Source organism: Butyrivibrio sp. NC2002 (assembly GCF_000702265.1).
GTDB lineage: Bacteria > Bacillota > Clostridia > Lachnospirales > Lachnospiraceae > Butyrivibrio.
On record NZ_JNKZ01000010.1, the window covers coordinates 115,343 to 173,013 of the forward strand.

Genomic DNA, 57,671 nt, shown 5'->3' on the forward strand with positions numbered 1-57,671 from the left:
TGTATTGGATACGTAATGCGTAAGAACGAACAGATATATCTGTCTGATAACAACGAAAGTACTTATCATTATAATCATGGGGCCTTTTGAATCGCCCCTTCCTCTGAGCGCTCCCGCGAGTGTGTGGTTAACGCAGTTTGCTATCAGGAAGAACACGTTCGTGCGAATGAACAATACACCAAATTCTATAACTGATTCGTCAGATGAAAACATTCTGATTGATGGCGCTGCAAAAACATAGAGAAATACAGCGATAATGAAGGTAATGAGTGTAGAAGTCATTACCGTGATCCTTGTTCCTTCGTTAGCCCTTTTTATCTTACCTGCACCTATATTCTGGCTTACAAAAGTTGTAGCCGCCATCGCCATACTGGACATCGGCAACATGATAAAGGTATCGAGTTTGTTATAACTGCTCCATCCCGCCATGCAGCTTGATCCGAAATGATTGATATATGACTGCACGAAAACATTGGAAAAAGCTGTTATTACAGACTGGATTCCTGCCGGAAGGCCGATGGCAAATATCAGTTTTATTATATTTGCATCCAACGTCATATCTGCAAATGAAAATCTGTAAATATCTTTTGTCTTAACAAGCAAATACATTATAAGGATAGCCGAAATGAACTGTGAAATGATCGTTGCATAGGCTACTCCTTCGATTCCAAAGTGAAATCCCACCACAAAAGTAATATCAAGAATGATATTGACTATACTAGTTAAAACAAGGAACATGAGCGGTCTTCTGGTATCGCCTACAGCTCTGAGGATACCGCTCCCCATGTTGTAGATAAGAAGTCCCGAAAAACCAAGGAAATATATTCTAAGATAAGTTGTTGCATCAGTGAAAACATCATCGGGAGTTGCCATAAACCTGAGCATAGGCTTTACTCCAAGACTTCCGATAAGTGTAAATAAAACACAAAAAATAAAAGTCATTGATATCGTCGTTTCTATCGCCTTATGCAGGTTATTTAAGTCTTTTCCTCCAAAATACCTCGAAATCAGTACGCCTGCTCCGATTGAAAATCCGTTAAAAAAGAAGACAAGCATATTTACGATCATGGTCGTAGAGCCAACAGCAGCAAGCGCCTCTTTTCCCACAAAATTGCCCACTACAATAGAATCCACCGTGTTATAGAGCATCTGGAAAATATTTCCAAGCATAAGCGGAAGGGAAAACATTATTATCTGTTTAATTATTGACCCCTCAGTCATATTTTTCGCTGTTGTTTTTTGCATACTTCCTTCACCGTACCCCAGAATTTGAATGTTTTACAGACGTGTCGCAACAATAGGTATCGAAAATACCGTTAGAAGCGTTGTCAGAAATGTAATCTGCGCCATAAACCTTTCATCGCCGCCGTGCTCTACGCATAGCATGGTTCCGGCTGTAGCGACCGGCATCGCGCTTATTATAACTGTAACTCCGAATAAAACCGGATAATCTGCTGTAAATGGCTTATATATCAAATATGTTATAAGCGGTGTCACAATAACGGACATAACCGCAAACAAATATGCTTTTGAATTATTGAACATTTCAGAGACTTTTATTTCTGCAAGTGAAGCTCCGATAATAATAAGTGCACCCGGAGTTGTAATGCCTCCGACTCTCTCAAGAGTATTACTGATAAGATCAGGAACCTGAGTTTTCAATAATGTCATTATAAGGGCCATTATGCTGCTTATCATAGCCGGGGTGAATATTAACTTAAGAAGTTCATTTGCGCTGCTATTTTCGCCAAATTTGGACAATTTTTCACCCTTTATCATGATGACTCCCAGGCAGTAACACAGCAGATTAAACGGCAAATTGAACATAGCTGTATAAATAAGCGCATCAGGTCCAAAAATCGCTTCTGTTACGGGAAATCCTATAAATCCGACATTCGCAAACATGATCCCGAATTCAGCAGCGCCTTTCTGCTTTCCGGATAGTCCCAGCAGTATACCTGTGATTTTAGCCAGAACAAAGAGCACTATATAACTTGAAAAAGACACTGCAAGAAGTATCAAAAGCTCTTTCCCTTCAGGGAGCTTTTCTGCGTTTGCGACTGATGAAAGAATTGTGCAGGGTATTGAAATATATAGAATAATCTTCGTAAGTCCGGCTTTGATATCTCTGTTTATAACCTTGATCTTAGTAGCCACATATCCGATGATTATGATGATAAAAAGCTCAACCATTCTGGCAAATATCGGTAAAAAGTCCATTTCAAAACCCCATTTATAAAAATATATTGTACAAAATCAAACAACTGAACATTTTACCATAGTTTCCTGCTTTTGTTTAGTAGCTTTTCCTTAAAACAACATAAGAAATCCCCCGGCATTTTGAGGTGCCGGGGGACTAAAAGTTTCTAAATCTTTATTTTTTTAATTATTTGGAAGCTTTCCATTCGTCATACTGCTTCTGGAACTCAGCAAGTACATCCTGGTAACCAGCTTCGTCAAGAGCTGCCTGATAAGCTTCGATTGTAGATTCAACGTCAGCAGCAGGAACACCACCATTTTCAAGGTTGAATCCGTACTCACCTGAAACGTTTGCACAAGCTGCATACTTATCTTCTACAGGACTCTTATCGAAACGGAATCCTGCTGCACTTGATGTGTTAGCGCCGCCGTTGAAGTCCTTGTAAAGCTCAGCCTTGTTTGCAGGCTCGTTGTCAAGAGGAGTAACGATTGTAGCACTAGCTGACTCCCACATTGAGTGGTTGTACTTCTCAGATGTCTGTGTAACCTGGCCGTTTGAATCGTATGTGAAGTCTTCGCCTTCGATACCGAATGTGTACATATCAGCAAGCTTGGAATCTGTGTAAAGAAGTCCAAGGAAGTCTACACAAGCCTTAGCCTGCTCTTCTGTGCTGTTAGCTGTTACGCAGTAGCAAGAACCAAGAGCTGATGTTGAGTGTGCCCATCTGTCTGTTGCAGGCTGCATTGTAACATCCTGACCATAACGAGCATCTGCTTCGTCGTTAACCGGAATATCTGTCCACCATGAAACAGCCCAATCCTGTGTCTGTGTTGTTGTATCTGTTGTTACCTTTGTGTAATCATCTTCTGAGATATAGCCCTTATCAGCCCACTCACCCATAAGTGTGCAGAACTCTTTATACTCAGGAGTAAGAATTGTGTCTACAACTTCATCAGTAGCTCTGTCTACAGCAACGAAGTTTGTAGCAGAATCAGCTGTGAAGAAATCAAACTTATCAATGTACCATCTGTAGAACATTGCTGTCTTCTGTGTAAGGAAAGGATATTTAAGGCCGTCTGCCTTAGCATCTTCAAGCATGGGCTCAAGGTCTTTAAGTTCCTTAACAGATGTGATGTCCCAATTGTGCTTATCGATGAGATCCTGACGGAACATGAAGTCATAACCTTCTACGTTGTCCTTGTATACAGGAATGAAGTACATCTTGCCATCATACTTAGCAGCTTCCCACTGACCTTCGTCCATTGAGTTGTAAAGGTCTGTTCCGGGAAGAATATCTGAAAGATCATATACAGCATTAGCAGGTACAAGATCGTTTGTTCCGATTGTGCCTTCCCATGAAGCTGTCCAAAGAAGGTTGATCTCGTTGTTAGCAAGTGCAAGGTTTGCCTTGTCTGTGTACTCACCAGAACCTACATCTGTAAGTTTAATCTGTACAGGAATCTTGTCTGCAATATAAGCGTTGATAGCGTCCTCAACCTTCTGAACCTGCTCTGAATCAGGATTTGCAAGGTTGAATGTGCATCTGTAAACGTTAATTGTTGTAGCATCTCCTGAAGCTGCCTCAGCAGATTCGTCAGCAGATTCCTCTGTTGTCTCCTCAGTAGCCTCTTCTGTTGAAGCCTCTTCTGTTGAAGCTTCTTCTGTTGAAGCTTCCTCTGTAGTTTCTTCAGCTGCCTCAGTCTCCTGAGTGTCTGTAGCTGTTTCTGTGCCGGTTGAGCTTCCGCAACCAGCGAGCATTGACATTGTCATTGCTGTTGCCATCAGTGTAGAAATAACTTTTCTTTTCATTTTGGCCTCCCTCTTGTTTTAAAATTAGTTTTTATATTCATCCTCAGGCACTATACCTAAGGTCAGAATATCTATAATAATTAGTAGATCTTTTTGTGCTTAACCCTTAACTGAACCAACTGTAAGACCTTTAATAAAGTACTTCTGGAAGAACGGATATACTACCATGATAGGTCCTATAACTACTAAAACAGTTGCCATTGTTGCTGAATACTGCGGAATAGTACCGCCCATAGCTGCTCTTGCTGATGCAGGAACGTTTGAGTTGTTAAGCAGGAACTCAATACTCTTCTGAATATTTATAAGAAGAAGCTGCAAAGGCTTTTTAGCATCAGAGTCAATGTAGAGCAGTGCATTCTGCCAGTCATTCCAGTATGCTGTAGCCATCATGAAACCTACTGCTGCAAGTGAAGGCTTAAGAAGCGGAAGTGTGATCTGGAAGAAAGTTCTGTATTCTCCTGCTCCGTCGATCTTGGCTGCTTCCATAAGCTCACCGGGAATGCTGTTGACTATATAAGTTCTTAATATGATTACGTTCATGGTTGATACGCACAGAGGCAATATCAAAAGCCATAAGCTGTCTTTTAAATGGTAGTAACTTGTGAAGATGATATATCCTGAAAGTGTTCCACCATTGAAAAGCATGGGTATAAGCAGAAAGATTGATAAAAACTTTGAAAGATAAAAATCTTTTCTACTTATTGAGTAAGCAAACATACTCATGAACAAAAGTCCAAGGAATGTTCCGACTACAGTTACGAAAATTGTTATGCCGTATGATCTTGCAAGCTGCTGTCCGTAACGAAGAACTGTTCCCATACCTGCAAATGACCACTGAAGCGGCCAGAACCTGAATCCGTTCTGTGTTATGCTCTTTTCATCTGTAAAAGCTGCTACAAATGTAAGCTCTACAGGTAAAAATGCGAATAATGTATATGCCAGTAATATGATTGCCAGAATGATCTGACCTACAGTTACCTTTTCCTTCTTTGAAGGTTCAAGGTCTCTATTTCTCTTTGCCATCTTTATATCCTCCCAATACCTTAATCAGAACAATGCGTTTTCCGGTGCAATCTTGCGAACAGAGAAGTTAGCAAGAAGCATTAGAAGCAGTCCAACAACTGACTGGAAGAATGATGTTGCTGCTACGAAACCAAAATTCGAATTCTTGAAAATAGCATTAAGTACATAAGCATCGATAACCTGAGTTGTGCTGTAAAGTGTACCGCTGTTTCTGGTTACCTGATAGAAAAGACCTGTATCTGAATGCATTACTGTTCCTACTGAAAGAAGAAGCATAACGGTTATCATAGGAATAAGGGCAGGTATTGTGATGTGCCATATTTTCTGCCATGAGTTTGCACCGTCGATGTCAGCCGCTTCATAAAGCTCTGAGTCAATACCTGAAAGGACTGACATATAAAGAACTGAGCCGTATCCTGTATCTTTCCAAATCTTTACAACAAGAAGTATCCAGGGCCAAAGGCTTGCTGTTGAATAAAATCTTGTTGATGTTCCAAACATGTGGTTGATGATACCTGTGTCTGAACTAATGAATGCATATACTATAAACTGTACTGCTGCGTAAGAAATGAAGACCGGAATGATCATGATAGTCTGCATTGTCTTTGCCATATGCTTGAACACAAGTCTGTCGATCATGATAGCAAGTGTCACATTGAGGAATGTTCCTACAATTGTGAAAAGCAGATAGTACAAAATTGTATTCTTTGTGATTGAAATGAATGTTGCCTTTGAAGCAATCAGGAATTTGAAGTTATCAATTCCGTTCCAAGGGCTCTTCCAAATACCGTCTGCGTAGTTAAAGTTCTTGAATGCCATTACCAAACCTGCCATCGGTACATACATGATAAAGAACAAAATCAAGAATACCGGCAAGGCCATAACTACGTGCGCCCTGTGTTTCCATGTGTTTTCCAAAAAACGTTTCATAAACTCTCTCCTCGATTAGTTATATTTTCAAATAGTGCTGACCGTCTCCCCTTCGTTAAGATGCCCCGGAATATTGACCTGTTCGGTTAATGAAGTCTTTGGATTCTCTATCGAATCTATAAGCTTCTCCGCTGCACGTCTTCCCAACATATCAGTGTCCTGAACTATTGTTGTAAGCTGCGGACTGTATTTCATTGCTATATCTATTCCGTCGTATCCGGCAATTGAGATATCCTCAGGAATCCTAAGTCCATGTTCCTTAAGGGAATTTATACCTCCAAATGCTGAAAAATCATCAGGATAGATAATACATGTTGGTCTATCATCTAAACTCAGAAGTTTATCTGTGGCCTCCTTAGCTGCCTCAGTGTCACGATAGTCAATTTCGTAAATATACTCGTCCGGAATATCTATACCGTAATCAAGTGTTGTCTTATAAAAAGACTGTACTCGTGCCTTTGTAACTGCTGATTCAGCACCATGAATATATGCTATTTTTCTGTGCCCCTTTTCAATTATGTAAGTAACCAGCTCCTTCATGCCGTTTACGTTGTCAGAAACAATCGCCGATCTGTCGTTAAAAACATGGTCAATTGTTACTACAGGAATATTTCCTCTGACAAGTTCTTCAACTTCGGGGTTGTAGAAATCCACACAGGCAATCGCAACACCATCAAAATTTCTGTATCTTGCATGTGCCAGATATGACATATATCCTTGCGAACTTCTGTTGTTACTAATAAATGTAAGGTCGTATCCTCGCTCTTCTATCGTTTTCTTAAAGCTCTCTATAACTCTCGAAAAATAACTATGTGTCAGTCCGCTCTGCATATCATCCATAAACAGTATTCCTATATTGTAGGTTCTGTTTGTTTTCAGAGCCTTGGCTGCGAAATTAGGAAAATACCCCATCTCTTCAGCCGTCTGGCGGACTAAATTTTTCGTTTCCTCGCCAATATCCGATTGATCATTTAAAGCCTTCGAAACCGTAGCGACAGATACGTTGCACGCTGCTGCTATATCTTTTAATGAAACTGCTTTACGCGCTGCCATCTGTCCCCCTTATGGATTTTACTAAATCGTTTTCGTAACTCGAATATACATCACATTTTCCATTAAATCAAGATATGATTTTCATAATCTTGTGCAATTTGTATATTTTTGTAAAAAATACATAAATTTACGTGGTCGAAATTTTATATTTATCACAAAAAAATCTAAAATCCGCTCTTAATCTAAAGTTTTGTTAAGCAGCAAGACGCAAATGCAGATAAATACTGAATTCTAATTTTCCCTTGAAATATCTGAATCTATACAATATAATCCATTGTAAGTTGATTTGCTTAATCGTTTAAGAATACATGGAGGATGTTCAATGAAATACGGATTTTTTGATGATAAAAACCGCGAATATGTAATCACTACACCAAAGACTCCACTGCCCTGGATCAACTACCTCGGCAACAAGGATTTCTTTTCTTTAATATCCAATACATGTGGTGGTTATTCTTTCTATAAGGATGCAAAACTCCTTAGACTTACCAGATATCGTTATAACAATGTTCCTTACGATAACAATGGTAAATATTTATATATTAAGGATGGCGAGACCGTATGGAATCCCGGCTGGCAGCCTGTTAAAACTGCCCTCGATGCATACGAATGCCGTCATGGTATCGGCTACAGCAAATTCACATCCAGGAAAAATGATGTTGAAGCTGCAGTTCTTACCTTTGTTCCAATGAACGACACCTGCGAAATCTCTCATGTCAAGCTCACCAACACAGGCGCTTCAGAGAAAAAAATACAGCTTTTCTCTTATGTAGAATGGTGCCTTTGGAATGCAGATGACGATATGAAAAACTTCCAGAGAAACTTAAGTACCGGTGAAGTTGAGATTGTAGATTCAACCATTTTCCATAAGACAGAGTACAGAGAGCGTAGAAATCACTATGCTATCTATTCAGTAAATTCCAAGGTTGATGCTATAGATACAAGCAGAGATGCATTCCTTGGTGCATACAACGGCCCCGATCATCCCGATGCTGTATTTGCAGGTCAGCTGACAAATTCAGTAGCAAGTGGCTGGTCACCGGTTGCTGCACACCAGATTGACATTGTTCTTGCTCCCGGCGAGAGCAAAACATTCAACTTCATCCTCGGATATGTAGAAAATCCTGAAGATGACAAGTGGGAATCACATGGAATCATCAACAAAAAGCGTGCAAATGAGATGATTGCAAGATATCAGTCAGATTCTGACGTTGAGAAGGCATTTGCTGAGCTCAATGCATATTGGGACAACCTCCTTTCAATCTACCACGTTGAATCTTCCAACGATAAGGTTGATCGCATGGTTAATATCTGGAATCAATATCAGTGCATGGTTACATTCAACATGTCCAGATCTGCTTCTTATTATGAATCCGGTATCGGTCGTGGAATGGGCTTTAGAGATTCATGTCAGGATCTTCTTGGCTTTGTACATCTTATTCCCGACAGAGCAAGAGAGAGAATTATTGATATCGCATCCACTCAGTTCCAGGATGGTAGCGCATATCACCAGTATCAGCCTCTTACCAAGAAAGGTAACTCAGATATTGGCTCAGGCTTCAACGATGATCCGCTTTGGCTCATTGCAGGAACAAGCGCATATATCCGTGAAACAGGCGATATGACTATTCTTGATGAGCAGGTTCCTTTCGACAACGACATGAGCGTAGCTACACCTCTTATGAACCATTTAAAGAGAAGCTTTGATTATATCGTTAACCACAAAGGCCCTCACAATCTGCCTCTTATCGGTCGTGCAGACTGGAATGACTGCCTGAACCTTAACTGTTTCTCAGCTCATCCGGGTGAATCCTTCCAGACATTTGGTCCCAGCGAAGGTCCTGTTGCTGAATCCGTATTTATCGCAGGCATGTTTGTAAAATATGGCGAAGAATATGCTCAGCTTTGCGAACTTAAGGGCGATGATGCAGAGGCTGCACGCGCAAGAGATGAAGTAAAGAAGATGTACGATGCTGTTTGCACTGCAGGTTGGGACGGCGAATGGTTTGTACGTGCTTATGATGCAAATTCAAAGAAGGTCGGCTCTCACGAGTGTAAAGAAGGTCAGATCTACATCGAGCCTCAGGGCTTCTGCGTACTTGCAGGAATCGGTGTTAAGGAAGGCCTTGCAGAAAAAGCTCTCAAGAGCGTAAAAGAAAAGCTTGATACAAAATACGGCATAATGATCCTTCAGCCCGCTTACACAGAGTATCATCTAGAGCTCGGTGAAGTAAGTTCATATCCGCCGGGATACAAGGAAAATGCAGGTATTTTCTGCCACAACAATCCTTGGGTATCCATCGCTGAAACTGTACTTGGACATGGCGACAGAGCATTTGAGATATATCAAAAGACCTGCCCTGCTTATGTTGAGGAAATCAGTGACATTCATTGCACTGAGCCTTATGTATATTCACAGATGGTAGCCGGAAAAGATGCTAAGTTCTTCGGACAGGGCAAAAACAGCTGGCTTACCGGAACTGCAGCTTGGACATTTGTTAATATTTCTCAGTATATCCTGGGAATTTATCCTACACATAAGGGACTTTCAGTTGATCCCTGTGTACCTGCTTCTTTTGGAGATTTCAAGATTACAAGAAAGTACAGAGGTGCTACTTACAACATCTCAGTTAAGACAAACGGTGTTGAAAAGGGCATCAAGAAGCTCATTGTAAATGGCAAAGAAATCGACGGATGCGTAATTCCTTACGATGCTTCCGTAAAAGAATATCAGGTTGAAGCAATAATGGGTTAATACCAATAATTACTAAACCTTTTTCTATAATCCTTCCTATGTGAAAAGCTCCCGGTGTACCCCCACCGAGAGCTTTTTAATTGTTTTTATCGTTTTGATTTAATATAACACATGTTATGCTTTCATGATAAATGCTTTTATCGTTTCAATCGTACTTCTTAGCTGATATTTGATAAGGAATACAGCATCATTGTATGCAGGACTATCATGCTTCATCTTTTCAAGAATGGGACACAGATACTCCTGCGTCTCTTCTATGTAGTCGATCATCTTCTCATTTGAAAAAGCTAGTGCCATGAGCCCTATATTGTTACATCTGTCGAGAGCTTTGACAATTGATGCCGTTTCATCAGATGCTATCCCATCAAAGTATTTTTTCCTGTTTTCAGGTGTTCCGGTATAGTCATCCGGTTTCGTCAACAGAAAGACTGAATGTTTTACCGGTTCTGAAAATGGCAGCTTTTCAGGTTTAACCCCGCAATCCTCGCAAACATCGTGAAGAAGGATCGTAGCAAGGACCTTGTCATCCTTAATTCCCATAGCATGCGCATGACAAGCCATCATTAAAGGATGGATTATGTATGGAATATGTTCATCAGAAAAATGACTGGTATGTCTTGACTGTCCTGAATGCTTATCACGCGCGTAATACAAAGCCTGATAAGTTTCCGTCAGGTTTTCCTCAATTGCATACCCCAATAGACGAGTGAACATGTGATCCTCGGAAAAAATCCTGTCTTTAAGGATCCATGCCGGTTTTTTTTCTCCCATATCGTTCTCCATAAACAATTTGACAAAAAGTCTCCGGTAAGCAAAGCTTAACATAAAAAACATCATTTGTTTAGAACGATATTTATTAAACTTTTATATAAAGATGACTTCTTGCAGACGATTTCCTCTTTCGCCCGCAAGAAGCCACAATTTCTCAAGTATTCTTAACGATGTTTCTAACCCATACACCCTTCTTTACAAGGATAAAACCGATCATGCTTTTGATTATTTCCAGGAAGCAGACTATGAAGTATACCCTAACGACAGGAAGCGTTGTGTAATACGCCAAAAAACGCGCTGCAGGAACATTTACGACCCATACAAAACAACTGTCGAAGAAAAATGTTATAAGCGTCTTTCCGCCAGATCTAAGCGTAAAATATGACACATTTGCAAATGAATTGATCGGCATACAGAATGCAATTACATGAATAAGGCTTGTTGCAAGTACTCTTATCTCATCCTCCGTATTGTAGATCTGAGGAATAACAGGTGATACCAAATGCAGCAATGATCCCATTACAATGCAGCTTACAATGCTAAGTGTAGCCATTCTCCAGGAAGCCCTTCTTGCATTTACCAGTCTGTCTGCCCCAAGCTCCTGCCCTACTATAATTGCCGTTGAATTTCCAAGTGACAAAAATACCTCATTAAAAATCTGAGCAATAGTATTAGCTATATTCATAGCTGCGATCACTTCAATTCCCCTGACCGAATAACTTTGAAGAAGTGTTGCCTGTCCAAGGCTCCACAAAAACTCATTGGCAAGTAACGGAAGTGTTTTGGTAAGAATAGGCCAGACCATATTTGCAGGAATATTAAATCCATTATATAGCCCTGTTAAAAACGCATATTTCACCTTGTTTTTATGTGATATGACAACCACAATGCCCATTTCAGCAAATCTCGAAATAACAGTTGCTATTGCAGCGCCCATTACTCCAAGCCTTGGAAATCCTAAATATCCGAATATAAGTAGTAAATTAAATACAAAATTAACTACCATGGCAGTCATACTTGCTACCATAGGCAAGGTTGTTTTTCCGGATTCTCTTAAAGTACCTGCATAAACTTGAGTGATTCCAAACGGAATAAGACTGATAAGCATTATTCTTAGATAGTTTTCCGCAAGATAAAGAGTCCTTTCTGCTTCGGCTACCGGTGTGTCGGATGCAATATACAGTCCAACCAGGCTTTTGCCAAAGATAAAGAAAATAGCGATATATATTGTGCATATTATCATTGCAATACACATTTTAAAGCGCATGGTGATCCTTACGCCCTCGAAATCGCCTTTTCCGAAAAACTGAGTTCCGTAGATTCCGGCACCTGCAAGTGCTCCCCAGACACAAAGCATAAATACAAACATAAGCTGATTTACAATTGCAACTGAAGACATAGCAAGCGTGCCTACCTGACCAACCATAACGTTATCAAGCAGACCAACTATATTTGACAATGTATTTTGTATGATCATAGGAATCACAACCATCGCAACCTTCCTGTAGAAAGAAGGTTCTCCGATTATGCATTCCTTCAGCGAAAGTCTTACAGCTACTGCCTCTTTTGCTGTAAGTCCATATTCCTTTTGTTTATTCGTCTTTTCCCTGTAAGTCATTTGAATATTTCTCTATAATATCTGTCAGATCAGAATAGTCCTCCTCTGAGAGCTTATCCTGAGCGTATTCCAATAATCCTTCAGTATCATTATCCTCAACATATTCCTTAACATCAGAAACGGAATCTATTGACAGGTTATCACTTATTATTTCAGTGATCTTATCTTTATCTTCTTCTGTAACCGACTCAATAACATTCTTAACATCATCATCTGCAGTATTAACATATTGATCCAAAGCCTCGTCGATTACCTTCTCAACTATTTTCTTTTTTGCTTCTTCTACTAAACTTTCTGTGCTTTTTACTTCCTTCTGTGGTGTAGGTTCATTAGTATTATTCTGGCTCTTTTTGTAGAAAAGAAAAATTCCACCTATTGCCAGTACTACTACAAGTGTGATGATAGCATTTCTCATAATCTTCATTGTCCAAACTCCTCTGATTTATAAATGAAAAAACCCCGGAATGCTTTCGCACTCCGGGGCTGCATTTTGTCTTAATTATTTCTTGTTTACAAGATCCTTAAGAGCTTTTCCGGGCTTAAACTTAGGTGCGATTGAAGCAGGAATCTTGATTGAAGCGCCAGTCTGAGGGTTCTTACCTGTTCTAGCAGCTCTCTTTGTTGTCTCAAATGTGCCGAAGCCAACAAGCTGTACCTTATCCTTTTTCTTAAGTGTCTTGGAAACAACATCTACGAAAGCCTTTACAGCCTTCTCTGAATCCTTCTTTGAAAGGCCTGTTTCCTTTGCAATAGCTTCTACGAGTTCTGTTTTATTCATTTTTAATTCCCCCTTTTAGGTTTTTTTATAAACTAAGGCAATTCTACCACTCATATATATATAAATCAACGATTTTATGCGCATTTTCGCGATTTTTTCATCAATTATTTGTATGAACGCCTCTTTTGATGATAAAATTATACAAAAGAACTATTCTTTAAGGGGGAATAAATATGGCTTCTAAGAACAACAATCCCAGTGAAAAGGAAGAATTGCCTGAAATTCCAACAGAGCCTAAGCAGAATGAAAAAGCAAAAAAACTGCTTGCAGCTCCTGATGAAGTTATAGCAATGGCTTTAAGAGACTTAATGAACAAGGACCGGGAAGAATAGAGACTGAAATAATTGTTGCGCGCTTTTTAGTTGACACAACATGACATCATGATACATTGATGTCATGTTGTGTTTTTACATATTTATCTTATATCACATTCTTTGTATAAGGTTCTTACTGCATTTCTATACTCCGGAAGACTTTTAGATACGCATATTTTATGTATATATGCATCTGCAGTTTCACCGGATTTATCTACAAAATTTTTGCCAACATAAACCCACAATTCCTTCATTTTGTGCATTATCTGAATATCACCGGGAATTTCGTTATGATAATTTTCAAACATTTCTTCCATAAATCCCTTAATTTCTTCGCTCTTTAGCCTCTCTCCTCCATTAATCTCTCTTGCAAGCGCAGGATTTGCAATAAGGCCTCTACCTATCATTATTTCGCTGACTTCAGGATAATCCTTGCGGAATTTTTCATAATCCTCAACTGAACATATATCGCCGTTATAGCACAGCTTGTTTTTGCTGTTTTCACATGCCCATTTAAAAATATCCATGTGCGGTTTTCCCTGATACATCTGCTTTCTGACTCTGGGATGAATTATCAGTTTGGATAATGGGAATTTATTGTATACCGGTAGAATTTTATAGAATTCTTCTGGATCTTCGATACCTATACGCGTCTTTACGGAGAATTCGACGTCATCCATCGTTTTGCTTCCAAAAACATCACTTAGTACATTATCAAGCTCATGTACGTCCTTAAGCATTCCTGATCCTTTGTTTTTGGATACAACCGTTGCAACGGGACAGCCGACATTCAGGTTTATTTTCTTAAAGCCTCTATCTTTAAGCTCATTTACTCCCCATAATATGTCTTCCGCTTTTCCGGCCATTATCTGCGGAATGATCAGATCCTCCATGCCCGGATTGTTCTGCGGTAATATTTCCCTGATATCTCTTTTTTTGAAAGCATGGTGCTTATGTATTGCTAAAAAGGGTGTATAATAAGCACTTATTCCCCCTGAAAAATATTTGTGATGTAAATTTCTGTAGCTGTAAATTGTAATGCCTTCCAACGGAGCAAAATATATCTTAGTATTTTCCATTCTTTTTCCACAAATTCTTTGTCATTAAAACCTCATCATGGTAATGTCCATCCATGGTCTTAAATGCCTGCGGTATCTGACCGCAATCTATAAATCCTTTCTTTTTGTATAATCTGAGTGCTCTTGCATTATCAGCAAATACGCTTAATTCAAGCCTCTCATAGCCGATATTTTCTGCCATATAAACAATCTGATCCAGAAGCATGGATCCCAGTCCCAAATTCCAGTACGCTTTTCTGACCGAAATCTCCATACAAGCTCTATGCCTGGTTTTAAACGATAGGCCTATAGGGCTGACTGAAGATAATCCTATTATCTTTTTCCCGTCAAAAACAGCTATCATACCAATATGTTCAGCCTTACTATAATTTTTTATGATTTCCTCCTCTTTTTCTACGGAGTTTTCAATCTCATAAGGGTATCTTATAAGGTATTTTGTTTCCCCTGCGATATCGCGTCTGAATTGGAGAATCTCTTCGGCATCCTCTTTGACCGGTGTACGCAGAATAAATTCATCACCTTTTTTTGTGGTAACCTTTTTTTCCTCTATTTCCATAAAATATTGAAATCCCCCAATGGTTTATTTAGTAGTTTTTAGGGACCTATTTTTCTACTAACTATCTTTATCTCTTTACAATTATATATAAAAAGCTTTTTGCATGCAAAAAAATCCATGAAATTATCACTAATTTCATGGATTTCAAACGTTATTTAATATTACACTTAACATTATGCAAATGTAGCCAGAACATAATCATCAGCTTCTTTTCTTTCAGCTGTAAGATCTATGCCTTCTAAGACATTTTTCATATGCTCTGCGAAGCTTGCATGTCCTTCTGCAGACAGGTGAATTCCGTCAAATGACAAATCAAGATCCCACTCTCCTGCATCAACAAAGAATATTCCGAATTCCTGTGCTATTATATCAAGCTCTGATGAAAGTCTTTTCCTCTGAGCCTCTACTTCTTCAAGATTTTCTTCCATATGAGAGAGAATAAGAGGGGGTGCTATCAGCAAAAATCCGGTCTTATTGTCAACAAATTCCGTTCTATTAAGCTGTCTTTCAATAAAATCCCTTAGCTTAGAAGCCACAACATCTGCATCAGGTTCTGACATATTGAGAAGATCATTAGTTCCAAGCATAACTGCAAACAGATCCAATGGACTATACTCAAGCACTGATTTATCAAGGGAAAGCAGCGAATACGGATTATCCGGGATTACTCTTCCGTTCATACCGTCAGCATATACCTTCCACTCTCCATACACATAATTTTGAAGGATTTCGGTCCATCTTTCATTAGCAGGAAGTCTTCCACCCATCATGCCTCTTGGATCAAATCCATAGGTGTTTGAATCGCCATAAAAAAGAACTTTTTTCATCTGTAATTACCTGTTCCTTTCAACACCTCTAAGTTACATCATCAATATAACACAAAAGCCTTGAATAATCCGTGTTTTTATGATTATTTAATGGAATTAAGTTTTTTTTCTCTATTTTTTCTACTTTTTATCGTTAATTTCAATAATTCATATCCGATATATTGTATTTCTTAAATTTCTATACCACTATATTTAGCTACTTGAATTTAAATTTCAGATGTGCTATCGTTTAATACGATTTTTCTTTTTTTAAAATTTATAGAGGGGAGGGGCTATAGCGACGCTATTAGCTATGTTATTATGACAAAAAATATTAAAGTCTGTCTCGAAAACGAGAAAAAAATCCGTAAATTTGTTCAAATGAATACTTCATCTTCATGTCAGGTTGATGTACGTAGTGGACACAGCTATATTGATGGTAAATCAATTATTGGCCTACTTTCATTAAACCTTCTTAAACCATTGTATGTTTCAGTGATCGGAGATTCAAACAAAATTACTGATTTAATTGACAGTTACGAAGAATACGACTTAGTTACAACTGCATAACTCAAAAATAAGGTCGGAAAATGATTTTTCTCATTTATCCGGCCTTTTATATTATATATTAACTATATTTAAAACTGACTTATTTGGTTGATCTGCAAAAATTTCAACCTTTTTTCTACAATATATCTTTATTTTTTTACTTTTCTACCAATCTTCTTTCAAGTTCATCAAAATCCAGTGTTCTCTGCTCGTAATTGCCAAATGCCATATCCGGTTCTGAACTTGTAGGCTGCCAGTTTTTCTCAATTGCCCTTATCATCCAACCTGTAAGATTCTCGATCTTTTTTGATGATTTTTTCGCTAGCTTGTATGCTCTTTCAATTTTGGAATAATCATAATTTGCAGCGACTAATATAGCTCTGATCTCAGAAATCATTATCTTTTCATCTATCAATTGCTGCACCTTATCATACAGTTCCATCTCATCAATAGCAGGTGCTTTTTTAGTGGTTTTCTCTTCCATATTGGAATTCTTAACTTTAGGATTAACATCAATCTTAAATCTTATATTAACAACTTTTCCACCGCGTCCTGCTTTAACAGGTTCATAGTCAAACCAGATACTGGTTGTCTCATTTAATTCCTGCTTAGCTTTATCCAGAGCAAATTTCTTAAAATTACCAAAAGTTTTAAGTCTTCCGGCACCATCGGTATTTTCAGCTCTTCTTTCGATTTTGTCGTAGTCCGGATTCCCCTTCTTAAGTGCACTAATGATCTCCGGATCCGCCTGGGAATCAATTATTCCGAGTCTAAGTTTAAGATCTGTCAGATTATATTGTACATAATACGGTCCCTGGCGCTTTGTTATAGCTCTCTGTCTGTCCATCTCAGCCTTCAATATCTCATACAGTCTGAATGAATAAACACTGTTAAGCTGTACCGCTTCAGCTAAACTAAGAACAGTATAATTGCTCTGCAGGTTTGCAAGATATGGTGTTATCTTGTTGTTATACCTGACATTCAGAACACCATTTTTAAATGAAGCATCCGTAATAACATTAATTGCTTCAATTTCCTGTGTTTCATCGTTGGAATAAATAATTCGCCAGTCCAGAATAGATGGCTTGTTTTTTGCCGGTTCAATAGCCGATTTGATATGTTCGTAAAAAGAACCTCCCTTAACCCCGAAAATTCTTTTTAAATCCGTACCATATATATTAGCTTCAAGGGTCTTATCCTCAGGATTTAGCTCAGCTTTTGCTATACTTACTGCAAATAGCTTCTGCACTAAAAGAGTCGATCTTCCCTTCGCATTTATCAATGTATTGGCTTTTTTATAATTTTGATTGGATAAAAACCCCTCGATAGCAGCTGATTCCTCTTCCATCTGCTTTTTAGATTTACGCCCCACAACTACCTCCTTGCCCCTAATTGAACATAGTTTGTACCTAATTAGTACTAGTTAATTATAAATCTTCGCGTACCTTATGTAAACAAAAATTCCTATATTTGTACATCTTTTCCCTTTTTAGTACAGAGTTATACCCCTAAACTAATTTCTTTTGTTTATTTCATATGCTATTTATCAATATCACGTGCATAAATCATTAAATTAATGACTGTCTAAGTCAACGCGCTAATTGACCGCTTCAGTATCACTCCTTTTTCGTACCCAATTACTACTAAGTAACATCATTATATACCTAATTGCTACTAACTTATGTCTCTGATATACCTTTTTTCTACTAAGTTCCCCTAAATCCATCCCTTTTTACTACTATCTTTAAAGAAATTAATATATTTGGGGTCAATATTTCATTAAAAACACATGATTGAGTGATCCTTATCTGCTCATATTCAGATACGTTATCGGCCCTATTTTCCTTTATCTTCGCTAAGATTCCGATATTTTTATTTTATGTTCCCAATTACTACTAAGTAACGGATTTATATACCCTATTTCTACTTTCTTAGCTTTATCATGTATCTCTCCGTATACCGGAATCCGCATATTAAGTAGTTTTTGGGGTGTTTTTCGTAGAACAAATAAATGTACCTAAAAACTATTGATTTATACCATATTTCTAAATAACCTCCCCTAAAACTACTAATAAAACCTTCTAAAAAAACCTATTTTCTACTAAATAAATCCTTTTCTTTACAATTTTCAAAGCTTTTTGGTACCTTTTTTCTATAGTTCTTCATCCATAAAACTATTATTCTTTTTCCAGAGCTGTATCGTTTTTGTACCATATTTCTACCTAAAAAGCAGTGAAAACCCTTTATTTTACTGGATTTCCACTGCTCCTAATTAATAATAATATTATGTTGTTAATTAATTATATTGTTATAAACAACATGCTGTTTTAAAGATTTAATTGATCCATAAAGGACTTGTATTTAAGATACATTTCCTTATTTTTTTCATAATCCTGTTCAATAAGATTACTAATATATTGCTGATAAGAAATTTTTCCTGATTGTGTCATAAAATCAACATAAGATCTTAATTCACCAAGTCTGATATGCAATACGCCACTACTTTTTTCCTCAGGAATAAGAGGAATTGTTTTTTTGCTGTTATTTTTGCTTTTTACGGGTATTTCTTCTTGTACCTCGTTTATCGGCATTACGGGAACATTAACCTGCTGTGGCATAATATTCTGGTTTACAGGTACATTTATTTGATTATTTAACGGTACTGTAGGCTGAGGAGTTGTATAAACCGGCATCGAATTTACATTCTGAGTAGCTGTTACAGGTACCTGATTAACAGGGACAGTCTGAACAGGCTGCTGTACTGGGATTTCAACCGGTACTGTCTCGGTCAATATTTCGGTTTCAACTGATATGTTTTCTGCTTTTTTTGCAGTCTGATTTGATTTAGGTACGTTTGTATTTTTGGCTTCTGCCTTGGTTTCCTGAGGTGCAGGAGAACCAACCATTTTCTGGAAATTTTGCGCCATAGCATTTTGGAGATTCTTTTTCATTATTTTTCTCCTTTCAGAAATTCATCGACAAAGCTATCATAATCTTTTGTTGCTCTTGCATTTGGAGCATATTCATATATTGATTGATTTATTGTCTGAGATTCTTCTACTGCAACATTCTGGTGGATTTTGGTGTCATATACCTTTATCTCATACTCTTTTGCTAACATTTCTATTCCTTCAAGCCAAATAGAAGCGTTATTTGTATTTCTGCAATTTGTCACCAAAATACCGGCTACATCCAAATTGGGATTATTAAGTCGCTCTGACATGACTGAAATCCATGAAAACAGCATGTTTGCACCATTGGTAGCAAAGGCTTCTGGTGTCATTGGAACTACTATTTTATCTGTAATTGCAAGAACGTTCTGTGTGATAAGAGCCAATGTAGGGCTGCAATCGATAATACAGAAGTCATATTGCTTATTTAACTTATTTAAAGCTCTTTGGAGCATAAATTCTCGAGATGTAACGCCGGAATAATCAAGATCGGCTGAAGTAAATTCGATTCCTCCTATTATAAGGTCGAGATTTTCATTTATTGGGATCAAAGTCTCATTTATATCTGCTCCGGGCTCATTCTTTTCTGTTTTAAATACATCTGAAAGTGTAGATGCAGGAATATTATATAAATCTATTCCGGCTGCCTGGCTTAAATTTTCCTGTGGATCTGAATCTATCATAAGAACTTTATAATTTCTCTTGGCCAGTCCGGCTGCTAAAGCATAAGTAGAAGTTGTTTTAGCAACACCGCCCTTCTGGTTGCAAAATGCTATTACTTTCATTATCTCCTCCAAATTCATCAATATTACGTTGTATATTGTAACATTGATGAATGGATGTGTAAAGATATTTATAGCAATATATTCTAATATTAATGTAATATGAGATACAAATATATTGATATAGATATATAAGTATATTGATATACTAAGATATAAGGATATATATGTATAAAAATATTAAAATACAAATGTATCAGTATATAATGATATTTTGTAAATTGATATACATATATAACATGATAATGATATACATGCAACAAGATATCAAATCATAATGATGTAATTAATATATTGATGTCATGATGTGATGATATAAATAGTAACTGTATAAACACATAATAATATAAATATAACATGATGTAGTGATGCATATATTAATTATATCAATACATCAAAATATATTTATATTCTGATAAAACATAACATGATGACATGATGTATTTATACAATGGTTACTGATAAAATGGCAGAGAAAAAAATAATTAATGTGATTTATACATCAATGTATAATGATGTAGTTAATACGTAAATACGTATAATAATCAAGCAAAACGCAAATATAATGACATCAATACATCATTATATTTGAGCTCAAAAGGCTTAAACAAGGGTCTAATTCTATTTTTTGTTGTATCACTAGTGCTAAGACTGGGTACTTAAATAATTGACGATATTACAACAATAAAAATATAGCATGATGTATTGATGCTTTCTGGTGGAAGCTATAATTCCAGGATAAGTAGAATGGATAATCTCATAAATTTATCAATATATACAACAATTAATTTACGAATAATGATGATAATGTATTATGATTTAAATTAATCATGATGTAATGATGCATTTACATCTAAAGCATAATAATGTATAATGACATCAAAATACAACGAGATGCAAACATCATTATATAAGTATAAAATGAGATAAATATAATTTTGTTGATGTACATATAACAAAATACTATGATACAATAATCTAAAAGTATCTAATTATAAATATATATAGATGTATAAAAATCAAATATACATGATGAAATGTTATAATGATTTATATATAATATGAAGTGTAAGTATCAAAAATCATAAATACATTGATATAATTATGTATAAATAAATGTACATAAAAGTTTCAGAATATATTGATTTATTAATACAAAGATGATATAATAAAAATATATATTTATAGCAATGTATAAATATATAAACATATCAAAATACATGAAAATGACAGAAAAAACTCAGAATAAAATCCGTGAATTTGGCCTGTTTTTTACGTCATTAAATTTGCATTTTGGATGAAATCTATCCAACTGATAACAGAGCAATGTTTAATGAAAAATCAGGGTGAAATCGTAGGAAAAATCCAAGAAAAAATCCTGGATTTTGTTCTGAAAATAATAAAATAAATCGTTATCAGGGGCCTGATCCGGGATAATTGGCAATCAGATTAAATTAGAGCGCTAAATCAGGCAAAATCCATGGAAAATATCCTTGATTTATTTTTGCTTGTTAATCCGAATATGACACCAAAATCCGAAATAATGATCAAAAATAAGGATTCTGGTTATGATCATGCGATTTTTTTGAAGACCAGAAATATTGACGTTATTTAGAAAAGTAACAGATATGAATCTGAAAATAGTATAAAATAAGAAGAAAATCAAATAAATTAATTCTAAAAATAAAATAAAATGTAAATAATGACTTAGAAAGTCAATGAGTAATAAATACATGTGTTATTAAAACGAAATATATGAAGAATAAAAGAAATATAAGATAACAAAAGGTACTATATACTATAATAATACTTGCTGAGTCAATAAATATTGACCGTGTAAGTTAATTGAGATAAATACGTAAATACGTTAATTTTTTGAAGGAGTATAATGCACGAATTAAGCTACGTCTTAGACATAATAGATCAGGCTGCAAACATAAAAGAAAAAGAAAATGCAATGAAAATTAAGCAGATTACAGTTGATGTCGGCGAAATGAGCGGCGTTGTGCCGTATTATCTGGATAAATATTTTAAAGAATCGATTAAAGACACATTTTTAGAAAATACAGAACTGAAAATTTTTGAAAAAGAAGTAATTATCAAGTGCGAAAATTGTGGATCAAAGTATCATCCTGAGGCTAAAAATAATTATTGCTGTCCCGACTGTAATGGAAGAGCAGGAAAATTGATCCAGGGGAGAGGGGTAATAATAAAAAATATAGTAATAGAAGATGAAGATTAAATACGACGTATGTAGATTCGTATTTTTGTGAGATAAAACATAAATCTATAAAGATGGAAAAAACAATTATTAGGATGTAAAAATATATAATGAAACAATGCTATTTTTATATATTAACATCAAAACATCATTATATAAATATATATCAAAACAATTCAGCCAGTAAATCTCAAATTCGTAAGAATATATCAAAGTATCAATATATTAAAGGATCAATATATTTAAGAATCAAAATATAATAATATATAAGTATCAAAATAACAAAATATCAAAAGATCAAGATATCAATATATCAAATCAACAGGGTAAATCAATACAACAAATCAATACAATAAATCTATAGATTATTGTTTTTCATCAGAAAAACAATAATCGTACTGGACTAGGTCCTCGCGAAGCGAGGGGCGTGTCCTGCATACTTGGTCATAAGGGGTACCGCTTGCGGTGGATTCCTTATGACTCTTTAAAGCAGGATTCTTGCGGGCGATTTCCGCTTTTGCCCGCAAGAAGTTATACAATATCAACAAATACTAATGTCACATTAAACTAAGTGACATCTTGTCCAGATCAGGAAATAATCACAGAAATAAATCAAAAAGAATAGATTTCAGATTTTGCCTAGAAGAAGTCATAATAATAAGCCTGAAACTCTATAATAAAATCCGTAGAAAATAAAGCATAAAATAATGATTTAAGAAATTTTTTTTAAATGGAACGAAATTTTATCATTTTTTAATTGTTTGAACGACGATAAGGCATTTTATTTTGTGAATTGTATGATAAAATAGAAAATGAATTTAGAGTATAAAAACCGGAAAGGCATTCGTATATAAATACGAAAAAACCGGAATAGAAAATATGGAGGTTCAAAATGGCGAAGAGAATACTTATTACGGATGATGCCGCTTTCATGCGCATGATGCTCAAAGACATTCTGACAAAGGGCGGTTATGAGATTGCTGGTGAGGCCGAAAACGGAAAGATAGCAATCGACAAGTATAATGAACTCAAGCCGGATCTTGTAACCCTTGATATTACCATGCCGGAGCTTGATGGTATTGGAGCGTTAAAGGGAATTAAGGCAGCTGATCCTAATGCTTGTTGTATAATGTGCTCTGCAATGGGACAGCAGGCAATGGTTATTGAATCAATCCAGGCTGGTGCGAAGGATTTCATAGTAAAACCTTTCCAGGCTGATCGTGTATTAGAGGCTGTTAAGAAGGCTATCGGCTGATTATAATGAATAAGGAAGACCCGGAGAAATTCGGGTCTTTTTTAAGTGTGTGAATGAAGAAGGAGTGTATAAATTTTTCCGGGAATTTTGTAAATGCATCAAAAAAATATTATTTTCTGATACATCACATGAATACTGGATTTGAGGCATATAATAAAAATGATCAACTAATGGGCACTAATATTTTTTGTATGCTAACCGATATAATAATTAGCAACGGAAAGCTACCTGTTTCCATGGAAGGGAAACGACATGGAAACAGGTTTTTTATGCCCTTTTTTAGGGACCGTTGCAGTGATCAAAGGATGGATCGCAAGCTTGATAACCATATATAGGAAAGCTGCCGGGCTGCCCCCTGGCAGCTTTCGCAAATTAATGGACAGTACAAAGATCAAATGAAAAAATGTTAAACCATGTTAAATAAGAACATTGTCATAACGAATAGAATTAAGGTATTATATAGTGAAATTAAGCGTTTTAAGGAGGAGTTATGGGAAAAATAGTAGATTTATATAAGAACAATAAAACAGTGTTTTCCTGCGAGATATATCCGCCCAAAAAGGAAGAGGAATTCAATAATATCCACGAAAAGCTGACCAGGCTTGCAGAAATCGGACCGGATTTTGTAAGCGTTACATATGGCGCCGGCGGATCAAATGCCGGAAAGGCTATAGATATAGCGGATTTCGCTAAAAATAAAGCAAAACTGGAAGTATTATCCCATATTACAAGTGTAGGATTTAATAAAGAAAAACTTCTTGAAGGATTAAAAAAATTCAACGAGATAGGAATTGAGAATGTGCTTGTTTTAAGGGGTGACAGGCCTAAAACAATGACAGATGAAGAGTACAACTCAAGAGATTTCCAGCATGCAAATGAGATGGCAGAATTTATCAGGAATAATGGACTTGATTTTTCCATTGCAGGGGCATGTTATCCGCATAAGCATCCCGAAGCTGTTTCAGAAGACGATGATATTCGCAACACTAAGAAGAAGGTAACAAGCGGATGTGAGTTCCTTATATCGCAGCTCTTCTTTGATAACGACTATTTCCTCAGATTGCAGGAAAACTTAAGAAAATTAGATGTTAATGTACCTATTTCAGCAGGGATCATGCCTATTACAAGTGCTAAACAGCTTGGAACAACAGTTACTTTGTCAGGCACGACTGTTCCGGAAAAATTATCGGATTTAATTTCAAAGCATGGAGACAATCCTGAGGAGATGAGAAAATACGGAATTGAGTATGCGATCCGACAGTCAGAAGATCTTATAAAAAGGGGAGTAGATGGTATACATTTGTATATCATGAATAAGCCCGAACTTGCCAGAGAGATTTTTCAGGCGCTTGGGCATTGAAAAATTACCAAAAACGTCAAATATATGTCATTTGGCAATATTTTGAGATTTAAGAGCGATTATCTTGTTGGACGATTAAATTATCAAAAAATATAAAAAGGCCACCTTAAATCGCGAAATATGAAGCTGATTTTTTTAAGACAAAAATAAAAGGGGCTGTGAAATAATCAGTTCATGAAAAAAAGAGAAGTAATAGCTGGAAACAGCCGATTACTTCTCTTTTTTCATGGTAAAATATTACCATGATCAATCAAACCAATTCTTATAATACTCTAAATCAGGGCGTTTTACCATTTTTTATTTCAGATTGCTTGGATATCTGTGATCCGGTTTTTACTTTTGACGAACTCGTGGGAGGTATGAATCTTGAGAAGTATCTGAAAAATGTGCCAGAACATAAGCTTGGCAGAATCAGATATAATCCAGTCAAAATGCTGAAAACCGTACTATTCGGTTTTATGAGTGAAGGATATATTTCACTAAGAGGACTTCAAGAAAACTGTAGGGTTAACATTCGATTTATGTATCTTATGGACAGGGAAACTCCTTCTTACAGAACCTTCAGCTATTTCATAAACGATGTGTTACAGGATTCAATAGAGGATGTTTTCAATGATATTAATCAGGAAATATTCAGCAGGCATAAAGTTGACCTGAATCATCTTTACATTGATGGTTCGAAGTTTGAAGCTAATGCTAACAAATATACTTGGGTATGGAAGAAGGCAACGGAAAAATCCCGTTACCGTCTTTTTGAAAAGATTACTGAATTACTGCAAGAAATCAATAGCGATCTTCAGTGGAGCGGAATCAAGATTGAGACTAATACAGAGTACATGCCTGAATATATGAATCAGATAACAGAACGTTTTTCTGAGATATGGAAACTTGATATTTCTGCTTTTGTTTCAGGGAAAGGTCATAGGAAAACTGTCCAGCAGCGACAGTATGAAAAACTTGTAGAGTACACAACAAAGCTCAATGAATATGTCACAAAAATCAGCATCTGCGGAGAAAACAGGAACAGCTATTCAAAGACAGATCCTTCCGCTACATTCATGAGAATAAAGACAGACTACATGGGAAACGACCAGCTTCTTCCCGCATACAACGTTCAGATTGGTGTAGCTGATGAATACATAGCAGTTGTTGATGTTAACCAATACAGATCTGATATGGACTGCTTCATACCACTGATGAATAAGTTCTATGAAACATATGGTTTTTATCCTAAGTATCCTGTAGCTGATGCCGGTTATGGCTCGTTCAATAATTATATCTTCTGCGAGCAAAAAGGTATGGAAAAGTATATGAAATTCACGATGTTCAAAAAGGAGACAACAGATAAGAAATATCACAATAATCCATTCAGAGCAGTTAATTTTGAAATTGGTGGTGATGGAAAAATGCGTTGTCCAAATGGGAAGACATTTAACTTTCTATACCGTAAACCTGTAAAAGGGAACCAGTATGGACGAAAGGAAGAAGTCTACCAATGTGAAGACTGCAGTGGCTGTCCCTATGCATCAAAGTGCAAGAAGACAGATGGCAACAGAACTGTAAGAATAAATGAAGAACTGACTGCCATGCATCAGGAGGTCATAGATAATCTTGAGAGCATCCAGGGAGCACTTCTTAGAATGAACAGATCCATTCAGGCGGAAGGTACTTTCGGAATCATCAAAAAGGATCGCTGGTATAAAAGAATAGTCCGAAAAGGAATAGAATCTGTAAAACTTGAGGTTCTTTTAGTTTCTATAGGTTACAACTTATATAAATATCACAATAAAAAGATGCGTCTCCAAGAAGCTGCCTAATCAAAAAAGTTTGTAGTTTTTGGGGAAAGGGGCATTATACTCTATTTTTGCCAGAAACAGCATACCTCACAAAAAATGATAAAAAAAGGGAGCTGGAAAAAATGATTATCTCATTTTTTCACAGCCCCTTTTATTTTGAAAATATATGTGAAATAATTAAATTTTAAAGTGAAGTAAATTTTTCTGTAGTTTCACTAAGTTGTTCGGTAATCATATTATTCTTTCCGATCGACTCAGAGATTTTCTTAATTCCACTTACGATTTCGGTAGAACTTTCAGCAGACATTGAAATTGCGGTTGAGCTTTCTTGAATGGAATTGGTTATTGCCTGGATCGAATCAACCATCTCTGTCATGATTTCATTCAGGTTGTCAGCCTTCTGTGTAAATGAATTAAGCATTTCATCCATAATGTCAGCTGCTTGTTCATATTTTGCCCCGGTATCTACGAATTCATCGTAGTCACCAAGAACTGTTCCGTTAATAAAATCCAAAGCATGTTGAGCATTTGCGGCAAGCTTGTTTACAGCTTCAGTCACTTCATTACTTATATCCTGGATAGTTGAAGCGGTTTCTCTTGAATTATCAGCAAGTTCGCTGATCTCCGTAGCAACGACTGCAAATCCCTTACCTGCTTCGCCGGCTCTTGCAGCTTCAATTGAGGCATTTAATGCAAGAAGGTTCGTGCGCTTTGCGATATCGAGAATAACATTGGTCAGTTCGTTGATCTGGCTAACCTTCTCGGAATCATGTACAGATTTAGTAAGGGTTTCAGATAGCTGGGACATCTGATTTCCGGCATCTGTTTTCTTTGCATTAACTCGCTTTTTCAGTTCATTAGCTTCATCTTTTATAGTAGATGCGGTTTCATTCCCCTGCTCAGCCTCTTCGGATATGGTCTGTGCAGCGGCTTTGACGTCCTCTACACGATCATTAATATGGTTCAAAGTAGAAGAAACAGTTTCCATATTTGCAGATAATTCTTCAAGAGCAGCGGAGGTATTGGTCACACTATCATCAGCAATCTGAAGCTGTGAAGAAACTTCTTCGGAGGATGCTATAAGAACATTAGAACCGTGCTTAACATCCTTCATAATACCCTGAAGAGTCTCGATAAAATGATTTATACCAGTTGTTATGTAAAGAAGTTCTGATTTGGTTTTGGTGTTTATACGTGCGGTCAGATCACCATTTCCATCTTCAATATTGCTTATGATACCATTTACTTCATCGCTTATAGCACGTATCTTTCTAACGATATTCTTGTAAGAAATAAGGAAGTTTAATACTATCAAAATAACTATGATTCCAAGTCCAATGACAGCTGTTATGTTTCCGGATTTAAGCAAAGCCTGCATGGAAGATGTGGTCAAAGCAGCGGAATTATTTATCGCTTTATCCAATGTTTTAGTTGAGTGGAAAATGGCAATTTTTTGGATTTCCGCTTTATCAAAAAGAATAGTATAAGCTGTGTCCTTATCACCCGCATCGCATCTTGTTATAGCCTTATCGATAAGTGCTGATAGCCTGGAATATTGCTCGGATATTTCCTGGAGCTTAGCAGTAGCCTCTTCGTCATTAAAGCCGGCGAAATCATCATTTAAAAGAGAAATATCATCTGTTATTGTCTGTTTTGTAATCTCAATCTGAGGTAAAAGAGCCTCTTTTGTTTCGGCAGCATCAGCAGCGATATACCCGGTTGTCTGATCGTATAATGACATTATATCGGACTTAAGGTTAGCTTCATGTGTTGTGAGGGTCATCATTGAATCAAACATTTCAATACTGGTGCTTGTAGAACGACCCATGGCGTTTATAACAAATATCATTACGATAATAAATGCCAAAAGCATTGCCAGATTTAGAAATGAAAGCTGAGTCAATATAGAATCAATTTTACGAATAGTTACATTTGAAGGTGTTGCCTTATTCTCAGTACTTGTGTTCACTATAGTCACCTCCCCTTATAATTTTGAATACCATTCTTCAGTAATGGCCTTAATTTCGTTAACAAAGCCTTCAGCATCAACTTCACCGGTAGCAAACTTGGAAAAAGCGAATGCTAACCCATTTTGACCTAGTCCTGAGGGCATTTCCATCCAATGCCAGTTAGATGTTTTTCCGGCTGAAATATATCCTGAGATGACTTTTGCGAAAGGATCGGAAGCGACATATTTGCAGTCAGTGAAGGGACTGATAAATCCGGCCTCTTCAACAAGTATCTTTTGGGCGCTGTCTTCAGAACACCATTGCAAAAATGCTTTAGATGCTTCAACATCACCTTCTTTTATGATAGCCCACCACGAAGGTGCACTGGTAAGAATAGTATCCATACCGTCTTCAAAGCAATAAGGTAGCATTCCTACTTCGAAATTGCCGGCCTCAGCATAAGCATCGGCAGCATCGCCTGTCATGGTAGCCCCGATCCATGAGCCCTGAGTTACAAAAGCGTATTTACCGGAAGCAAATCCGAGAACCTGCTCATTATATGCACTTGCATTAAGCACAGCAGGATCAGAATATTTGATAAATTGTTCTATCATAGCTGCAAAATCAGCAATACGCTGATCGTCAAGCTGACCTCCATTATTTAGAAGATCGATATATGTGGTGTCATCTCTTGCAAGACCGGAATCCAAATATGTACCAAAAATATGATTTCCGGTTGACCATCCTACATCATTAGGGTCAGCACAAAGACCGATAACGGCAGTCAGACCAAGCTCATCTTTCTTGGCATCGAGGGTTTCAAATGCGGCGTAAAGTGCATCGGGACCGGTAATGGTAGCAGGATCGATTCCGGCTCTACTAAGAATATCAGCATTATAAGCAAGACCGATTGCTTCAGTAGTATAAGGAAAACCGATAACACCATAAGTAGGATCTTTGTACGCGGCATCAGTTTTGCTGACCCATGCCTGATCGCTCATATCAACAAGTAAGCCTTCCCAATTGCCAAAACCGGCAGCTTCACAAGCGATTATGTCGGGCATCTGGTCGGATAAATAGTAACCCTTAAGAGTAGCCTGAGCATCCACGCCGGCTGGTACTGCCAATACATTTACAGTAACACCTGTTTCTTTTTGATACTGGGCTGCAAGTTCCTCAATTTGAGAGGTTACTTCTCCTTTAATATTTAAAATTGATATGGATGTTTCTTCAGATGAAGTATCTGCAGGTGCCTCTGAGACTTCATTTTTATTGCAGGCACTTAAAATAGAACACGAAAGAAGCGCGATTAAAAGTAAAATGGATTGTAGTTTTCTCATTTTTTGCATCACCCCTTATAAGAAAATCGTATATTATGTCACAGTATAATTATAGTGTAAGATGCATGATATAAACATTAAATTAGTATAAAATAATACGATAATTCATATAGATTCAAGAAATAAATGGAGAAGTCTTGCTGTAAATCCCCAAATAATTCCATTATTTGTTTCGTAAAACCACATATCCAGTTTCTGGGAGTGCCACTTGTAGTCTTTTCCATCCGGTATCATCTCAAAAGGGAAGGAGTCTGAAGGAATGCTTTTTCTGGTCATGGTGCTGTATGACGGGGTTGACAAGAGCAGTTCATCCAATGAATATGAAAAAACAGTTTCTACTTCATCTTCCGAAAAAGAGCTATTATAGTCCTCAAGAAGAACGACATAAGGAAATACAGTAGAACCGGCAGGACCGATCATTGGTCTCATGGATGATAATAATTTGATATGATCTTTGCCGTTTCCTGCTGGGAAGAGTTCCTCGCACAACTCGCGCATAGCTGCATCTTGGGGAGACTCGCCATCTTCAATTCTGCCACCGGGAAAACAGATTTCGCCCGGTTGAAAGTGCAGGTTATTGGAGCGCTTTTCGAATAACACATGTAATGCATCATCTCTTTTTACTAGAGGAATCGTTACTGCTGAGCTGCCTATAGGGTACTGGAGCTTGTTTATATAAGATGAATTTAATTTTTTTGAGATATGATCGATCGTGAGATTTTCTTTTTCCATAAAGCCCCCTAAATTAAAGTAGACACTATAAATAAAAGTTATCATTTTGCAAAATCTTTTTCAATCAGGGCTTGATTTTCAAGTCATCTTTAATATGATTGATAGAGGGAAATATAAAGTATCAGGAGGATGAAAATGAAATTTTCAGAAATGCCATATAACCACATCGACATGGATGAGGTTAAAAAATTTTTTGATGAGCTTATAGAGAAAAGTAAAAATGCAAAGAGTGGCGAAGAACAGTTCGAACTTCACCGGAAATACTACGAATTCATAGGCGAGATCAGAACAAACATCATTATCGGTGAGTTCAGACATAATGTAGATACTACAGAAGAGTACTATGCCAAGGAGAATGACTATATCGATGAGATAAGACCTCTTATTTCGCAGTACGAAAATGAATATACAAAAGTGATATTCAACTCTCCTTACAGAGACTATCTTGAAGAAAAGATAGGTCATCTTGCATTTAAGAACATGGAACTTGCAATGTCATCGATCGATGAGAAGATCCTTCCTCTTATGCAGGAGGAAAATGCACTTATCAGTAAGTATGACAAGATCATTGCATCTGCTAAGATTTTGTTTGATGGAGAGGAATACAACATATCACTCCTTAGAAAAAAGCTTACAGATGAGGACAGAGATACAAGAAAACGTGCCTGGAAAGCGCTCAGTGACTACTTTGTATCGGTAACAAGTGATATCGATGATATATATGATCAGCTTGTTAAGAACAGGACAAAGCAGGCAAAAGAGCTTGGATATGACAACTATATCGAACTTGGTTACAACCGTATGATGAGAAATTCATACAGAAGAGCTGAGGTTGAGAATTTCAGAAAACAGGTTAAAGAGAGCTTTGTTCCTTTTGTATGCAAGATCCAGGAAGCAAGAAGGAAGCAGATAGGCGTTTCAGAGCTGAAATATTACGACAATGACGTATTCTTTGCAAACGGTAATCCTGCACCCACAGGAACTCCCGAAGAAATAATGCAGTCAGGACTTGAAATGTACAAGGAACTCTCACCGGAGACTGCAGAATTTTTTGATTTCATGACCAAAAATGAGTTGTTTGACGTACTTGGTAGAAAAACCAAGAAGCAGGGCGGTTATATGGACTTTTTGCCCAAATACAAGGCGCCCATCATTTTTGCTAACTTCAACGGAACAAGCGGTGATGTAGATGTTATTACTCATGAGTGCGGACATGCATTTCAGGGCTATGTTACAAGAAATGAAGAGATACTTGAACATAATGATCTTACGATGGAAACAGCTGAGATCCACTCAATGTCCATGGAATACTTTACATACGGTTGGATGAACAAGTTCTTTGGTGACAGGTCAGATGATTATCTGAAGATGCATCTGGAGGATTCTATCACCTTTATCCCATATGGATGTATGGTAGATGAATTCCAGCACATCGTTTATGAGAAGCCGGAAATGACTCCTGCAGAGAGAAAAGAAGTGTGGAAGAACCTTGAAAAGACATACAGACCCTGGCTTGATTTTGATGGAGATCCGTTCTTTGATGAAGGCGGATTCTGGCAGAAACAGGGACATATTTTCTGGAGTCCGTTCTATTACATTGATTATGTTCTTGCAAGCGTTATTGCTATGCAGTTCAAGGTATGGATGGATAAGGACTACAAGGATGCATGGAATCACTATCTTGAACTGTGCAAGCTGTCAGTAAAGAAGCCCTATGAGGAAGAACTTCTTGAGGTTGGATTAAAGAGCCCCTTCAAAGACGGTACTATCAGCAGCCTTGTAAAGGATATGGAAGCTAAAGTTGAACTGTAATGCGTAAGTAAATGTACGCAATAATGAAAGAATCAAGAATGAGTAAAATTGTAGTTGGAATGAGCGGTGGCGTGGATAGTGCTGTAACAGCATATCTTTTAAAAGCTGCCGGTCATGAAGTAATTGGAGTTACACTAAAAACATGGGTAAGCGAAACCGGAGAACTCTCCAGGTGTTGCGAAATAGACGAGGCCGGCGCTGTATGCGACAGCCTCGGCATCCCTTTTTATGCGGTAAATTGCATGATGGAGTTCAGAAAGCACGTAACAGAGCCGTTTGTCGATGACTATGTTAACGGACGCACTCCTAACCCCTGTGTTGAATGCAACAAATATGTTAAATGGGAGCAGCTTCTGAAAATAGCGGATTCAATGGGAGCGCAGTATGTAGCTACAGGTCACTATGCCTATATTGATAAGCTGGAAAATGGAAGGTACGCTGTAAGACAAGCTGAGTACGCGGCAAAAGATCAGACATATATGCTGTATAAACTTACTCAGGAGCAGCTTTCGCGGACTATTATGCCTCTTGGAAAGCTCTCAAAGGATGAGGTCAGAAAAATAGCTGAGAGCGCTGGGATTCCGGTAGCACATAAGGCTGATTCTCAGGAGATTTGCTTTGTTCCGGACGGAGATTACGGCAATTATATCGAATCCCAGAGTATGACAGATATCCCGCAAAGTGGTAATTTTGTCGATGAAGAAGGCAATGTACTTGGAAAACATAAGGGAATAATCCATTATACTGTAGGTCAGAGACGCGGACTTGGACTTGCTCTTGGATACCATGCATACGTAAAAAAGATCGATGTCGAAAACAATACAGTTGTTATTTCAACCAATGAGTCACTCTTTTCAGACGAGATAACCTGCGACGACCTTAATTTTATGTCTATTGACAATATCGCAGAAAATGAGGAAATATCTGCGGTTGCGCGCATTAGATATCACCATGCCGGAGAAAAGGCTGTTATAAGAAGGACCGGAGAAGATGAACTTAGCATCAAATTCGAGAAACCTGTAAGAGCCGCCACACCCGGACAATCAGTGGTTTTTTATGATAACAATGGATATGTTATCGGCGGTGGCAAAATAAAATAAGTGTTTCAGATAGCTCTTGATAATTGTTATCAAGAGCTATTACTTGATAATTGAGTTAGTGTATGCTAACATATCAGAGTTAGCGATAGCTAACATGTGTCGTATATAGTTATTACATAAAATATTATCAGGAGGATGTATACAATGAGTAAAGTTAAGGTTGTTTTCTGGACGGGGAGCGGTAATACACAGGCTATGGCTGATGCGGTTGCAAGTGGAATAACAGGTGCAGGCGGGGAAGCTGAGGTTACAACTTTTGATGCTATTACACCTTCAGAAGCTGCTTCTGAGAATGTTATCGCTTTTGGTTGTCCCGCAATGGGAGCAGAAGTCCTTGAAGAGGGCACAGTTGAGCCTTTCATGGCTGAATATGAAACAAAATGCAGCGGCAAGAAGGTAGCTCTTTTTGGTTCATACGGATGGGGAGACGGACAGTGGATGAGAGACTGGCAGGACAGACTTACAAGCGCTGGAGCCCAGATAATCGGAGGCGAAGGCGTTATATGCAACAATGCTCCTGATGCTGATGCCATTGCAGCTTGCGAGGATATAGGAAGACAGCTTGCTCAAGCATAAATACTTGTATAGAGGTTTTTTTAATGGGAAGTGATGTGTATGCAAATATAGACTGGGGCGACATAAGGCACATGATAGTATTTCACTGTGCACCGGTACTTGCCGGTCTTAAAATATCCAACATGATGGTAACAAGTGAAGGCGGATATAGAGATGCCTGCATTTTTCTAAGAGGGTCAAACGTAGAGATATACGTACTTTCAAGGATAAATGGAAAAGTTGTTCTACTTCTATTTAACAGACATAAGCTTAATACATATCTTAACGTGAGAGAAAATGCTGATTTCCTAAAACAAATGGGGCATGAAAAGTGTGATCCTGAAAGCGTACTTTCAGAGCTGGCAAAAAGATATGTGAAATATCAAAAACGATTATCGGGATTTCCGCATGAGCTCGGAATCGTGCTTGGCTACCCGCTTTGCGATGTCATCGGCTTTATGAGGAATGAGGGGCAAAACTACCTGATAAGCGGATATTGGAAGGTATATGCTGGTGTTGAGCAGGCGAAAGCTCTTTTCAAGGCATATGATGATGCTACAGAGAAGATGCTCAGGGCACTTTTTGCAGAAAAAATTTAGTGAAAGTTTAGAGTTTGCGCATATAAAGAGCCGGTTTAGGTGTTATAATTTTTTATAGACTATGGAATTTTTATGTTAATTATTGGTTAGCTAAAGATTTGATAATGCCTAAATAAAAGAGGGAACATGGGACCGGTAAATGAAACAGTATAATTATGAGCTTACATGTCCTCAGGATGCAGGTAAAGCATTGGAAGAGGTTTATGCCTACACTCAGGGACAGCAATATAAATCTATTTTATTTCACTTATTTACAATTAAATTCGACAGCGAAAAAATAAATGAAGTCCAGAAAATGATTCTGGATGTTTTTCCGGACGCATATATAGCCGGTACGAGCTCGAATGGTGACATTTGTGATGGTCATCTTGCAGAGTACGGAATGGTTATGTCTGCGTCTGTTTTTGATTCTACAGATATCGATGTGTCTCTTCTGGAATGTGAGCCGGGGAATGAGCCTGAAATAGGCAGAAAAATCTGTGAAATCATAGATAGCTCTGAAAATATAAAAGCTGCAGAGATCCTCATCACTCTAAAGAGTATTAATAGCAATGATATACTCAGAGAAGCCGAGAAGTGCAGAAAAGATGTGAAGATTTTCGGCGGCGGCAGTGCCGGCTTCAATATCGACATGACAGACACCAGGGTCGTTGCAGGCGATAAATTAAGCGACAAAGGCGTTGCCCTTGTAACCTATTCAGGGAATGATTTTTATATAGACATTCACCATGCCATAGGATGGAAAGCGCTTGGAAAAGACCTTACTGTAACAAAAATAGAAGATAAGAGGCTTTATGAGCTCGACAATATACCGGCAGGTCAGATATACAGCAAGTACCTTGACATCCAGCCTGATGAGAACTTTTTTAAAAATATGCTCGAATTTCCGCTTATGTCGAGGCAGCATGGCTATGAGGTTTTGAGGCTACCTTTTTCCTGCAGAATGGAGGACAATTCAATTCTCCTTGCAGCTGCTGTGAAAAAAGGTTCTACCGTCAATCTCTCGTACGGGGATCCGGACGTGATAAGAACTGATGTGAATGCCCTTGTGGAAAAAACCAAAAACTTTGCGCCACAGGCGGTATTTCTCTATTCCTGCGGTGTCAGAAGGCTGTATTGGAAATATCTTATAAACAAAGAGACCGGTCCTTTTAGTCTTATAGCGCCTGTTAGCGGCTTTTATTCAAGCGGCGAGATCATGAGAATGGACGATTATATAATAGAGCATCACGTTACTCTTATAGCAATAGGCATGCGTGAAGGGGGAGAAGCAGAGGCTCAACCCACCGGTATCGGCGATAAAGCCATTGCAATGACTGAGGAACAGAAAATGCATGGCCAGCTCTCAATGGTAAGGCGCCTTGCTAATTTCATAAATGTTACCTCCAAAGAACTGATACAGGCCAATGAAGAATTGCAGAGAATGGCTGACACAGATGCTCTTACCGGAATGTATAACAGAAGAATGCTTGATAAACTTATCAGAACCGGTCTGGATCATGTGAAAAAATTTGATGTTAAGGTAGTTATAGGCATCATAGATATTGATGATTTTAAAGAAGTGAACGACACTTACGGGCATGCTATGGGAGATGAGGTACTGCGCGTAGTAACAAGAATAATACAGAATGAGATAGATAAAATAGATGGCGCTATATGCGGCAGATACGGCGGAGAAGAATTCTTGTTTCTGATCCCGCATCTCAGTCTTGATGAGGCTATTGAAAAAGTTGAGAAAATAAGAGCTGAGGTCGAGGAAACAAGTTTCGAGGATGTAGGGCATAAGACGATAAGTATCGGTATGTCGCAATACCATAAAGGTGATAATATAGAGCAGTTTTTCGAGCATGCTGACAGTGCGCTGTACGAAGCAAAAGGCTCAGGAAAAAACAAAATCTGTGTATGTAAATAAACGATTTTCATGGATTTGACTTAACAATTAAGCACAACATGATGACATGACATCAAAACAACATGACATCATGCTGTGCTATGTTTATATATTAAAGAGGACCCCAAATGACATATTTTACATGCTTTTTTCTGGATGCTGAAAAAGATATCATAGTTAGTTTATACAGGGATTTGGACAAGATATATTACGTGCTGTCCACGCCAAATCACCATACAGGCAACCTTATCAGAAATCTGGCAGATGCATGCAAGTTGCCTCTTTCAAAAGACGACAAAGATATGCTGATAATAAAAGGAGAGGTGCCATGCTATGTTGATTCAGCCAATAATGACATATATGTTTTCAGACTGGGAAATGTAGATGTGGCAAATATTTTTCCGGATGGAAGGGTGGATATAAAAGCGCAGGTGCCAGCTATAGCCAAGACACTGATGAGCCAGACCAAGGAGTACCGCCTTGAAAATGAGAAGACAATTTTCAGGACTTATGTGAAAAAGGACTTAAAATTCCGCTCAGACCTTCACACGCATATGAATGGCAACCTTCCCGGAGATGTCCTCATAGCATTGGGAATATGCCATCAGATAAGGTATCCGCTCTATTACGTGAAAAAACTGGATTTAAAGCTGACGGATTCTCAGTGGGAAAAGCTTGAAGCGCAGAGAATAAAGGTTGCAAGGCAGTTCGTATCCTCAGACCTTAAGGGAAAATATCTGGACAGAAGGATAAATGATAATACATTCATAAACTTTGCAGATCTGATCCTGAATAACCTTGATAATGCAGAGATGAATATTGTGAAAATACGAGGCTCCCTTGCAGTAATTAAAGATGGACAGGCTGTTTTTACAAATCTAGAGAAGGTATATCTGTATCGCTATGTTTTCACAAAAGGGACTGAAAGTGAGGTGAAGATTGAGCTTGAACACATCGATCAGATTCCCGATATGGATGTGAGAAAAACCTGCAGGCAGATGCTCAGGGACAGAGAAAATCCGTCTTATTGTGACAACACGATCTTCCAGGATAAGCTTTTGTGGATTGCAAGGACCTATAGATCACAAGGAGTATACTACGCAGAAATAAGCGACACTACACTTGTGAAAAAATATGAATCAATAGAAATGCTAAGACAGGTACACGAAGTAATGCCTAAGATCTATCAGGAGACTAGTGTAATGCTCAGGTTCCTTGCGGCTATCAGAAGGATTCCTTTGACCATTGTAAAAGATGCAGTCACACCGGAAAATTATCTGGAGCAAAACCTCGAGGTGTTAAGGGCAACTGCACTGGATCCATATGTCGCAGGGTGCGATTTTGTAGGGGAAGAGATCAATGATATCATCACTCTGGAGCCGGTATTTAGGGAGATTGTCAAGATCGCACAAGGCGACCCTTATTTTGTCATAAGAGTTCATGCCGGTGAAAACGACAGCCAAAAGGATAACATCGCTCATAGCATAGAATGTGTCAGAAATTCCCTTGCAAAGGGCCAGAAAATGCCGCATATGAGGCTTGGTCACGGACTTTATACATATAGCCCCAGGTCTCAAAAGGGAAAAGAAGTACTCAAACAACTAAAGGAAAACAAGGTTGTTGTTGAATTTCAGCTTACAAGCAATGTCAGACTGAACAACTTAAATTCGCTTGATAAACATCCGCTTAAACAATATCTGCGTCAGGGCATCTGGTGCGTGCAGGGAACAGACGGAGCCGCGCTTTACGGCACTAGCTCTGTAGACGAGCAGCTCTCACTTGAAAAAATGCTTGGGCTGTCGGATGATGAAATGAAGCAGATGAAAGAAGCTGAGAGCAGGATAATCGAGGAAAGCAGGATGGCTTATTCTGAGAAAAAAGCCCGCTTTTACGAGATGCTAAAAGGCCGTGATATGGAGGAAGTCCTCCTTGAGAAGATGAAGGTGGTAAAGATCAGCCGAAAGCTATCCGGATCCGAGCAAAAATATGATGCAAACAGAGAATTAAAGGACATGATAGCCGAGATTACATGGGACAGGCTGCCGGTAGCACTCATTGGCGGAAGCTTCAATACTGAGGGGCGTGCGACCAGAGTTATGCCGGAAGCGGCCGAGCAGATAGATGAGCTTTTAAAGTATTTAAATCCGGAAGAAGTGTGCTTCGTCATAGGTCATAAACTGACGGGATATGAGAAATATCTGGTAGAGCATAATAAGAGAAAATTCAAGATCTATGCAGTAGTTCCGGCTCTTATAAGCGCAAAAGAAAGAGAAAAACTGCGGGAGGCCGGTGTCATTATCCGCGTATCAACCGAGGTTGAGGGAATGGGCATCTATAAGAGCTTTAACTATGAGATATTTGAAAGACGTCCCTCTGTTGTTGTCGCTTTTGATGGAAACAGCGCAGCTGCTAACCTTATACAGGAAGCCAAAAACGGAAAGGGTAAGTCGGCTATTTTTATCTGGGAACGCTCGAAAACACTTAGACAAAAGGCAAACTCACTTCAGGGCTATGTGCGCTTTTTCGGAAAGGATGAGCCAATTGTTGAAGAATTAAAAGATATGCAAAAAGAGTATGAGTGATAATAAATGTTACATCGCAATTGATTTAAAATCGTTCTATGCCTCCGTCGAATGTCAGGATCGAAACAGGGATCCGCTGACTACAAACCTGGTGGTTGCCGACAGATCGAGGACAGAGAAAACGATATGCCTTGCAGTTTCGCCATCCCTGAAAAAGTGGGGAATACCAGGAAGAGCAAGGCTTTTTGAAGTTGAGCAGAGACTTAAAGAGGTAAATGAGGAGAGAAGGAGAAAAGCACCGGGAGGTCAGTTTACAGGGGAATCCGATGATGACGCACAGCTTCTTCTTCATCCTGAATATAAGATATCTTATGTGGCTGCAGTGCCTAGAATGGCGAGATATATGGAGATAAGCACTAAAATATATCAGATATATCTTAAGTATATCGCGCCCGAGGATATCCATGTTTATTCAATCGATGAGGTTTTCATGGATGTGACGTCATACCTTGGAACCTACGGGAAGACACCAAAAGAGCTGGCAATGATGATGATCTTGGACGTTCTTGATGCGACGGGGATAACAGCGACAGCCGGGATCGGGACCAATCTCTATCTTGCAAAAGTAGCTATGGACATCGTTGCCAAGCATGTTGAAGCAGATGAAAACGGCGTAAGGATAGCTGAACTTGATGAAATAAGCTACAGAGAAAAGCTGTGGGAGCACACACCTCTGACCGATTTTTGGAGAGTTGGAAGGGGATATTCCAAAAAGCTTGCCGGATTTGGGATTTACACAATGGGGGATGTTGCCAGATGTAGTCTGGGCGGAGAACATGATTTTTTAAATGAAGACCTTCTATACAAGACATTTGGCATAAATGCTGAGCTTCTGATAGATCATGCATGGGGCTATGAGCCTTGCACAATGGAGCTGGTAAAGGCATATAAGCCTGAAAATAACAGTATCAGTCAGGGACAGGTGCTTCATTGTCCATATACCTGTGACAAGGCCAGGATCATAGTAAGAGAGATGGCAGATGCGCTCGCAATGCAGCTTCTTGAGGATAAAAAGGTAACAGACCAGATAGTTCTTACGGTTGGGTACGACATTGAGAGCCTTAAGGATCCACAGATAAGAAAACAATATAAGGGCAGGATAACAACTGATTATTACGGGAGAAAAGTGCCCGAGCATGCTCATGGAAGTGCTAATTTGGAGAGCTTTTCAGCGCTCAGCGGGGACATCATAGATGCTGCGCTCAGCATTTTTGACGAACATGTAAATCCTATCCTTCTTGTAAGGCGCATAAACATAGTTGCAGGCCACATCCTTGACGTGGATACTGCGAAAAAGGCCAGCCGGGAGAGCTATGAGCAGCTTTCTCTTTTCGAAGATTATACACAAAAAGAGGAACATAAGAAACAAAAGGAAGAAAAAGATGCAAAGATGCTGGCACTTCAGGAAGCTACACTGGAAATCCAAAAGCGCTTTGGGAAAAATGCGATCATAAAAGGTACTTCCATGGAGGAGGGCGCTACCGGAATGGACAGAAACAGGCAAATTGGCGGCCATAAAGCTTGAAAACATAACGTGTGTGAAATATCAGGGCCATATTTTTATATGGCTTAAACGAGGAAATATGGGCAAATACGATGATATTATAAATTGCAAAAGGCCGGTATCGGGAAAATACCCTCAGATGCCTCTGGAGAACAGGGCGGCTCAGTTTGCACCATTTGCTGCGCTTACCGGATATGACGATGCTGTTGCGGAGACGGCACGACTAACGGATAAAAAGGCAGAGCTTTCTGAGGATTTAAGGCAGGAACTGGACAGAAAGATATCTGAAATCACAGCTATGCTGGATAGCGGCAAAAAAGTCACTATATCTGCGGAATACTTCGAAGAAGACAGCTTAAAAGAGGGTGGCAAGTATGTAACAAAGCAGGGAATGATCAAAAGAGTTGACATGTACCGCAGGCAGATTCTTTTTAATGATAAAAGCAGTATTGCGATAGATGATATAGCCAGCATAAATGTGGCAGACTTTTTTGATGAGTAGAGTGTTGGACATTTGTTGGACTTGAGCTTCCACAGATTATGAGGAACTAAGAAGTTCGGCATTACCTGAAGGGAAATCTTTCAATTCTTGCGGACGATTCCTGCTTTTTCGAATTCTTCAAAAGCAACAAGTCCCCGTGATTTCAAGGCAACTTGGGGCTTTTCCCGCTCCGCGACGCTGTGAGAAAAAGTGGAAAAGCAACAAGTCATGCTATTTTCATATATACTTGTGGCTTTTTGCCCTTGCCGCAAGAAGAATTCGATAAGTCATCGCATCTCCGAATTCATCAAAAGCAACAAGTCCCCGTGATTTCGAGGCAACTTGTTGCTTTTTCCGCTCCGCGACGCTGTGAGAAAAAGATCAAAAGCAACAAGTCTGTCCGAGTAATGGTTTGAAAAGTACATACAATTCAATAACAAAAAGGCAGAAAATGTAATCACATGCCTAGATAATGATTGCACACCTCTGTTTTTATGAGTGAAAAGATAATAAGTATGCCCGAAAAGCTGATAAATACTGGGTTTAATCCATTGCGTCAAAAAAATCGAATAAATTTCTAAAATTCTTAAACATTTCTAAAGTTAGCTTCCTCAAAAACGGATAAAATTATGCTAAAAGGGTTTTCGGAAGCATTGAAAATTCAAGTGTTGCGACGTATTAATTAAATTATAAAAAAAGTATAAAAATAATGTGAGTAGCTTTGAATTGTCAGATAGCATATTGACTTTTCTGGGGGGGGTGATACAATTCGAATTGTCACGTAGTTCATTACGAACGCAAGATTTAATCGTATCCGTGGTCGATTTCGAGTTTATGAAAAATACCTGTAAATTCTTGGGTTTTAGTCTAAAAAACTCTGACCAAAATGATTAGTAGTCATGTTACGGTTACATCTTCGAAGGTATGAGCTAATCAAAGAAAAGTCACTTTATGATGGAGGTAAAGAGAATGAAGCATTTTTCTAGAATTGGTGCAGCAGCACTTGCCCTTGCACTATCTGTAACTTTCGTTACACCTACTACTGTTTTGGCTGCGACAGAAACAAAAAGAGAATTAAATTATAACTATGAATATGAAGATGATAGCGATCTGATTGAGAGTAGTAGGACAGTTGTTGGTACTTATTCTGATGATGAAGAGGGATATGACGCTATGCGTGCTGCTGCGAAAGCGAACGGTTGGGTAACCTCGACATATAGTAATGGTTTAATACGTGCTTTTTATGATGATGATGAAGATAAGGCGTATTATTGGAATAAAGGTTATTATGGTGATGATGATGATGATTATCATTTTATAGTGACGTATACAACATATACAAATATAGCAACAGGAGTAACTAGTACATCAGAGGGTGATGTAAACAAAAGGTATTCTTCTGATTCTGCCGATTATCATAAGATTCAATCCAGTATCAAAATTAAGAAGGGCGAAACAACATATCTTTGTGTACCACTTAAAAATGGAGATACAGAAATAAAGAATGTTAAGTCTAAGAAAAAATCTGTTTTTACAGCTAAGTCATATAGCAAGATGGGTTCTGTGTATTCTACAGCCAATATAGCTAATATTGAAGAAGAGAAGAATGCTGATGGTACTTATACAATTTTCTATTACAATTCACTTGGAGAGAAGATTGTTGTAGGTAACAGTAAAGACAGTGATATAGAAAGCAAAATCAAAAATACAAATGGTTCCTCTGCATATAAATATATTAAGCTTGTAGCTAAGAAAGCCGGAAAAGGTAAGCTTACATATAATATCTTTAACAAGAATGGCGTTAAGACAGGAACAGCTTCGATCACAGTATATGTACAGGATGATACTTCTGTACTTAAGACCTTTACATTTGCTGGAAAATCTTTACTTTCTGACTATAGTGCTAACAACAATCTGAATTTTGGCAAGAAGGAAACGGATACATTGTGGAATGTGTCTACTAAAGGAAAAGGTAAGCTTGTAGTAAAGGCTAACAAAAATTATAAAATTACGAAAATTGAAGTCGGTAAGTTATATACAGAAACAAAAGCTTACGCAGATGGAAAAGGAACATATACAACAACATCTCATACAGTAGATGGAAAAGATGTTACATATAATTATACACCAGTTAAGTCCGGAAAGAAAATAAAGCTTAGCAAGGTATGCTATTATGACACTGATCTTAATTATGCTAATGATGAGTATGGCAACAAGAGTTCTTATACTGATGGTACTAATAGCAGAACTACAAACATTAGTGGTCTTTATGCACCTACATACATCAGGGTCACATATTACGACAAGATTACTAAGACTTACGGAGTAACAGGAGCAACTATTTATTATAAAGCAAAGAAGTAAAATGTCTGTTGTTAACAGATAAACAATAGCGTTTACATTCAAGTATACTCATATTGGTTTTTCCACCAACATTAATTGAGCCCGTGACAAAGTTTAATTTTTGAAAGGTATACTTGATGTGATATATGCCCGGAGCAGCTGCTCCGGGCATTTTTTATTACATACGAGGAAATTGCTTTCCTATGATATAAAAAACGTTCCGCTAAGGATTTTGTGTACCAGGTTTCTTAATCGTGTTGGACATTTGTTGGACTTGACTTCGTATACTTAATTCATCAAATCGAAAAAACAATGAAATAAAGATACATAAAACAATGATTGAGGGGGAAATGACAATGAACAGTATTAAGAAAATGGTTGTAACAGTACTTATTTGTGGAGTTGTTTTGGGAATAGCAGGACGTGTTGCGGATCATGTTGTGAATGCAGCAGATACTCCTGCTCACAGCTATTATGTAGGGGTTTGGGCTGATATTTACAAATAATAATTGTTGAATGATCAAAATCAAATGGAGAGAGTGATGTGCGTAAAACAAGTAGTAAAAGGATTTGGGCAGAATAATTTCTCCGATAGTTTTTGCCCTTATTGATATAAAGATACAAAAAACGAAAATAAACCGCAAATAGACCTTTTTCATGTGGAGTACTTCACATATAATGTAAGAGGTAATTTGCGGTTTTTGTTTGTTATGAAAGGGCTGCGCAAATAATGAATTTTCTGGGAAAAGAGGTAGCTTACAAGTGGTTTACCAAAGAAGTCAGGGATGACATCATAACCTGGCAGCTTGAGAACGGTAGAACGCTTGATGACACGGTAAAAGCATATTGTGATATAGAAAAGTATGGCAAGGCAATATTGGAGTCTGATTTGTTTGCCAAGGGTTTTGAACAGAGCCACCACAAGGTAACGACCGTTGGCGGGCATACCCTTCATGTCGTATTTACTGCCTTGGAAGCGGCCTATGAGAGACAGAAAAGAGAAGAGTCTGTAAACATTGAATATGTTGTTCAGGCCTGTCTTTTACATGATCTGGGAATAATAGGCCGCTATGAGAAGTATGCAAATAATCTGATTTGCTGCTTCAGGCATCCTGTAGATTCCGGGAAAATAATAAATGATCTGTTTCCGGGAACAGCAAATGAGGTCACTAATGCAGTGGAGAGGCACATGTTTCCTGCGACGATCATTCCGCCAACATCCGTGACCGGACTCATACTAATAAAGGCAGATAAAAGCGCTTCACTTAAAGAAACCAGTATTTTAAGGCGCAAAGAAGTAGTGCTTGCATGATGAAGATAAGCATAATAAAGAGCATCCGCAATGATGATCATTGCGGATGCTCTTTTTACTTAACGGCTACAAGCTCGATCTCGAAATTGAGTTCCTTGCCGGCCATTTCATGGTTTGCATCAAAAGTGATGTTTGTATCATCCTTTGCTACAACTCTAACAGGAATAGGTCTTCCGTATGCATCCTGAAGATATACTTCCTGTCCGGCTTCGAGGTTTTCTGAACCGGGCATTTCCTTTATTTCCACAGTAAAGATAGCGGCAGGATCTGCTTCGCCATAGGCTTCCTCAGGCATAAGGTGAATTTTTACCTTTTCGCCTACTTCCATGTTGGCAACCGCAGCGTCAAATCCGTGGATCATCATTCCTGCACCGCAGATAAATTCAAGCGGCTTTCCTCTGTCATAAGATGAATCAAACTGTGTTCCATCGTTGAAAGTGCCGATATAGTGAGTGCTGCAGATTTTTCCGGCATTTTTGCCTTCAACAGTAGGCTGCGTATGGCAACCGGCACATCCTGCACAGCCTCCCTCAGCGCAACCACCTTCTTCGCAGCCGCCGCATGACTCTTCATCACTATCACCGTGTCCGCCACATGCGTGTTCTTCTTCTGAGTGGTGTCCGCATGAATGACCATCTTCGTGGTCGCCGCAAGTATGACCTTCGCCGTGATGGTCGCAGTTAACACCTGTGCTTTCAAGCTCTCCTGCAAGATAAGAATTAACAACGTCATCAGTATTTCCGGAAGCTCCTGCAAATACTTCAATATTATTTTCGTTAAGGGCAGACATAGCACCGCCGCCGATACCGCCACAGATAAGCACATCTATATTGTTATCACCAAGCAGAGTAGCAAGTGCGCCGTGTCCGCTTCCGTTTGAATTCATGATCTCGGAAGAAACAACCTTGTTATCCTCTACTTCATAGATCTTGAATTCCTGTGTATGTCCAAAGTGCTGAAACACTTCACCGTTTTCGTAAGTAACTGCAATCTTCATTTTTGACCTCCATCTTGAGCATGAAAATTCGTGGATTTCATGCCGTTTTCCTATCAAGGTGCCATATAAGTATCCAATGGCACATGTAAATTCCATTATATAGTAGAAATTTTTTTAGTCAAATGCAGAAAATATAGTAAAATAACAGTCGAAAAGAGGAATAAATATCTGACAATTAAGGGAAATAAAATGATAAAACTGTTGAATGAATACCTAAAAGAACGGTTTGGCTGCAAGGTATATAAACTGGCCCTAAACGGCGGCTTTACATGCCCGAATCGCGATGGGAAGATAGATACCCAAGGCTGCATCTTCTGTTCGGCAGGTGGAAGCGGAGATTTTGCGGAAAGCCCTGATATGACGATCCATGAGCAGATCGAGAGTGGGAAAAAGCGCGTAGAAAAAAAGATAAAAAACGGCAAATACATCGCATATTTTCAAGCTTATACCGGAACGTATGCTCCAATAGATAAATTAAGAAAGCTGTACTATGATGCGGTTTCTCATCCTGATATAGTGGCGATATCAATTGCTACAAGACCGGACTGTCTTCCGCCGGAAGTACTTGATCTTTTATCAGAAATCAGGCAGATTAAGCCCGTGTGGATAGAGCTGGGACTTCAGACAATCCATGAAAAAAGCGCCAAATACATAAGAAGAGGCTATAAATTATCTGTGTATGACGAAGCGATAAAAGAGCTGAAAAAGCGACAAATTGAAGTGATAACGCATGTTATCATAGGCCTTCCGGGTGAGACTGTAAGTGACATGACAGAAACCGTCAAATATGTCTGCAATGCAGGAACAGATGGAATAAAGCTACAACTTTTACACATTTTGAAAAATACAGATCTGGCAATAGACTATGAGCAGGGACTTGTACATGCCCTTAGTGAAGATGAATACATAGATATATTAAAGGAATGTACCAAAGTAATACCTGAAAATGTCATCGTCCACAGACTGACTGGCGACGGAGATAAAAAAATCCTAATTGCGCCTATGTGGAGTGGAAATAAGAAACATGTCTGGAATCGGATACAAAAAGAGGTATTGGTGTGACAATTCACAGAAAATGCGAAATATAACTTTACAATATTCTCTTTTGTGTATATATTCGTATGGTTAAAAAATCTACAATATGACTATGCAAAGATTATTGCAGAGGGAACAATAATCCCGGAAAGGAAGGCATTTATGCTAACAAATTATTCACTATTAATCATTTTTGCAATTTTGATAGCCGTATTGGTATTAATTCTTGTCACCGGCTATGTTAAGGCTCCGCCGGACAGGGCTTATATCATTTCAGGTATCAGAAAAATCCCGAGAATACTCATCGGACGTGCAGGAATCAAGATTCCCTTTTTTGAGAGAGTCGACAAACTCTATCTTGGCCAGATGACTGTAGACATCAAGACAGAGCAGTCTGTTCCGACAAACGACTTCATCAATGTTAATGTTGACGCGGTTGCAAAGGTAAGGATTGGCACAACACCCGAGGCAATACAGCTTGCTGCCAAGAACTTCCTGAACAAGAATCCCGAACAGATCACAATGGATCTGCAGGATTCATTACAGGGTAACATGCGTGAGATCATCGGTACACTTGCACTTAAGGCGATAAATACAGACAGAGACAGTTTCTCCGATCAGGTTATGGAGAAGGCTTCAAAAGACATGAGTAAGCTTGGTATCGAGATCCTCTCATGTAACATCCAGAACGTAACTGATGAGAACGGCCTTATTAATGACCTTGGTATGGATAATACTTCCAAGATCAAGAAGGATGCAGCTGTAGCAAAGGCTCAGGCGGAGAAGGAAGTAGCTGTTGAGAAGGCAAGAGCTGACAAGGAAGCTAATGATGCACGTATCGCTGCAGATCTTGAAATTGCTCAGAAACAGCGCGACCTGGCTATGAAGCAGGCAGAACTTAAGCAGGAGACTGATGCCGCAAAGGCTAAGGCTGACGCAGCATATGAGATCCAGCGCCAGGAACAGGAAAAAACAATTCAGACAAACACTGTAAATGCGCAGATTGCAAAAGCTGAGCGTGAAGCAGAACTCAAACAAAAAGAAGTTGTAGTAAAACAGCAGGAACTTGCTGCCGAAATCGAGAAGAGAGCCGATGCTGATAAGTATCAGGCTGAGAAAAAGGCTGAGGCAGAACTTGTCCAGAGACAGAAAAAGGCTGAAGCTGCCAAGTACGAGCAGGAAAGAGAAGCAGATGCAAGAAAAGCTCAGGCTGAAGCTCAGAAATATGCAGCAGAACAGGAAGCTGCAGGTATCAAGGCAAAATATGATGCAGAAGCTGCTGGTATTGCTGCAAAAGGTAAAGCAGAAGCTGAAGCTATTAAAGCAAAAGGTATTGCGGAAGCTGAAGCCATGGAAAAGAAGGCAGAGGCTTATAAGAAGTACAACGGCGCTGCTATGGCTGAGATGATGATCAAGATCATGCCTCAGATGGCTGCTGAGATCGCTAAACCTCTTTCACAGATCGACAAGATCAATATCTATGGAACAGGTGACGGAAGTAACGGTGCTAGCCAGATTTCAGGTAATATGCCTATAGTAATGAAACAGGTATTTGATACAATGTCAGAAGCTACAGGTGTTGATTTTACAGAGATCATGAAGGCCGGAACATACGATGCCAAGGTTAACAAGAATATCAACATCAAGGGCGATGGCGTAAGCGTAAATATCGACCCTGAAAAAGACAACAAGTAAAGCATACAGATTGTAAATGAGACAGGGGCTGGAAAATGATCTCGCATTTTCCAGCTCCTTTTTTCAGCCATAAAAAAGTAGTAAGCTTACATAGGAGTAGTAAGAACAGATAATTGATCATCTTATAAGCATTCAGGAGGAATATATGTCTTTAATTGTTAGTGCGCCAGTTTCTTGACTCTATAACTGCCATTTCTTTATCGCTGGCTCTCGCGTAAATATTGGTTGCCGCAACGGATTTGTGCCCCATTCGCTGCTGAAGCACCAGAATATTTTTCTCAGCTTTATAGAATTCCATTGCAAAACTTGACCTGAGCTTATGGACACTTATATCGCTTCGGTGAAGTGATGCCTTCACATATTTTTTCAGCATCTGCTGAATTTCCCTTATGCTGAGTCTGTTTCCGTCAAGAGTCACAAACAGCGGAGTGCCTTCCTTGAAGCTTTCTCCCATGGACTCGCGAAGATCAAGGTAGTCTCTTAGATAGTTCTTGGATTCATCTGAGAAATAAACCTTAGTGTACTCGCGGCTTTTTTTGTGGCCTTTTCGCAGCGCTTTAACATAACACTCGCTTTTTTCCGGGTGATATGGATTGTCGAAAATGACCATATCGTCTATGTTTAGCGCCTGTAACTCTGAAATACGAAGGCCGGTATCAAGGAACAGGAACACGATAGCCAGATCGCGCTCTTTGTACTTTTCATGATACAAAAGCTGCCTCTTTGTGAGTCCGGTTCCGTTCTTTATACAATCAAGCAAAACCATCTGTTCATCCATTTTCAGGTAGGTTACGTAATCCGGCTGATCTATTCTGATGGACGAAGACCCTACAACCGGGTTGTATTCAAGTTTTCGTTCTGTATTTATCAGATACTCATAGAGTATGGATACGGATGTTCTTCGCCTTGCCAGAGTCTTGTCTTTAAGGTTTCTGCTTTCTGACATCCACTTGACGAAATTGTCTATGTCTAAGGGAGTTATCTGTTTTAAATCTTCCAAAGTCAGATCTTTTACCTCTTTATCCGGAAAATACGGGTAGTAATTTACCGCGTATTCAAAGAAATATTTCAGATCCCTTGCGTATGACAGCTTGGTCAGTACTGAATTGTTTACTGCACCAAAATAGAAATAGTTGCGCGTAAACGAAGGCAACGCATCAACTATTGCATATAACTTCTCTGTATTTGTTTTGGCATTCTGACTAATAATATCCATGTTCATATTTTACAATAAAAAACATTTGAATGGGTGAATTGTTTTAGTTTATTTGTGGTTTACAGGTGTTATTTTATTTTGGTGTAAACTAAATTTTTCAGATGCGAAAGTTTCCTTTGTGCAAAATGTACATAAAATAGCAAAAAACACCCCTGAAATATAAAATGTGACAAATAAAAATCTTGACAAAGCTATGCGCCGGTGGCTAATATGTATTTACAGGTTTAACGTTACACCTACAACATATGAAACTTGCATAACGAGAAGATGGGAGCCGGGGGATGGTTACACTTAAGGAAATTGCTGAGATTTGCAATGTTTCCGCTACCACAGTTTCCAATGTGGTCAACGGAAAGGCAAAAACCAGCGAGGAAACTAAGCAAAGAATCCTGGATGTCATTAAAGAAACCGGTTATAAACCTAATTATGTTGCAAAGGGACTGAGAGCAAGGCGCACAAGAACGATAGCCATTGTTGCGGAAGATATAGCGCAGTTTACATCACCTGCGATCATCGAGAGCATAATGGAGTATTGTGAAGAACGGAGATACAGAGTTACTGTCCACAATCTGAGACTTTACGACAGATGGGCAGATACCTGGTACAAGCAGGATGATGCTTATCACTCTGTACTTGATCCGGTGATCAAGGATGTGCTTGCATCGCAGGTTGACGGCATTATCTATCTTGCAGGTCATACCAGAGTGATCAGGATCTTTGAGGATAATTTTCCGGTGCCGGCAGTTATGTGCTACGCATTATCGGAATCAGCAAATGTTCCCTCTGTTGTCATAGAGGATGAACTTAGCGCGTTCGAGGTAACAACGCATCTGATAAATAGCGGACATAAGCGCATAGGCGTGATCGGGGGACGTTCAGAAAATATCCATACAGCACAGCGTCTTTTAGGCTATCAGAAAGCATTGTATGAAAATGGACTTTTATATGATCCAAAGCTTGTCTACTATGGGGACTGGTCGAGGGAATCAGGGTATGACGGAGCTAAGGAACTTCTAAAAGAGGGGATCAGCGCAATCTTTGCATTGTGCGACAAAATGGCCGGAGGTGCATACGACTATCTTGATGAATGCGGGATAAAGATAGGAGAGGAAATATCCGTCGCAGGATTCGATGATGAGAGTATTGCAGCGTATTTCAGACCTCAGCTTACGACAACGTCCCTTCCGCTTGCCAAAATCGGCAGAAAATCTGCAAAGCTTTTGCTGGACAGACTGGAAGACACCATGGAAGAAGAGGAAAGCGATCAGATAAGAGTTTACAGGATTCCATGCAGTATGGTCATTCGTAAGTCAGTATCTAAGTTAAAAAAATAGGAATTATTTACAGAAATTGGTTTATAAACAAGGGTTTTGTTTACCCATGTTGTTTAACGTTAAACCAATTGGGAGGTGTAACTTGTCAAAGAAAAGGGTTTATTCACTAAAACTATTCATGCTTGTCCTTCCGTTCATCATTTTGGTAATGCTTTTCTGTTATTACCCGCTTTACGGTTGGTTATATGCATTCTATGATTACAAACCACCAAAAACACTTGCAAATAGTGCATTTGTAGGATTTAAGTGGTTTCAGTCACTGGTAAGCAGTGATATTAAGATCAAACAAATTCTCCAGGTTTTAAAAAATACATTTGCAATGAGCGGTCTCACGCTTGGTACAAGCTGGCTGCCTATGCTGTTTGCAGTATTTCTCAATGAGATAAGAGGAGTTAAGTTCCGCAAATTCGTTCAGACAGTAACAACGCTTCCTAACTTTGTGAGCTGGGTTATGGTTTATTCCATAGCATTTTCACTTTTCAACAGCACAGGAATGATGAATTCACTGCTGATGAAGATGGGAGTTATAGAAGCTCCTATCCTTTTCCTTCAGTCATCTGAGCACGTGTGGTTTACACAGTGGTTGTGGCTTACATGGAAAAACCTTGGATGGGCAGCAATCATGTATATTGCAGCTATTTCAAGTATTGACGATGAGATGATCCAGGCCGCAAGAGTTGATGGTGCCACAAGAATGCAGATTATCTGGCACATTACAATTCCGAGCCTGTTACCTACTTATTTTGTTTTACTCGTACTCAATGTTGCCAACTTCCTTAACAACGGAATGGAGCAGTACTACGTATTCCAGAATGCCTTCAACAAGGATTACATCCAGGTTCTTGATCTGTATGTATACAACATGGCAATGGGAAGCGGCGGCTATTCCGTATCTGTTGCGATCAGTATGCTTAAGAGCCTTGTCAGTCTGGTCCTTTTGTTCATAGTCAATAAGGCATCCAAGCTGATCCGTGGCGAGAGTATTTTGTAATCGGAGGAAAGTTATGAGTAGTAAAGCAATGACACAAAACAGCAAGATGCACGTAAGTGCAGGGGATCGCGCAGTAGAAATTGTCTGCTACATAATTTTTTCGATAGCAGCTTTCCTGTGCCTGTATCCTTTCTATTACATAATTATCAACACAATTAGTGCAAACGACATAAGTGCGAGAGGCGATATCCTATTCCTGCCACAGCAGGTGCATTTTCACAACTATATATCTGCTTTCAGAATAGAGGGACTTCCCCAGGCATTTAAGATATCCCTGCTTAGAACGATTCTCGGAACAGCAGCCACAGTATTTGCTTCTGCTTTCCTTGGATTCATGTTCACTCAGGAAAAAATGTGGGCAAGAAAATTCTGGTACAGAGTAGTTGTTGCAACGATGTATTTCAATGCCGGAATCATTCCCTGGTATCTGGTTATGAAGACCATGCACCTTACAAACAACTTCTGGGGATATATTTTGCCGGCAATTGTTTCGCCTTTCAACCTGATTCTTACAAAAACCTTCGTTGAATCTGTTCCGAAGGAATTGCAGGAAGCAGCTGAGATGGATGGAGCAAATGTACTTACGGTATTTTTCAAGGTTATCATTCCTGTAATCAAGCCTATCATGGCAACAGTTGCTATTTTCTCGGCTGTTAGCCAGTGGAACGCATTTCAGGACACACTGCTTCTTATGACTGATACCAAGCTCTATCCTTTGCAGTTCGTGCTTTATCAGTACCTTAATCAGGCAAGCTCATTGGCATCACTTGCCCAGAGCACATCAAGCACACAGTCACTTGCAGCAGCTGCTGCTACAGCACAGACAACAACCAGTGTACGTATGACAATTACAGTTATCGTAGTACTTCCGATCATGCTTGTTTATCCGATCTTCCAGAAATACTTTGTAAAGGGAATCATGATCGGTGCAGTAAAGGGCTGAGAGGACTTGCCGAGGTTTTTTCGAGGCTAGTTCGAACGTGTTCCGGCGAGGGCTATAGCCCGAGAGCGGAACTTCCTTATGAAAAAGTCGAAACGAGAGCAGAATTTCTTAATTATGTTAAATACCCTTTAGGGGTTTATAAAAAAGGAGGAATGAAAAATGAAATTGAAGAAAGTATCTTCTCTGGCATTAACAGCTGTACTTGGTGCAAGTATGCTGGCCGGATGCGGAAGTGGTAGCGGTACCGAAGCAACAAGCGCAGGTACAGATACCCAGACAGAAACTACGGAAAGCACAGATGCTGCTGAAACAACAGAATCTACTGAAGAGGCAACAGATACTGCTGAAACAACTGAGAGCGGCGAAACAGCAGAAGCTCCGGCAGCTAATCACGATGAGACATATACCGTTGATTTTTATGATGTTGCAGCTAACTTCCAGGGCATTCAGCCCGGTTGGTATGGCAAGATCGTAAAAGACAAGTTCAATATGGATCTCAACATCATCGCACCTCAGGTTTCAGGTGATGGTGCAGCCCTTTATCAGACACGCTGCGCAGCAGGTGCACTTGGTGATCTCATCATCCTTGATAATGCTGACATGCAGGAATGTGTAGAGTCAGGACTTGTACATGATCTTACAGATGTTATTTCTCAGTATCCTAACCTGATGAAATATGAAAAGCAGATCAAGGAGTTCAATTCTATGATGGGTGACGGATCCAAGATCTATGCTATCCCGCTTGAGATGAACAACAATGGTCCTACAGAATACAAGCAGCTTCATGTTTACACATACCCTCGTATGGGATGGGATATGTACAACGAAGTAGGTGCTCCTGAGCTTAAGAACACAGATGATCTTCTTAACTGCTTAAAGGACATCCAGACAGCACATCCTACAAATGAAAATGGCGATCCCGCTTATGCTATCAGCATGTGGAAAGACTGGGACAGCCAGTACATGGAAAACGTTGCACAGCTTACAAAGTGGTATGGACAGGAAGTTAACGGATCAGTAATGATTGGTACTGACAATTCAATCGTTCCTCTTACAGATAAGGACGGCGCTTACTACAAGATGCTGAAATTCTTCTATCAGGCAAACCAGATGGGACTTGTAGATCCTGATTCAGCTACTCAGGACTGGAACGCAGTTGTTTCCAAGATGCAGGATAAGAGAGTTTATCTCTACTGGTACAGCTGGCAGTATGGTTTCTGGAACACACCTGCAAAGGGTGAAGAAGGCGTTAACTACGTTGAAATCCCTGTTGCTGATACAAACCTTTACCAGGCATCAGATACCTACTATGGCGACGGCCGCGTAATCGCAGTTGGTTCTCAGGTTAGCGATGAGAACTTTGCAAGACTTATGGAGTTCCTTGACTGGTACGCATCACCCGAGGGTGTTCAGATCCAGCATGCAGGTACAGAGGGACTTACATACACAGTTGAGAACGGCAAGTACACACTTACAGAAGACGGTCTTAACAGATTCTCCGCAGAAGTTGCTGTTCCTGAAGAAATGGGCGGCGGAAACTGGAACGATGGTAACAACCAGATCAACCAGTGGATCGTAGCTTCATGTGATATCAACCCTGATACAGGCGAACCTTATGCATCAGATATGTGGTCAACATCAATCGAGATGAACCAGACAAAGACAACCAAGGAATGGACTGAGAAGTTCGGCGCAGCTGATGACGTTGAATACTTAAAGAAGAACAACATGATGACAGTTGTTCCCAGCATCAACATCGCTCTTGCAATCGATACAACAGATATCAGCCTTATCCGTAAACAGTGCGGCGATATCATCAAGGATGCTTCCTGGAGAATGGTATTTGCTAAGGATGATGCAGATTTCGACGCTCAGTGGGATGACATGACATCTTCACTTGAAGGTCTTGGATGGGCAGATCTTGTAGCATTTGATACAGAAAAATATCAGCCTATGATCGATGCAAGAAAGGCAGCTCAGTAATAATTACTTAAGCGCCTTGTAGCCGCAAAAGTCGGCTTGGATATTTGCAAAAGACTTTGCACGATTTCCTATTTAAAAAATGACTTCCTTCCGGGGGACAATATCCTGTTTAAGGACCTGCCTCCCGGTTGGAAGTTTTCTTTTTTTACCGCAACAAAAAGTTAAAAGAATTAGTATTAATTGCCTTTAAAATGCACAATTATTGCGGAGTTTTAAAATGTTTTTGCATATTGTTGACACTAAAATTATGCAATCTTAAGATTTAAATTAATTGGAGTTTAGCATTATTTTATGGGAGGAAACAGCAATGATTTATTATGTTGATGCTAATGCTTTCCGTGATGGGGACGGAAGCAAAGAAACACCTTTTAAGCACATTGGGGATGCTGCAAAAATAGCCGGACCCGGCGACGAAGTCGTAGTAAAGAAAGGTATCTACAGAGAGAGAGTAGTTCCTGTAAATGCCGGTGAAGAAGACAACAGAATTGTGTATCGTTCTGAAGAGCCTCTCGGAGCTGTTATCACAGGCGCTGAGCTCATTACAGGATGGAAAAAAGTTAAGGGAACAATGTGGACAGCAAGGATTAAAAACACCATTTTCGGAGATTTTAATCCATATATTGAAAGAGTATACGGAGACTGGTATTTTTCACCGAAGATCCGCCATACAGGTGCTGTTTTCGTAAATGATCTCATGATGTACGAGACAGACTCCAGGAAGGAGTGTGAGGCAGGAAAACCCGATGAATTCGCATGGCATCCGGAAGAGGCAAAGTATCTCTGGTATACAGAGCAGGATGGAGATGAGACAGTATTTTTTGCCAATTTCCATGAACTTGATCCCAATAAGGAAAAGACAGAGATTGCAGTAAGAAGAAACTGCTTCATGCCTGATGAAAACGGAATCAACTACATTACTGTAAGTGGCTTTAACATCAATAAAGCAGCTACAACATGGGCCCCTCCGGCTGCTTATCAGGATGGTATGGTAGGCCCTCACTGGAGCAAAGGTTGGATCATAGAGGACTGTGAGATTAGCAACAGCAGATGCTGCGGTATTTCCCTCGGAAAATATCTTGATCCTGAAAACGACATGTATTTCACCAAAAAGCATGTTAAGAGTCCTACTCAGATGGAGAGAGATGCTGTTTGCCGCGGCCAGTATCATGGATGGCTTAAGGAAAACATCGGTCATCACATTATAAGACGCTGCAATGTTCATCACTGCGAGCAGACAGGTATTGTAGGACGTATGGGCGGTGTATTCTCAACTATTGAAGATTGCCACATCCATCATATCTGCAATTCACAGCAGCTTGGAGGTGCTGAGACAGCAGGAATCAAGCTTCACGCAGCTATAGACGTTACTATCAGAAGAAACCATATCCACAACTGCATCATGGGTGTATGGCTTGACTGGCAGGCACAGGGTGCGCGCGTAAGTCAGAACCTCATGCATGACAACAACAGACCTGAAGGCATTAAGCAGGCGCCCGGAGCTATGTTCAACACAGACGTATTCGTTGAAGTTGGACATGGACCGACTCTTATAGACAACAACCTGCTCCTTTCACCTGTTGCCATAACAATTCCTAGTGAAGGTATCGGTGTTGTTCACAACCTGCTCCTTGGAAGCTTCAGCCTTATCAATTCAGGCGTTGACAGTGTTGTAAACGGACAAAGAGAGCCCAGATTTACACCTTATCACATTCGCCACCGCACAGAAGTAGCAGGATTTATGACAATCCTCCACGGTGATGACAGAATTTACAACAATGTATTCGTTCAGCAGCACAAGATTACAGATAAGAAAAAGACTGCACAGGATGCTGACTACGAAGTAGTCGGAACAGCTCCTTTTGATATCTTCCCGACATATGAGGAATGGTCAGATCAGTTTGACTTCACCAAGAATCCCGATATGGGCAAGCTTGCAGAGGCTCACTTCGGTCACCTTCCTGTATGGGTTGACGGAAATGCCTACTTTGATGGCGCGACAGTTTATCATAAAGAAAAGAATAAGCTTGTCGACAAAAAATCAAAGATTTCCGTTACCGTTAAGGAGAAAAAGGGCGGCTGGTATGTAAAAACCAATTATTTTGATTGCCTAAAGGACTTCAGCTGCGATATATTAACAACTGAAACTCTTGGAAAGGCATTTGAGCCCGAACAATATTTTGAAAATCCTGACGGAACACCAATCTGCTTTGACAGCGACTACTTCGGAGGACACAGAGACCCCGGAGCTATCCCCGGACCTTTTGCAACAGGAAAAGGCGACAAGGAGATCCTTGTTTTTCCCGCATGAGTCACCGGGACGTAACAGATTGATTCAAAAGTTAGTTCGTAGCTCATGATCAGTAATAATGAGAGATCCATTAGCAGCTATAAGAAATGGTGAAAAACTAACAACAAAAAATGAGATAGGCCTTATTTTAAGACTAAGTCTGCCTGCTATACTTGCACAGATTTCGTCGATAATAATGCAGTATATAGATGCATCTATGGTAGGCCGCCTGGGAGCAAATTCCTCGGCCGCCATAGGGCTTGTTTCAAGTACAACATGGCTGATAGGCGGTATTATATCTGCTGTCAGCGTCGGATTTACAGTATGTGTCGCCCACAAGATCGGAGCAAAAGATGAAGAAGGGGCGAGAGTTATCGTAAAATG

General features: G+C 39.0%; 46 protein-coding genes (2 of these 46 running past the window's edge). 25 read left to right on the plus strand and 21 right to left on the minus strand.

The annotated features are described in order from the left end of the window. From T543_RS06295 to T543_RS06320, 6 genes are all read right to left on the minus strand, one after another. Positions 1-1,245 carry the 5' portion of an MATE family efflux transporter gene (locus T543_RS06295; RefSeq protein ID WP_035766870.1) on the minus strand. The gene continues 120 nt to the left of window position 1, outside the view, so 1,245 of the gene's 1,365 nt are visible here — the first part of the coding sequence; it begins with the start codon at positions 1,243-1,245; its stop codon lies off the left edge, out of view. A 33-nt stretch (positions 1,246-1,278) separates the two neighbouring features. Continuing rightward, the gene (locus T543_RS06300) at positions 1,279-2,220 is read right to left on the minus strand and encodes an AEC family transporter (protein WP_035766871.1); all 942 of its coding nucleotides are present in this window, start codon (positions 2,218-2,220) and stop codon (positions 1,279-1,281) included. 166 nt (positions 2,221-2,386) lie between these two features. Next, positions 2,387-4,009 (minus strand): ABC transporter substrate-binding protein, encoded by a 1,623-nt coding sequence (locus T543_RS06305; RefSeq protein ID WP_035766872.1) that lies wholly within the window; start codon positions 4,007-4,009, stop codon positions 2,387-2,389. 99 nt (positions 4,010-4,108) lie between these two features. After that, on the minus strand, positions 4,109-5,032 hold the full coding sequence (locus T543_RS06310; RefSeq protein ID WP_051638593.1) for a carbohydrate ABC transporter permease: 924 nt from the start codon (positions 5,030-5,032) through the stop codon (positions 4,109-4,111). 24 nt (positions 5,033-5,056) lie between these two features. After that, the gene (locus T543_RS06315) at positions 5,057-5,962 is read right to left on the minus strand and encodes an ABC transporter permease subunit (protein WP_035766874.1); all 906 of its coding nucleotides are present in this window, start codon (positions 5,960-5,962) and stop codon (positions 5,057-5,059) included. Between the two features lie 27 nt (positions 5,963-5,989). Then, entirely contained in the window at positions 5,990-7,015 is a 1,026-nt protein-coding gene (locus T543_RS06320) for a LacI family DNA-binding transcriptional regulator (RefSeq protein WP_035766875.1), read from the minus strand. A gap of 322 nt (positions 7,016-7,337) precedes the next feature. Between T543_RS06320 and T543_RS06325 the strand changes: the two genes are divergently transcribed. After that, on the plus strand, positions 7,338-9,770 hold the full coding sequence (locus T543_RS06325; RefSeq protein ID WP_035766876.1) for a glycoside hydrolase family 94 protein: 2,433 nt from the start codon (positions 7,338-7,340) through the stop codon (positions 9,768-9,770). Positions 9,771-9,884: 114 nt separating this feature from the next. On the opposite strand, the gene T543_RS06330 is transcribed toward T543_RS06325, so the two are convergent. The 4 genes from T543_RS06330 to T543_RS06345 all read right to left on the minus strand — a co-directional run bounded on the left by T543_RS06330 (position 9,885) and on the right by T543_RS06345 (position 12,937). After that, positions 9,885-10,541 (minus strand): hypothetical protein, encoded by a 657-nt coding sequence (locus T543_RS06330; protein WP_035766878.1) that lies wholly within the window; start codon positions 10,539-10,541, stop codon positions 9,885-9,887. Between the two features lie 154 nt (positions 10,542-10,695). Continuing rightward, the gene (locus T543_RS06335; RefSeq protein WP_051638594.1) at positions 10,696-12,159 is read right to left on the minus strand and encodes an MATE family efflux transporter; all 1,464 of its coding nucleotides are present in this window, start codon (positions 12,157-12,159) and stop codon (positions 10,696-10,698) included. Continuing rightward, positions 12,134-12,583 (minus strand): hypothetical protein, encoded by a 450-nt coding sequence (locus tag T543_RS06340; RefSeq protein WP_035766880.1) that lies wholly within the window; start codon positions 12,581-12,583, stop codon positions 12,134-12,136. Before T543_RS06340 ends, T543_RS06335 begins: the two co-directional genes overlap by 26 nt. Before the next feature lie 75 nt (positions 12,584-12,658). Further along, positions 12,659-12,937, minus strand: a complete 279-nt coding sequence (locus T543_RS06345; RefSeq protein ID WP_035766881.1) for an HU family DNA-binding protein — start codon at positions 12,935-12,937, stop codon at positions 12,659-12,661. A gap of 173 nt (positions 12,938-13,110) precedes the next feature. Here T543_RS06345 and T543_RS15850 point away from each other — a divergent pair, with 173 nt between their 5' ends. Then, a complete protein-coding gene (locus T543_RS15850) occupies positions 13,111-13,269 on the plus strand; it encodes a hypothetical protein (protein ID WP_155843183.1) in 159 nt (52 codons plus the stop codon). Between the two features lie 83 nt (positions 13,270-13,352). Here the strand turns inward: T543_RS15850 and T543_RS06350 are convergent, their stop codons facing one another. The 6 genes from T543_RS06350 to T543_RS06380 all read right to left on the minus strand — a co-directional run bounded on the left by T543_RS06350 (position 13,353) and on the right by T543_RS06380 (position 19,977). Continuing rightward, the gene (locus T543_RS06350; RefSeq protein WP_035766883.1) at positions 13,353-14,330 is read right to left on the minus strand and encodes a tRNA-dihydrouridine synthase family protein; all 978 of its coding nucleotides are present in this window, start codon (positions 14,328-14,330) and stop codon (positions 13,353-13,355) included. Continuing rightward, a complete protein-coding gene (locus tag T543_RS06355) occupies positions 14,317-14,886 on the minus strand; it encodes a GNAT family N-acetyltransferase (RefSeq protein ID WP_035766886.1) in 570 nt (189 codons plus the stop codon). The genes T543_RS06350 and T543_RS06355 overlap by 14 nt, the downstream gene beginning before the upstream one ends. A 173-nt stretch (positions 14,887-15,059) precedes the next feature. Continuing rightward, entirely contained in the window at positions 15,060-15,713 is a 654-nt protein-coding gene (locus T543_RS06360; protein ID WP_035766888.1) for a GDSL-type esterase/lipase family protein, read from the minus strand. A 685-nt stretch (positions 15,714-16,398) separates the two neighbouring features. Beyond that, positions 16,399-17,613: a replication initiation protein gene (locus tag T543_RS06370; RefSeq protein WP_035766893.1), complete on the minus strand. Its 1,215-nt coding sequence runs from the start codon at positions 17,611-17,613 to the stop codon at positions 16,399-16,401. A gap of 955 nt (positions 17,614-18,568) precedes the next feature. Further along, positions 18,569-19,192 (minus strand): hypothetical protein, encoded by a 624-nt coding sequence (locus tag T543_RS06375; protein ID WP_035766895.1) that lies wholly within the window; start codon positions 19,190-19,192, stop codon positions 18,569-18,571. Then, positions 19,192-19,977: a ParA family protein gene (locus T543_RS06380; protein WP_035766896.1), complete on the minus strand. Its 786-nt coding sequence runs from the start codon at positions 19,975-19,977 to the stop codon at positions 19,192-19,194. Before T543_RS06380 ends, T543_RS06375 begins: the two co-directional genes overlap by 1 nt. A 1,885-nt stretch (positions 19,978-21,862) precedes the next feature. On the opposite strand from T543_RS06380, the gene T543_RS06385 reads away from it, so the two are divergent. The 4 genes from T543_RS06385 (at position 21,863) to T543_RS06405 (ending at position 26,627) form a co-directional block, all read left to right on the plus strand. Further along, positions 21,863-22,216, plus strand: coding sequence for a hydrogenase maturation nickel metallochaperone HypA/HybF (locus tag T543_RS06385; protein ID WP_035766898.1), 354 nt, complete (start codon positions 21,863-21,865; stop codon positions 22,214-22,216). 871 nt (positions 22,217-23,087) lie between these two features. Beyond that, positions 23,088-23,450, plus strand: a complete 363-nt coding sequence (locus tag T543_RS06390; protein WP_026495631.1) for a response regulator — start codon at positions 23,088-23,090, stop codon at positions 23,448-23,450. 490 nt (positions 23,451-23,940) lie between these two features. Further along, on the plus strand, positions 23,941-24,810 hold the full coding sequence (gene metF, locus T543_RS06400) for a methylenetetrahydrofolate reductase [NAD(P)H] (protein ID WP_035766902.1): 870 nt from the start codon (positions 23,941-23,943) through the stop codon (positions 24,808-24,810). A 242-nt stretch (positions 24,811-25,052) separates the two neighbouring features. Further along, positions 25,053-26,627, plus strand: coding sequence for a transposase (locus tag T543_RS06405; RefSeq protein WP_035766904.1), 1,575 nt, complete (start codon positions 25,053-25,055; stop codon positions 26,625-26,627). A gap of 163 nt (positions 26,628-26,790) precedes the next feature. On the opposite strand, the gene T543_RS06410 is transcribed toward T543_RS06405, so the two are convergent. The 3 genes from T543_RS06410 to T543_RS06420 all read right to left on the minus strand — a co-directional run bounded on the left by T543_RS06410 (position 26,791) and on the right by T543_RS06420 (position 30,627). After that, a complete protein-coding gene (locus T543_RS06410) occupies positions 26,791-28,575 on the minus strand; it encodes a methyl-accepting chemotaxis protein (protein WP_035766907.1) in 1,785 nt (594 codons plus the stop codon). 15 nt (positions 28,576-28,590) lie between these two features. Beyond that, positions 28,591-29,895 carry an ABC transporter substrate-binding protein gene (locus T543_RS06415; protein WP_035766909.1) on the minus strand — a complete coding sequence of 435 codons (1,305 nt, stop codon included), beginning with the start codon at positions 29,893-29,895 and terminating at the stop codon, positions 28,591-28,593. A gap of 105 nt (positions 29,896-30,000) precedes the next feature. Further along, positions 30,001-30,627: an NUDIX hydrolase gene (locus T543_RS06420; RefSeq protein WP_051638595.1), complete on the minus strand. Its 627-nt coding sequence runs from the start codon at positions 30,625-30,627 to the stop codon at positions 30,001-30,003. Between the two features lie 135 nt (positions 30,628-30,762). Here T543_RS06420 and T543_RS06425 point away from each other — a divergent pair, with 135 nt between their 5' ends. The 11 genes from T543_RS06425 to T543_RS06470 all read left to right on the plus strand — a co-directional run bounded on the left by T543_RS06425 (position 30,763) and on the right by T543_RS06470 (position 44,806). Further along, a complete protein-coding gene (locus T543_RS06425; protein ID WP_035766910.1) occupies positions 30,763-32,439 on the plus strand; it encodes a M3 family oligoendopeptidase in 1,677 nt (558 codons plus the stop codon). A gap of 23 nt (positions 32,440-32,462) precedes the next feature. Beyond that, entirely contained in the window at positions 32,463-33,539 is a 1,077-nt protein-coding gene (gene mnmA, locus T543_RS06430) for a tRNA 2-thiouridine(34) synthase MnmA (protein WP_255347218.1), read from the plus strand. 144 nt (positions 33,540-33,683) lie between these two features. Next, a complete protein-coding gene (locus T543_RS06435) occupies positions 33,684-34,115 on the plus strand; it encodes a flavodoxin (protein WP_035766913.1) in 432 nt (143 codons plus the stop codon). A 23-nt stretch (positions 34,116-34,138) separates the two neighbouring features. Next, positions 34,139-34,693, plus strand: a complete 555-nt coding sequence (locus tag T543_RS06440) for a DUF3793 family protein (protein ID WP_035766916.1) — start codon at positions 34,139-34,141, stop codon at positions 34,691-34,693. A 139-nt stretch (positions 34,694-34,832) separates the two neighbouring features. After that, positions 34,833-36,605: a sensor domain-containing diguanylate cyclase gene (locus tag T543_RS06445; protein WP_035766920.1), complete on the plus strand. Its 1,773-nt coding sequence runs from the start codon at positions 34,833-34,835 to the stop codon at positions 36,603-36,605. A gap of 107 nt (positions 36,606-36,712) precedes the next feature. Then, positions 36,713-39,166, plus strand: coding sequence for an amidohydrolase family protein (locus T543_RS06450; RefSeq protein WP_035766922.1), 2,454 nt, complete (start codon positions 36,713-36,715; stop codon positions 39,164-39,166). Further along, positions 39,159-40,691 (plus strand): Y-family DNA polymerase, encoded by a 1,533-nt coding sequence (locus tag T543_RS06455; RefSeq protein ID WP_035766934.1) that lies wholly within the window; start codon positions 39,159-39,161, stop codon positions 40,689-40,691. Before T543_RS06450 ends, T543_RS06455 begins: the two co-directional genes overlap by 8 nt. Before the next feature lie 58 nt (positions 40,692-40,749). Then, positions 40,750-41,172 (plus strand): hypothetical protein, encoded by a 423-nt coding sequence (locus T543_RS06460; RefSeq protein ID WP_035767032.1) that lies wholly within the window; start codon positions 40,750-40,752, stop codon positions 41,170-41,172. Positions 41,173-42,120: 948 nt separating this feature from the next. Then, complete coding sequence (locus tag T543_RS06465; protein WP_035766935.1) at positions 42,121-43,515, plus strand: hypothetical protein; 1,395 nt, start codon at positions 42,121-42,123, stop codon at positions 43,513-43,515. Positions 43,516-43,850: 335 nt separating this feature from the next. Further along, positions 43,851-44,000, plus strand: a complete 150-nt coding sequence (locus T543_RS15855; RefSeq protein WP_155843185.1) for a hypothetical protein — start codon at positions 43,851-43,853, stop codon at positions 43,998-44,000. Positions 44,001-44,224: 224 nt separating this feature from the next. After that, positions 44,225-44,806, plus strand: coding sequence for an HD domain-containing protein (locus T543_RS06470; protein ID WP_035766936.1), 582 nt, complete (start codon positions 44,225-44,227; stop codon positions 44,804-44,806). A 55-nt stretch (positions 44,807-44,861) separates the two neighbouring features. Here the strand turns inward: T543_RS06470 and T543_RS06475 are convergent, their stop codons facing one another. Next, positions 44,862-45,803 carry an FKBP-type peptidyl-prolyl cis-trans isomerase gene (locus tag T543_RS06475; RefSeq protein ID WP_035766938.1) on the minus strand — a complete coding sequence of 314 codons (942 nt, stop codon included), beginning with the start codon at positions 45,801-45,803 and terminating at the stop codon, positions 44,862-44,864. 189 nt (positions 45,804-45,992) lie between these two features. Between T543_RS06475 and T543_RS06480 the strand changes: the two genes are divergently transcribed. Then, positions 45,993-46,865, plus strand: coding sequence for a tRNA modification radical SAM protein MnmL/YtqA (locus tag T543_RS06480; protein ID WP_081829975.1), 873 nt, complete (start codon positions 45,993-45,995; stop codon positions 46,863-46,865). Between the two features lie 135 nt (positions 46,866-47,000). Beyond that, the gene (locus T543_RS06485) at positions 47,001-48,533 is read left to right on the plus strand and encodes a flotillin family protein (protein WP_035766942.1); all 1,533 of its coding nucleotides are present in this window, start codon (positions 47,001-47,003) and stop codon (positions 48,531-48,533) included. A gap of 151 nt (positions 48,534-48,684) precedes the next feature. On the opposite strand, the gene T543_RS06490 is transcribed toward T543_RS06485, so the two are convergent. Beyond that, positions 48,685-49,749 (minus strand): tyrosine-type recombinase/integrase, encoded by a 1,065-nt coding sequence (locus T543_RS06490; RefSeq protein ID WP_035766944.1) that lies wholly within the window; start codon positions 49,747-49,749, stop codon positions 48,685-48,687. Positions 49,750-50,030: 281 nt separating this feature from the next. Between T543_RS06490 and T543_RS06495 the strand changes: the two genes are divergently transcribed. The 6 genes from T543_RS06495 to T543_RS06520 all read left to right on the plus strand — a co-directional run. Further along, positions 50,031-51,083: a LacI family DNA-binding transcriptional regulator gene (locus tag T543_RS06495; protein ID WP_035766956.1), complete on the plus strand. Its 1,053-nt coding sequence runs from the start codon at positions 50,031-50,033 to the stop codon at positions 51,081-51,083. Positions 51,084-51,165: 82 nt separating this feature from the next. Continuing rightward, positions 51,166-52,074: an ABC transporter permease subunit gene (locus T543_RS06500; protein WP_035766958.1), complete on the plus strand. Its 909-nt coding sequence runs from the start codon at positions 51,166-51,168 to the stop codon at positions 52,072-52,074. A gap of 13 nt (positions 52,075-52,087) precedes the next feature. Beyond that, complete coding sequence (locus T543_RS06505; protein WP_081829977.1) at positions 52,088-53,017, plus strand: carbohydrate ABC transporter permease; 930 nt, start codon at positions 52,088-52,090, stop codon at positions 53,015-53,017. A gap of 159 nt (positions 53,018-53,176) precedes the next feature. Beyond that, complete coding sequence (locus tag T543_RS06510) at positions 53,177-55,000, plus strand: type 2 periplasmic-binding domain-containing protein (RefSeq protein WP_035766959.1); 1,824 nt, start codon at positions 53,177-53,179, stop codon at positions 54,998-55,000. Between the two features lie 307 nt (positions 55,001-55,307). After that, positions 55,308-57,308 carry a right-handed parallel beta-helix repeat-containing protein gene (locus T543_RS06515; RefSeq protein WP_035766960.1) on the plus strand — a complete coding sequence of 667 codons (2,001 nt, stop codon included), beginning with the start codon at positions 55,308-55,310 and terminating at the stop codon, positions 57,306-57,308. Positions 57,309-57,366: 58 nt separating this feature from the next. After that, positions 57,367-57,671, plus strand: partial view of an MATE family efflux transporter gene (locus T543_RS06520; RefSeq protein WP_035766962.1) — the start only. Its footprint extends 1,045 nt past the window's final position; only the first 305 of its 1,350 coding nucleotides appear in the window; it begins with the start codon at positions 57,367-57,369; its stop codon lies beyond the right edge, outside the window.

What these genes read in the sequence shown, in the direction of transcription:
- T543_RS06300 (WP_035766871.1), bottom strand. Translation starts at nt 2,220, where the DNA reads ATGGACTTTTTACCGATATTTGCCAGAATGGTTGAGCTTTTTATCATC.
- T543_RS06305 (WP_035766872.1), bottom strand. Translation starts at nt 4,009, where the DNA reads ATGAAAAGAAAAGTTATTTCTACACTGATGGCAACAGCAATGACAATG.
- T543_RS06310 (WP_051638593.1), bottom strand. Translation starts at nt 5,032, where the DNA reads ATGGCAAAGAGAAATAGAGACCTTGAACCTTCAAAGAAGGAAAAGGTA.
- T543_RS06315 (WP_035766874.1), bottom strand. Translation starts at nt 5,962, where the DNA reads ATGAAACGTTTTTTGGAAAACACATGGAAACACAGGGCGCACGTAGTT.
- T543_RS06320 (WP_035766875.1), bottom strand. Translation starts at nt 7,015, where the DNA reads ATGGCAGCGCGTAAAGCAGTTTCATTAAAAGATATAGCAGCAGCGTGC.
- T543_RS06325 (WP_035766876.1), top strand. Translation starts at nt 7,338, where the DNA reads ATGAAATACGGATTTTTTGATGATAAAAACCGCGAATATGTAATCACT.
- T543_RS06330 (WP_035766878.1), bottom strand. Translation starts at nt 10,541, where the DNA reads ATGGGAGAAAAAAAACCGGCATGGATCCTTAAAGACAGGATTTTTTCC.
- T543_RS06335 (WP_051638594.1), bottom strand. Translation starts at nt 12,159, where the DNA reads ATGACTTACAGGGAAAAGACGAATAAACAAAAGGAATATGGACTTACA.
- T543_RS06340 (WP_035766880.1), bottom strand. Translation starts at nt 12,583, where the DNA reads ATGAAGATTATGAGAAATGCTATCATCACACTTGTAGTAGTACTGGCA.
- T543_RS06345 (WP_035766881.1), bottom strand. Translation starts at nt 12,937, where the DNA reads ATGAATAAAACAGAACTCGTAGAAGCTATTGCAAAGGAAACAGGCCTT.
- T543_RS15850 (WP_155843183.1), top strand. Translation starts at nt 13,111, where the DNA reads ATGGCTTCTAAGAACAACAATCCCAGTGAAAAGGAAGAATTGCCTGAA.
- T543_RS06350 (WP_035766883.1), bottom strand. Translation starts at nt 14,330, where the DNA reads ATGGAAAATACTAAGATATATTTTGCTCCGTTGGAAGGCATTACAATT.
- T543_RS06355 (WP_035766886.1), bottom strand. Translation starts at nt 14,886, where the DNA reads ATGGAAATAGAGGAAAAAAAGGTTACCACAAAAAAAGGTGATGAATTT.
- T543_RS06360 (WP_035766888.1), bottom strand. Translation starts at nt 15,713, where the DNA reads ATGAAAAAAGTTCTTTTTTATGGCGATTCAAACACCTATGGATTTGAT.
- T543_RS06375 (WP_035766895.1), bottom strand. Translation starts at nt 19,192, where the DNA reads ATGAAAAAGAATCTCCAAAATGCTATGGCGCAAAATTTCCAGAAAATG.
- T543_RS06380 (WP_035766896.1), bottom strand. Translation starts at nt 19,977, where the DNA reads ATGAAAGTAATAGCATTTTGCAACCAGAAGGGCGGTGTTGCTAAAACA.
- T543_RS06385 (WP_035766898.1), top strand. Translation starts at nt 21,863, where the DNA reads ATGCACGAATTAAGCTACGTCTTAGACATAATAGATCAGGCTGCAAAC.
- T543_RS06390 (WP_026495631.1), top strand. Translation starts at nt 23,088, where the DNA reads ATGGCGAAGAGAATACTTATTACGGATGATGCCGCTTTCATGCGCATG.
- metF (WP_035766902.1), top strand. Translation starts at nt 23,941, where the DNA reads ATGGGAAAAATAGTAGATTTATATAAGAACAATAAAACAGTGTTTTCC.
- T543_RS06405 (WP_035766904.1), top strand. Translation starts at nt 25,053, where the DNA reads ATGATCAATCAAACCAATTCTTATAATACTCTAAATCAGGGCGTTTTA.
- T543_RS06415 (WP_035766909.1), bottom strand. Translation starts at nt 29,895, where the DNA reads ATGAGAAAACTACAATCCATTTTACTTTTAATCGCGCTTCTTTCGTGT.
- T543_RS06420 (WP_051638595.1), bottom strand. Translation starts at nt 30,627, where the DNA reads ATGGAAAAAGAAAATCTCACGATCGATCATATCTCAAAAAAATTAAAT.
- T543_RS06425 (WP_035766910.1), top strand. Translation starts at nt 30,763, where the DNA reads ATGAAATTTTCAGAAATGCCATATAACCACATCGACATGGATGAGGTT.
- mnmA (WP_255347218.1), top strand. Translation starts at nt 32,463, where the DNA reads ATGAAAGAATCAAGAATGAGTAAAATTGTAGTTGGAATGAGCGGTGGC.
- T543_RS06435 (WP_035766913.1), top strand. Translation starts at nt 33,684, where the DNA reads ATGAGTAAAGTTAAGGTTGTTTTCTGGACGGGGAGCGGTAATACACAG.
- T543_RS06440 (WP_035766916.1), top strand. Translation starts at nt 34,139, where the DNA reads ATGGGAAGTGATGTGTATGCAAATATAGACTGGGGCGACATAAGGCAC.
- T543_RS06445 (WP_035766920.1), top strand. Translation starts at nt 34,833, where the DNA reads ATGAAACAGTATAATTATGAGCTTACATGTCCTCAGGATGCAGGTAAA.
- T543_RS06450 (WP_035766922.1), top strand. Translation starts at nt 36,713, where the DNA reads ATGACATATTTTACATGCTTTTTTCTGGATGCTGAAAAAGATATCATA.
- T543_RS06455 (WP_035766934.1), top strand. Translation starts at nt 39,159, where the DNA reads ATGAGTGATAATAAATGTTACATCGCAATTGATTTAAAATCGTTCTAT.
- T543_RS06460 (WP_035767032.1), top strand. Translation starts at nt 40,750, where the DNA reads ATGGGCAAATACGATGATATTATAAATTGCAAAAGGCCGGTATCGGGA.
- T543_RS06465 (WP_035766935.1), top strand. Translation starts at nt 42,121, where the DNA reads ATGAAGCATTTTTCTAGAATTGGTGCAGCAGCACTTGCCCTTGCACTA.
- T543_RS15855 (WP_155843185.1), top strand. Translation starts at nt 43,851, where the DNA reads ATGAACAGTATTAAGAAAATGGTTGTAACAGTACTTATTTGTGGAGTT.
- T543_RS06470 (WP_035766936.1), top strand. Translation starts at nt 44,225, where the DNA reads ATGAATTTTCTGGGAAAAGAGGTAGCTTACAAGTGGTTTACCAAAGAA.
- T543_RS06475 (WP_035766938.1), bottom strand. Translation starts at nt 45,803, where the DNA reads ATGAAGATTGCAGTTACTTACGAAAACGGTGAAGTGTTTCAGCACTTT.
- T543_RS06480 (WP_081829975.1), top strand. Translation starts at nt 45,993, where the DNA reads ATGATAAAACTGTTGAATGAATACCTAAAAGAACGGTTTGGCTGCAAG.
- T543_RS06485 (WP_035766942.1), top strand. Translation starts at nt 47,001, where the DNA reads ATGCTAACAAATTATTCACTATTAATCATTTTTGCAATTTTGATAGCC.
- T543_RS06490 (WP_035766944.1), bottom strand. Translation starts at nt 49,749, where the DNA reads ATGGATATTATTAGTCAGAATGCCAAAACAAATACAGAGAAGTTATAT.
- T543_RS06495 (WP_035766956.1), top strand. Translation starts at nt 50,031, where the DNA reads ATGGTTACACTTAAGGAAATTGCTGAGATTTGCAATGTTTCCGCTACC.
- T543_RS06505 (WP_081829977.1), top strand. Translation starts at nt 52,088, where the DNA reads ATGAGTAGTAAAGCAATGACACAAAACAGCAAGATGCACGTAAGTGCA.
- T543_RS06510 (WP_035766959.1), top strand. Translation starts at nt 53,177, where the DNA reads ATGAAATTGAAGAAAGTATCTTCTCTGGCATTAACAGCTGTACTTGGT.
- T543_RS06515 (WP_035766960.1), top strand. Translation starts at nt 55,308, where the DNA reads ATGATTTATTATGTTGATGCTAATGCTTTCCGTGATGGGGACGGAAGC.